Below are 56,513 nucleotides of genomic sequence, written 5' to 3'. Positions count from 1 at the left end.
CCGAAGGTGCTGGCGTAGCCTTCGAAGCTTCCCTTGTCGCCGAGCGCCTTGATATCGAGAAGCGCGGCACCTGTTTTGACCTGCATGTCAGACCTCATCCGAACCGGCACCGTCGATCAGCCCTTGCAGCGCTGAGATCGGCACGTTCTGTTTCTGGATACGCGGCACATCGCCGCCTTCGACAGGCGGCAGGTTTTCCTTGCCGCGCACCTCGTTGATCGTCAGCCAGCCGTCATTCAGGCCAGACTTGTAAAACGCGGCCCGGCCTGCGCTGTCGCCGCGCAGCAGCCCTTCGAGATTGAACTCGATCCGAACGCCTTTGGCCCGGTCTGCCGTGGTCAAAAGCTGCTTTTCCAGCGCCGCCTCTATCCGCTTAAGGCGGCGGCGCAGCGTGAACTTCTGAAACAGAAGCACCTGCTGTTCGACGCCCGTGGGCCAGCTGGTCGTGGCTGAGCTGTGCTGGATCATCACCGGCGGCACACCGAAGAACCGGCAGATTTCCTCGATCGAGAAACCGCGCGATTCCAGCATCTGGGCATCTTCCGGCGTGATGCTGAAGGCGCTCCATGTCACGCCGCCCTCTGCCACGAACGGCTTGCCGGTATTGGCCGCGCCCATAAAGCCCTCGACCATATAGGTGCGCGCAATCTCTCGGTTCTCGTCCGATAGCCAGTCAGCGAACTGCAAAGCACCGGAAGGCCGCAGACCGTTCTTGAACATAGCCGCAGCAGTGACGTTCGCCGCCATGGCCAGAGAAAAGGTCGGGCGCGCGAAGGTCAGCGTAGACAGCCCACCCAATGCATCCCCGCCCGGCCCCCGGATATGCAGCATGTCGTCTTCGGTGACCTCGTGGCTTTTGCCATTCTCTGACCATCGGTAGCGCAGCACACCATCGCTGGCCCGCGACACCTTCACGATGTCCGGCCGCACAGGTGTCAGGCCGATGACCCGCCCGCGCAGTCTTTCTTTACGGGCATAGGCATTGCCCCAAAGTTCGATCGCCATGGTCTGGAGATCCCAGAAATCCAAGGCGGTCTGGTCGTGGTTGGGGCTGTCATGCAGCACCGAATATAGCGGATGGTCACGCAGGATGTCCCGCGCGCCATCCTTACCGCTGGCATACACTTGCAGAGGGAGGGAACTGATCGTGCCCGCCAGCAGATTGACACAGCCCCAGACACCAGACAGCGCCATGCTGCTGCGGGCGCTCACCTCAAATCCAGTTTCCATGGCGCGCGCGGCGCTCTGTTCGGACATCGGTTTCTTGAGGTCGAGGGGCCGTTTTCCGTCCGCCCAACCGAACATTTTGCGCAGCAAGTTCATGTGGGCACCAAGCTTTTGAAGTAGGAATTGAGGCGTTTCTTCTCGGCCTCTTTCGGGGCGCGGCAGAGCGCCATGCCGACGCCCATGGCTTTCGACACCATGCCGTCGATCCGCCCATAGGCATTCGGCTTGTCAAACATCCGGTGCCCGGTGCGGTTCTCGGCATAGACGACGCTCGCGGCCATAGAATCGAGCAGCGGATTATGATCGATCAAGATACGCTCCTCGCTGATGGCGGCTTCGAGTTTGTTGATGCTGTCCGGCATCCACAGGTAGATTTCCTGCTGGCCCTCGGGTGCCTTCGGGTCTTTCTCAAGCACGCGCTTTTGGAACCCCTGCGGGTGGATCTCTGCCGGAATCGTCGCGCCGATATCGGTCATGTGTTCCTGCAAACGCTCCAGTCCATACTGGTCGCAGCCGATCGCCTGCGGCGCGAAACGGGCATTGATGCGCGCAATTGCATCGGCCAGCCACGCATATTTCAGGCGTTCCCCCGGAATGGCCTCCAGAAAGCCCTGCCGTTCCCAAAGATCATAGGGCGTCTGATCGACCGCCGCGCGATCGGCCAGCGTATCCTTGGGGGTCCAGAACCACGTGTGCGAAGCAAAACGCTCGGCGTCCCGCGTCGGATCGATCAGCCAGACCAATGTCAGCGCCGTAAAGTCGCGGGTCTGGCTGAGATCGAGGCCACCATAGCAGGGGTAACCGCGTTCGATCATCTCATCCAGATCGACCTTGCCCACGCATTTAAGCCAGGACTCGCGCTTGATCGCGGCCTTTTGCGCCTGCGTCCATTCGCAGAAGTGCAGCCGGGCGATACCGTTGCGCTTGCCCGGCATCTTCTTGGCCTGTTCAACCTGCGCCGCCAGCCACTCTTCGGTGATGGTCGCACCCAGCAGCGGGTTCGCCTTGACCCAGCATGAAGGGTCGTTTTCCCAGTCGTCGCCGTCATCCAGCGAACACACGAAAGCGAACGTGGTATCGTCTTCCACGATACCGGACGCGACCCGGACGCCATGCTGATGCTCTTCCCAGCAGATCGACTTGCGATCGGACCCGCTGTTCGTCGCCATGCACAGAAGCGGCTGGAGCCGGAACTTGAAGCCGCGTTCCAAGAGATCGATGGTGTCGCGGTTGGGATGCTCATGCACCTCATCGCAGAGCGCGGCATGGGGTCGAGGCCCCGACTTGCCGCCGGATTTCGCCTCGTTCGCGATCGGTTTGAAATAGCGCTTGCCGCCATCCTTGCCGCGATAACTCATCTGCCAGACCGGATTCTGGCCCTGCATCTCGACGCGGCTCGACAGGCGCGGCGACTGCTCGACCATGGCGACGGCGTCAGCAAAGAGGATGCGCGCCTGATCCTTGTTCGCCGCGGCTGAATAGACTTCGGCGCGCGCCTCGCCATCCGCGATCATCAGGTAAAGGCCGATGCCGCCCAGCATGGGGCTTTTGCCGTTGCCCTTGCCTTCCTCATCATAGAAGCGCCGGAACCGGCGCAGCCCTGTGGCCGCGCGTTTCCAGCCGAAGAGCGAACCGACACGGAACGCTTGGCTGGGATGCAGGATGAACGGCTTACCTTCGAACTGACCACCATTGAGCCGCAGGTTGCGGGCAAACCAACCGATGACATTCTTTGCCGCATCCACATCCCAGAGAAGACCGCGCGCCGGGCCGTCTTCGAGATCGCGTAAATGCCGCGCCGCTGCGTCCCGAACATGCGGCCCCGCGATGATCAGACCGGCCACCACATCCTCTGCCCATGCGGTCACAGGATCAGCCCTGTAACGATCGCTGGCGAAATCAGGTGAAATCGTCATCGTTGTCACCGCCAAAGTTGAAGCCCATCTGACCCGAGCCTCCCAGAGCCCGCTCAGCGGCAGGCGTCATGCCGAAATCGCTGGCCAGCGCGCGGATCTGTCGCCACGTCTCATTCAGCTGGGCGACCTCGGGTCGGGATTTCTGCTGCGTGCCATTGCGCGTTTTGGCGGTATAGGTCTCGCCCTCTTCCTCCAGCAGCACGGTGTAACGCTCATATCGCACGACCGATCGGCAAAGCTGGACGAACATGAACACATTCGCCTCGTTGAGACGGTCTTTCGTCGGATGGCAGAGCGGCGGTGCGAGCCGGTCGTAAACCCAGCGCACTTCATCCAGCAGACCTTCGGGACGCAGCTGCGCCGCCTTTGCCAAAGCACGGGCCTGCAAGTTGTGACCGGATTCGCCGTCCTTCATCGGAACGACGACACTTTCGGCAGGCTTGCGACCCCGAGCCATGGCTAAATCCCTTCCTTACTCCCTCAAGAGGTGGCTTTTTCTATTCAATTTCAGGTTCGCACACAGAAAGCGTCCCCCTCCGGTCCGGGACTGCCGACCTCCCAGCTTTTCCCCACCCCCCCTTTGACCCGGTCCCATCGATCCGGGGCGATCAGCGGTTGGCAGGGTGCGCTGGATCGATCGGCCAGCCGTCCGGCCCGCGTTCGTTCGAGTAACCCCGAACCTCTTCGCGCTGTTTGATGATGTCGTGATGATCCGGGCAGAGGGTCTGCCAGTTGGTCGTATCCCAGAAAAGGTCGAGGTCACCGCGATGCGGGACGATGTGGTCAACGACAAGGAACCTGCGCCGCCGGTTCGACTGGCTGTCGCCCGCCAAGGTCAGCGACCCGTCATTCAACAGCCCGCGTTGGCGGCATAGACGGCAGAGCGGTTCAGCCCTGAGATGTGCGAGGCGACCCTTTCTCCAGCGCGCCGTCTTGTAAAGCGGGTGGCGCGACATGGTGACCTCGCAACGAGAAGCGCCCGCAAGGGATTATCCCTGCGGGCGCACTTCTAGATGATGTCAAAAGGTATATGGCCGTGTGATATAAGCGGTCAAGAACTTTTATGCGGGGCACCATTCATTCGGTCCAGCGCGGCAGCCAGTGCCGCGTGCAGTGACTTCACATTCTGCCCAGACACCGCCCAACCATGCCGTTCAAGAACGTCACGGAAAGAGCGACCATGCAGGCAGATCGCATCAACCAAAGCGCGATCGCCAATGATCTGCGCCCCGGCCTGACCGCGCGCCGATGGCCGAACCCGACGCACTGACATGGCAACGCCGCCGCCGATCTGTTTCTGCATCCAAGCAATGGCCTGCCCTTCGGCGACAAAGGCATCAATGAACTCGCCACCGCTGATGCCACCACCGCCGCGCGCTTCCATGCTGGCGCATTTCATGCCGCCCGCGTCATGCCGCTCGACCAGATCGCGATAAAGTCGTGCCACCGTCACCTGCGATCGGGTGAAGGGCGACTTGCACGGTTTGCCGTCCTTGTCTGTCCGGGCAGCCGCGCGCCGGTCGAGGTCATCGAAGATGTCGGCAGCGCGTGACGCCTTGAACCCTTCCCAGCCGGTGAACTGGGTGATGTAATCGTCCCTGCGACCGATCGCATCGGGCTTGGGCGCGTTGACATGCGGTGTCACCGCAACCTGTAGACCACGGGCAGGTGCGACCGGGATGCCCGGCCCGCACCCGACCGCAGGCGTGGCGCGGGCAAGGATGGCATCCAGCCGCGCCCGCTCGCCGATCAGACGTTCCCGCCCAGCCTCGCGATCGAACACAACTCCGCCACCCAGAACATCGTCCTGTTCCATTTCAACCATGTCCTTCATGCGGCTTGCCCCTCTGCTTGCCCGGATTGGATGGCCTCGATATCGGCCATGTCTTGATGCCATTCGGCCAGCCACGCCTTGTCGGCATCGCTGGCCAGCCCGGCCTGAATATTTTCGCTGATGACGATGCGCCGCCGCCGGTTCTGTTCGGCCTCATCCTTCAATTGCGCGATGATGTAGCGACCGGGCGGCGGGCCGATGCGCTTGGCGATCTGGAACAGTTCGACCGCCCAGCCCTCATCGCGGGCGGCGCGCCCCATGGCCGAGCGGATCAGGCTCATCGCATAATCGCAGTCGCGTGGCGGCGGGCATTGCAGGGTATAGGCCCAAGCTCTGATCAACCCCTCATCCGGCCATTGGCCTTTGACCGCGTGGCGCAGGATCAGATCAACCATGCCGCGCAGGTTTGCATCGGTCATATAGGCCAGCCGCCCGCGCAGACGATCGAGCATTTCGTCCTGCGCATTGGCGCTTGCTCCGCGCTTGCGCTTGTAGCCAAGCCCCGCCAAGGGCTGGATCAGCAGCACGTCAACACGCGCTTTGGCTTCGGCATTTGGCAAAGTCATCGCAATCCCCTTTCCCCAGCCACTCGACTTATCCACAGGAACCGCCGTTCGGCCCCTCTAAGGAATTTCATGTCATGTCTTTGTCGGTGTGATGTTCTGTCCTTGTCCTGTAGGGCAATTACAGTTGCGGGCCTGAAAACTTGCCGAAATCCGACTGTCACCAACTGTAATCATTACAGTTCATTTCAGTTGATTTCAGCGCGATTACAGTTCCTTACATCACGGCTTTCCGACCGTCAGACACCCCCGCCATTCATGGAAACCACCTTCGGTGCCCCCATGACCGTTTCCATCGCGACCCGAACGTTTTCCGTGGTGACGTAGAGGTCGTTATCTCGCAGCCATTCCGCGATTTGCTCGACTGCGAAGTCATTTTCGGCAATGCGCGCGTGCTTGGCATCGCGAAGCTTGCTGCGAACGCGCGACTTGGCCGTGGCCCAAGATGCAACCTCGCGTCCGCGTTCGCGGCCCCGCTTGCGCTTGAACTGTTCCTGCGCGATTTCCGCGATCACGGGATGGCCGAGGCGCGGCAATGCACCGGGCGGCGCGTCATCGATATGCGCCGCGCGCCAACCATATAGCGCGCCCGCGCGGGCCTCACGCCAGCCATCGACATCCGCACCGAACCGCGCCAGCTGGGCGAGCTCGATATCGTCATCGGGCAATGTGCCAGCGGGATCCTGTTTCATGCTGGCCGACCACAGCAGCAGAGCCGTGCCGATGTCCTGCCGCCGTTCTTGGTAGATCATCCGCGCGACGAAGCGGGATGACAGCAGCCGTTCAACGTAAAGCGGCATCCAGTCATAGCTTTGCAGCCGATCGCCGTGCCGAAGCGGATAAGCCCAGAACTCGCCCACAATCTCGGGCGTGTCGTCGCGGGCATCTGATGGGTTCAAAGCAAGCCTCCAGTCGCAGGCGCATCGCAATACGCCGCGTAATCTTCTTTCCGCTCCAGCCGCGCGCGGCATGGCGGGATCCAATGAAAGCGGGGATGATCGGCCACGAAACCGCGCCGCCAGACGATCCAGCTATAAGAGGTGGCCGTGCTGCCCTTGGGCGACAGCTTGCCCTTATGCATCACGACGCGTTCCGAGAACTGCAGAATGTCGCTGGGCGGCAGGGCGCTGAACAGATCCCGGAACCGGCCCACACCCTCCAGAAACGCCGACCGAACGATGACAGCCACGCCGTCACGGGATGTGGCCAAGGCGCGCTGGATGAACTGTTCCGCAAGGCGAAATGGCGGGTTCATGAACGTCCAATGCACTGCCGCTGGCAGCGGCCCGAACAGGTAATCGCGCACCGGAAAGCCAGCGCCGTAGTCGTGGATATCTGCGGCATCGACTGTGCCAAAGAACTCGCGTAGCGCGGCAACCATGTGGCCGCGATTGGCGCAAGGCTCACGCACCAACAGGCTGGAAAGCGGCTGACAGTGCCCGCCCTGCGCCAGCAGCCACTCGCATACCGCGCGCGTGGCCCATGGCGGTGTCGGGAAATCGTCCAGGCTGTCATGCGGCTCGACCCGGCGCTGCATCACGGCGGTGCTGCGGTTCTGCGTCAATGCCGCGCCCCCAGATTGTTCGCCGCATGTAGCGCGGCAGAAACACGCTTGATGCGCTCAAGGATCGGCGCCGGATCAAAGTTGCCTTCGGCAATCCCGAAAGCGCAGGCATCGGCCAACAGCACAATCGCATCGTCAATGCGCGGCTCTAGGTCGTTCGCCTCTTCCCAGATGTGCATGATCTTGTCGCCCAGATGCTGGCTATCGGCGCTCATGCTGCCGATCTCCGCTTGCGCGCATCGGCCTGCATCAACTGCCGCAGCAGGAATTCGGAATAGGTCGGCGCAAAGCCATGCTTGAGCGAGCGATACAGATGGGTCGGGCTGACACCCATAAAGCGCGCCGCTGCGGCGATCGAAGGGAACTCGCGGCCATGAATTTTGACCGGCTTTGCCTTGTGATTGCACCGCACGCGCGGGCCGAAAAGCCCCAGCCCGGCCCGGTCGGCGCAGCCGTAACGCTGCAGCTGATGGCTGATCGAGGGACCAGAAATCCCAAGCGCCGAAGCAGCCGCAGATATTGAGGGATAGAGTTTGCCGCGCACGAGAACAGGCACTGTGTTCGGATCGTGGGTGCGGTGTTTTACCCGCCCTTCGCGCTGGCGCTGCCGGAAATCACGCTGTCTCGCGGTTTCCGCCGCACGGCAGGCGTCGCATCGGCAGCCATAGCGGCCATAGCCGTTTGACGTGCCATGCTGGACACCTGATATCGGGGCCGACGCTTTCGCGCCGACCCCTTCCCCGCCGGTCAAGCTCTCGACCGGGTCAGCCGCAGGTTTCAATGATCCCATCTGAAATGCATCGCCCGAGGCGGATGGAATCAATGCGGGTTCCTTACGGTCAGGCCCTGCTACCCCACCGCTCCCCCGCCTCGGGTTTTGTACAAACCCGGTCTGCATCACTTCCCCCACATGATCTGTGAGTAGAGAGGAAGCGTTTGCATCGCATGATCGACGGCATCGCCGCTCGGTCGATGCGTGCCCTCACGCCAGTTGCAGCCGGTCTGCTTTGTCACGTCAAAATGCGCGCCGATCGCCTCTGCGGTCGCGAAGCTGGTAATCATCAGCATCGACCAGCGGCGCAGGAAGGTGTCCACATCTGCGCGTTGCGCATGGACATGAGCGCGGCGCGCTGCGGATGCCGAGCGACCGCGCCCACCAACTGCCCCGGTAAAGGACATTTGGCGGGCCACGGGTACAGTCGGCGAGGTAGGTTTAATCTTAGGATGCGTTTTCATGGGGATGCTCAGTGTTATTGGCCGAAGTGGCCGGTGGAGAGTTGGCGGCGATAAACGCCATGACTCGCGCGGCAACATCCATGGTGCAGCTGCCGCCTGCCTTCATGCGCTGATAGAGCCGACTATTCGCGACGGCGCGGCCCGTCACCGTCGCCGGGGCAATCCCCGAGCGACGGCTAAATTGCTCAATGGCTTCTATGAGGTCCTGCTTCGTCATGACGGCAAAGTGGACTTTTGTCCTGATGCTGTCAATGGACTTTTGTCCTGTGGCAGAAAACCTGCGCTACGGAATAGAAGTTTTCTATGACGCGCAGATTTTACGACGCCCTCAAAGAAGCCCTCGCCGCAAGCGGATGGTCCATCGCGCGTCTGTGCGATGAGGCTGGCGTATCCAGACCTCAAATCACAAAGCTGATGCAGCGTGGTGATAAGGGCCTACCGGCATCCACTAACGTAGATGATGCTGTAAAGATCGCCCACGCCCTTGGCCTTACTCTCGACGAGATGCTCGAGGACCGGACGGCAGAATTGAGGTCTGAAGCCGCATCTCTGTGGCGCAAATTGACTGATGATGAGCGGAACATCCTGCTAGCCGCTGCACGCGGTAGGCGCGAGCCTGAGGATTAGGCGCTTGGATAATATCATTCAACATTTCAATGAAATTCGTGAGACTATCGACTCTAGAAGTATCGGGCATTTATCCTCGCAATTTCAATTCAGCGATCAATCGCCCGATCATCAAGTAGATTTTTTATCTCAAGATTCCGGCCCAGCGGTATTTACCCAACAAGCCGCGTCACTCTCGCAACATCTTAGTCGTAGCAACGGAAAGCCAAAGTATGATTATGGAAAATGCCCATAGCGGCGTGCAACGCAAGGTATTAGGCGGATTCCATCGCCTATGGTGCTTCCTATTCGGGTTTATTTATTATGCCGCAAAAGGCGCTTATGGCTGGGCAATAGTTAGTTTCTTCACAGCGAATGGCCTGCTCATCGGTCTGCCGCTGTGGAACCGCAGTATCGTGGTCGGTCATTACGAAAACAACGGCTGGCGGCGTGTCGATCGTCGCATCGAGCGCTAGGAAATATGGCATGTCAGCGCACCCGTTTGACACAAATGAAGACGGCAGCGTCATCACTAGACCTTTAATCGGTTACGATACCGCGCCTGTTGGCGGCATGTTCGTTCTTACGCGACTCCAATACGCAGAAAGCCCTAACCAATTATCTGCTATTATGGCCGGAACAGTTAAGCCGCCCGCCCTTCAGCTCGCAATTACGCCCGATCAGGCAGATGCGCTGGCGCAAAGATTAATGGAACTTGCTGCGCATATTCGCTCACAAAAGACACCGTCTCAACCATCGAGAAATTGAGCATAATCGGAGGGACCGCGTACCTTCCTAAGACACAGGTTTGAGACGGTTCCATCATTACGTTACTCCCTGAGCCCGCGACAACGCGGGCTTTTCTATATGCATGCACCTGCACAGGCTGGTTACGGGCGGCTCCGCACCATCTGAAAGTTAACGCCGCGAATCACCGACTACAAGAAATTATCGGACAATTGTCCTCTTTACTCTTGACGTGGACAATTGTCCTTGTCATCTTGCCTTCATCCGAAACCCGAGGATGGAGCGCATCTTGCACACCCAGACCCCCATCGTGACGCCGCGCGAGATCGCTGATGCGCGCGCCGTGCTCACCAACCCGCAGCTGGCTGTCCAGCTGCCGGAAACTGCCCTTCGCAGCCTTTGGCACACGCTTAGCCGCGCCCGAAAGCCGCGCCCGGCCTTCCGTCCGAAAGCCCCGCGGGGCGCAGCATGAGCGACCTGAACTTGGTGGCGCTGCGCCGCGTCCAGCCCGAGCCCTTCACCAACCTCAAGATCAGCGATGCCGCGCCGGACAATCGCCGCCTTCGGCTGGAAGACGGCATGCGTTCGGATCGCCCGACACCGCGCTACGACGATGACGGCGATTTCGACGGCCCGCCGATCGTGGGCATTGGCATTTTGCTTATCGCAGTGGTCGTCTCCGGCGCTGCGGCAGGGTGGTTCCTGTTCAGCATCAACTGGCACGCGGCATTCCATGGCGTCGCATCCGTCATCGATTGGATCGCACCCACCGCCGCGCAGGCTCGCGAAGAGGGCATGACCCAGATCGTCGAACGCCTCCAGCCGTAGGGCACGTTTTCGCTCGCCTCGGCATCGCCTGCCCCTGCGAGCCAACCTTGCCCCTGATCTCTGCTCGATCGGGGGCATTTTTCTTTCCCCACCGCGCCCGGCGGCACCGGGTGAAACCACAGGAGCCGCGATGCAAATCCCCTCTCACCAGCCGAAGCTGCGCAGCCTTGATCATCTGCTGTCACTCGCCGATGGCGGCGAATACCTGCCCGATCTGATGGATCGGATCGAGGCCAACAACGTCGCCTTGCGCCAGCACGCACTGGACTACGGGTCTGATGCCAAGGGCAAGATCACCATCACAATCGACTTGAAGATCAACCGTATCGGCCAGCTGGAGATGGTGGTTGACGACAAGATCGTGGAGCCGAAATCCCCCAAGCGCAAAGCCCATGCGTGGATGAACGGCAGCGGTGAAATCACCGCCCACAACCCTGCACAGGCCCGCATGGATTTCCGCGAACCTGCCCAAAGCCCCACCATCCTCAAAGCAGCAGAATAAGGGAAAACCCGCATGGACACGCCGAACCTCGCGGCCACGCTCATCGAAGCAATCCGCCGCACCTCCGAGATCGAAATCGCCAGCTATCCGACCGACGATGAGCCGCTGAAACCTACGGTCGTATTCGCGCAAAAAGATTTGGTGGCGCATGACCTGACCGCCAAGCACCGCGCCGCGATCGAGGCGCTAAAGCCGCTGCAACGCACTGGCCGTGCCGTGCTAACCGATCTGGACAGCGTCATCAGCTGGACGAACCGTTTTAAGGGCGCCGATACCGTATTGTTCGGCCAGATCCTGCCCGAACCGAAGCTGACAGCGATCATCGATTACCACGGTCACGGCGCGCCGGTTACCGACGCTCTGTCCGGTGATCCGACTGCGAACTATGGCCGTCACCGCGCGACCTATAACTTTCCGGTCTCTGAACAGTGGAAGCGCTGGAACGCGATCGATGGCAAGGCGCTGGACAAGGACACCTTTGGCGAATTTCTGGAAGAGAACTTTGCCGATTTCCTTGACCCGACCCCTGCACTGCTGGGTCAGGACACCACGAACGCCGAGCCTTGGGAAATCCGCATGATCGAGGTCGCGGCCAAGCTACAAGGTCGCTTCGGGCAGTATGCCGCGCTGAACAATCTGTCGCGCGAGTTCAAGGCGCATGAGGTCGGCTATATTGAGGTCAAGACCAACCGCGATACCGGCGAACAGAAGGTGCAGTTCCTTACCGAGCATCGCGATGCTGATGGCCAGCCGCTGACCCTGCCCAACCTATTCATGATCGCGATCCCGGTATTCGAGGAAGGCGCACACTACCGCCTCGCGGCCCGGTTCCGCTACCGGAAGGCAGGTTCGGACATCAAGTTCATCGTCAGCCTGCACAACCCCGATGTCGCGCTGCGCGATGCCGCCCGCGAAGCGATGACGGCCGCGCAGGCCGCGACAGAAGTGCCGTTGCTGATGGGGACACCCGAAATAGGCAACAGCAGCAGCTGATCGCTTTGGTGGCCGCTCCGCGCGAGCGTCCATCCCAAGCGATCAGAACGGGATATGACATGACCGAAAAGCGCACCGTCACAATCTACCGCCACGGCACTGGATCACTCTCTGCCGGTGAATCCAAGGTCAGCCTTCCGGGCCTGCCTTGGGAAACCGGGCACCACATTCACGATCCGCGCCGCGAAAGCGCGCCCCGCAGCCGGACTTACATGGTCGGTGTTGGCGAGACGCAGGCGGAGAAAAACATTCATACGATCCGGGCGGCGCACCGCATGCACCGGCAGGGGGTGTCAGCATGAGCGAAACCACCAATCAGACCGCCCACAGCTTCCGCGCAGAGATGGGCCAGTATTCCAGCGTCGTCGGCCAGAGTGTCCACCTGATCGCGCCCGAAGGACACTTTGCGGGTCAAGTCGTCATCATAGGCCAAGACGACCGGCTGCGGCAGAAAGAGACGCAGGAGGCAATCTTGCTGACCGTCTTGGCGGCGCTGAACCGCGATGCCGCTGAAGCACGCGCCGATCAGCCCGCCCGCGCAGGGATGGACAGCCTGCGGGATCGCATCGAAGCAATACCTGTTCGCGGGAAATATTTTCACCTTGACGAAAGCGGGGCGCAGGTCGCTTCGACAGATAAAGTTCTATTGCTGCGGGAAGTCCTTGCCGCGCTGCTGCCGACCGAGGCGGAGGCGGAGCCTGTGGTTTGCGAGCGGTGCCAAGGTAACGGTGAAATCGTCACATGCTGGGACGAATACCTGCATCCACCAGCCGATGCCGCCGCCGACCATGCTACAGAGGAATGCCCTGATTGCGACTGTATAGGTCGCGCCACCCCGCCCGCCGCGACCACGGACAACACGGCGTTGGTGGAGGCGGAAGGTCGCGGAATGAGGGCAGCGGCAGAAATATGCCGCGCTGAACAACGGCGGCGTGAGAAGCAAATGGAAGTTTTGCAGCCAAGGTTGGGCTGCATGCAACGTGAGCGTTTTCGAGTGGGCGCGCAGCCATGCGGACTTCTGGCCGATGCCATTGAAGCCGCCCTTGCCAGCCGTGAAGCCCCGCCTGCCGCGCAGGGGGATCGGGAATGAGCCGATCGATCGACGGAGAATGCGCTCGCTGTGCCCATGTGTGGCCGGTTGCGCTTCTGCCCATGCCGATGCTCAGCGTGGCACGGCTGCTTATGACAGCGGCCTGCCCGTGCTGCGCTTGCCCTACCGTTTTCATCGCCCGCGAAAAGGAACTGTGCCATGGGTGATCAACCCACTCTTTTGATCGCAGGGCTGGGCCGTTGCGGCACCACTATGCTGATGACCATGCTGGACGCTGGCGGCTTTCCCGTGACCGGACCCCGCCCAAATTATGAAGATGCCAGGCGCTTTGGTCCCTTGCGCGCCGATATGGAATGGCTTGCCGAACAAAGCGGCCGAGCCGTAAAGCTCATTGATCCACTGCGCTACAAGATCACCAGCGCCTCATTTCCCGTTCCGCCGGTCATCCTGCTTATGGAGCGGCGCAACAGCGAACAGGCACGGTCACAAGTAAAGCTGCTGACCGCACTTGGCGAATATCGCAACCCACAGCGGCAGGTCGTCAAAGCAATGCAACGGAGTATCGCCCGCGACACCCCGCTGCTGCGCGCCCAGATGGGCAAGCTGACTGACAACGTGTTCCGCGTGCGGTTCGAGGACGTCCTTTCGGTTCCGGCAACAGTTGCAAAGGCATTGGCTGCGATATCTCGCAGAAAATTCGGACTGGATTTCGATATCAGGGCTGCGCGGGACGCGGTGATCAAACGAGACGCGGCATGCGCATCGGACCTCAGGATAGAAAACATCGTATTGCCCGAGATCGCACGCGAACTGGCCGCGAGGGACGCGGCATGACCAATCCAATGGAAAGGCCCGCTTGGGCACGGCAGAATGAAGAGCCTATCGCAGTCGCTGGATATGGCGAAAGGCTACGCCATCCTGACGGGACAGCGTATGAAACCGCGATCTATGCAGATGGCACGGTCCTTCGCGCACCACCGTCGCCAAGCATGGATACCTTGACGGCATTGCAGGTCCGGCAGGCAATAGCTTCGATAGATTTCCCAGCGGATCAGCCCGAATTCATCGCCGATCACGCAAGAAGAAGCGCGAACCACAGGGCGACCTTGAAGGACGGGAAACAACGATGACCTTCACCCTTTACGGCAAGCCGAACGAACAGCTGCGCCTTGTCGCGTTCAGCACAGAGCAACGCGGCGGAAAGCGGACTATTACGATCGAGGTCGAGGCAGCGAGCGCATACCACGTCAGTTTCGCGCTGGAATGCCTTGATCGTGTCCAACAAGGGCAGACAGACCCGACAGAAGGGGAAGCGTGATGGGAGCGCCAGCAGCAAGCCAAGCCGCCATCAAGCGGGCGCTGGACGCCGCGCAGAGCTGCGGCCTGACAGTGACCGGCTTCACCGTCTCCAAGGATGGCACCATCCAAGTTGAGACAGCCGCTGCGCCCGTAGACAGCAGCAGAGACAACGTGCAACCTCTTCGGCCTAAACAGTGGGCCAAGAGGTGACTGAAGTGCGTGTTGATTTTCCGGGGCTGGTGGTCGAGCGGCACCGAAACGGCACCCTGCGCTATAGGGTGCGTGTCGAAGGCGACAAAGGGCGGCGCATACACGTCCCGGTCACCCCAGAAGATCCGGCCTTTGCGCATTACTATTATGCCGCTCGCGCTGGCGAGATATGGCAGCCGCCCAGAGAAAAGCAGATCGAGCGTTCACTCGACTGGCTTTGTAGCCGGTATCTGGATTTTATCGGGAAAATGGTCGAAGCCGAGCTTATGTCTGCCGCAACGCTGAAACAGCGGCGCAGCGTCCTGAAACGCCTGTGCGATCACTTGGATGATGATGGGGATCGTTATGGCACATTGGACATCGACCTTCCGCCTGCGGCATTCATCACCGTTCGGGATGCGTGGGCCGCGCACCCCGGCGCGGCTGACAATCTCATAAAATCCGTTCGCGCTGTCTATAAATGGGCAAAAGAGCGGGATGAAATCAGCCACAACCCCGCCGCCGGTATTGGCGTTATCAACACAGCACCAAAGGGCGGAGCAGTGCCATGGACGGCTAGCGACCTTAAACAATTCAAGGCTAAGCACCCCGCCGGGACGATCGCGCATCTATGGCTGACGTTACAGGCATTCACCGCATGTCGAATCGGTGATGCGATTTGGCTAGGTCGCGATCAGGAGGTTTCGCGCGGCGGGCAGACATGGCTGGAGTGGCAGCCGAGAAAGAAAGGCTCCGCCTTCGTCTCAATCCCAATGCTTGCGCCGCTCTACACCGCCACAAGGGCCACGAAGATTGTCGGGACATCCTACCTGCTGAGCGAGAAAGGCAAGCCTTTTGCGAGCGTCGAGGCCCTGCGCGTTCGCGTCCAGCGATGGTGCGAATCCGCTGGACTGCCGGGCCGATCATCGCATGGCATCCGCAAGGCAGTTGCCGAAATGATGGCAGAGGCCGGGTGCAGTCAGCACCAGATCATGGCGGTGATGGCGCACACACAAGCAAAGACATCCGAAATTTACACCAAGGGAGCCGAGCGGCGAATCTTGGCGGCTGATGGGGTTCGCGCGCTATCAGGTATCGACTGGTAGAAATCTGCGGGACACCCAGCAGCTAACCCATTGATTTCCGTAATGAACTGTGAAGCCCCTGCGGGACATTCCACCACTGTTATCATTCGATAAAATGAGAAAGTGGTGGGCGACCCTGGAATCGAACCAGGCATGGGTCTCCCCGGCGGAGTTACAGTCCGCTGCCGCACCTTGCAGCACGTCGCCCGCCGAACGCTCGGCGTGGGGGGGTGATTACCGATAGGCGCTGGGGTCGTCAAGCGGTGATCGGGGGAAAAATGCAGATTGCCCCCTGCCCCCGCGAAAGGTTGCATTTCAGCGCGTTTTCTGCGCAACCCAAAGCGAAAGCAGGGGTGTCCGATGACCGAGAAACCGCAAAGAACCAAGAAGCCCACATGGGTCATCGACAAGGAACGCGCACGCCGCGCCGCCGCTGCCGAAACGGTGTGGCTGTTCGGTCTGCATGCGGTGCGCGATGCGCTGGCCAATCCGGCGCGCGAAAAGCTGCGCCTTGTGCTGACGCAGAACGCCATGGACCGGCTGGGCGCCCTGCCCGATGGGATCACGCCCGAAATCACCGACGCCCGCACATTCGACCGCGCCGTGCCGTTGCCGCCGGAAAGCGTCCATCAGGGCGCCGCGCTTGAGGTGAAGGCCCTGAAATGGGGCAAGCTTGAGGATGTGGCCCTGTCGGGACGCGGGGCGCCGCTGATCGTTGCGCTGGACCGCGTGACGGACCCCCATAACGTCGGCGCGATCCTGCGTTCCGCCGAGGTGTTCGGCGCGCGCGCTGTCATCGCCCCCTCGCGCCACAGCGCCCCCGAAACCGGAGCGCTGGCCAAGACGGCATCGGGCGCGTTGGAACGCCAGCCCTATCTGCGCGTCGGCAATCTGGCCGATACGCTGATCGAGCTGAAAGACATGGGCTATACCGTCATCGGCCTTGACGGCACCGGCGATGCGGAACTGCCCACGGCGCTGGCAGCCCTGCCCGGTCGTGCGCTTTGCATCGTGCTGGGGGCGGAAGGGCCGGGCCTGCGCGAACGCACCCGCGAGACCTGCGACCAGATCGTGCGCATCCCCTTTGCCGCCGATTTCGGTTCGCTCAACGTCTCGAACGCGGCAGCGATCGCGCTTTACGCCGCATCGCAGGCACAGGCACCGGGATCACAAGCCGGATAGAATTCCGTCCGCCCCGTTGAGAATCCTTGGGCGATTTGCCAGATGCAATAGACATCGCCCCAGCCTTTCCAATGCCGCAAGAATGATTCGACCAACCGCCCTTGTCCTTAGCCTGATCCTGACCGCAACCTCGGCCGCCGGGCAGGAATGGGCATTGAACGGCATGGACCCCGTGTCCTACAGCCATGACGGCGGCGCCGTTCCCGGTCGCACCGACATCGTGACCATGTGGAAGGGCGAGGCGTGGCATTTCGCCAACGAACACAACCGCGCCCTGTTCGAAGCCAATCCCCGCGCCTATGCGCCGGGCATGGGCGGTCTTTGCGTGGTGGCGCTGTCCGAAGGTCGGCCGGAACCGGGCAATCCGCGTTACTTCGCGGTGATCGACAAGCGCACTTATCTGGTCCGGTCAGAGCAAGCCCGCAAGCGGCTTCTCGCCGATCCGCAGGGTGTCCTCGGGCGGGCAAAGGCAACCTGGGCGCGCATGAAACCCTAGATTCTCACGTTTTTGCGAGACGGGTGGAACTTTTAGGACACAATGCGCATTTATTTCGTGAACATGTGCACGGAACGCCATGTTCAGATCACTGTCCCTCGTTCCGCGACTTGCGCCCGGCCAGCAACTCTGGACCGGGCGCTTTTTCCATGCCACTTTAGATTGAGATATGGGGGAGGATCACATGGGATTCGCCATTTTGCGGGATGTCGGCTCGTCGCCGATGGATGAGGACATTGCACGCGTTGCGCAAAGCACGCGCTGCATCGCCGTCGTTGGTCTGTCGCCCAATGAATTGCGCCCGGCATGGGGTGTGGCGCGCTATCTGAAATCGCAGGGTATCCGCGTGATTCCGGTCAATCCCGGCCATGCCGGCACCGAAATTCTGGACGAGGTGGTCTATGGTGACCTCGCCTCGATCCCTGCCGATATTCGCGTGGACATGGTGGACATTTTCCGCCGCGCCGAAGCGGTCCCCGCCATCGTCGAAGAGGCGATGCGTGTGCTACCGCATCTGGAAACCATCTGGATGCAGCTTGGCATCACCCATGCCGAAGCTGCAAGCGCAGCCCGTGCACGCGGCCTGACCGTGATCGAGGATCGCTGCCCCAAGATCGAGTTTCCGCGCTTTCTGTGACGTAAAAAGCCCCGGCAGAACCGGGGCTTTTCCATTGCGATCACCCGACGCTCAGGCCGAGGTGTAAAGCCCTTCATAGATCGGGCCCAACGTGTCCAGTTCGAACAACGAACTGACCGAAGTGCCGTTCCAGATGTTCAGAATCGCTTGGGCAAACATCGGGGCCATCGGCACGATGCGGATATTGCTGGCAGCTTTGACATTTTCCGGCGGTTCGATCGAATCGGTGATCACCAGCGATTTCATCACCGATTTCTGCACCCGCTCAACCGCAGGGCCGGACAGAACACCGTGGGTGATATAGGCGTGAACCTCGACAGCGCCGTGCTGGATCAGCACTTCGGCGGCCTTGCACAGCGTGCCTGCGGTGTCGCAGATGTCATCGACGATGATGCAGGTCTTGCCGGTCACGTCGCCGATCACGGTCATCTCGGCCACTTCGCCCGCCTTTTCGCGGCGTTTGTCCACGATGGCCAGCGGTGCGCCGATGCGCTGCGCCAGGTCGCGCGCCCGCGCCACGCCGCCCACGTCGGGCGAAATGACCATCAGATTGTCCATCTGGTCGCGGAAGTTGTGCTTGATATCCAGCGCAAAGACCGGCGCAGCATAAAGGTTGTCCACCGGGATGTCGAAGAACCCCTGGATCTGTGCGGCGTGCAGATCCAGCGTCAGCACGCGGTCCACGCCCGCCTCGGTCAGCAGGTTGGCGACCAGCTTGGCGCTGATGGGGGTGCGGGCCTTTGCGCGACGGTCCTGACGGGCATAGCCGAAGTAGGGGATCACGGCGGTGATGCGCTGCGCCGACGACCGCTTTAGCGCATCCGTCATGATCAGCAGTTCCATCAGGTTGTCGTTCGCCGGATTCGACGTCGACTGGATGATGAACATATCTTCGCCGCGGACGTTTTCATAAACTTCGACGAAGATTTCCTGATCGTTGAAACGCTCGACGCGGGCTTCGATGGGGGCAACGTTCATGCCACGATGCATCGACATGCGTCGAGCAATGGCATTGGCCAAAGGCCGGTTGGCGTTGCCCGCGATCAGCTTGGGTTCGGTCATGGCCGGCATGGCATGGCTCCGTTGGATTCGTGCGATTGCGCACGCCTTAGCACCACGCTAGCTTGCCCGCAAACCCCGGAGGCCCGCTAATGGCGCATATCGACTATTACTTCGGCACTCAAAGCCCGTGGACCTATCTTGCAGGCGACCGGCTTGAGCAGATTGCAACCCGCCACGGCGCGCAGATCACCTATAAGCCGCTTGACCTGCTGCAACTGGTTGACCGCACCGGAGGCGTCCGGCCCGCGAACCGCCACCCGTCGCGCATGGAATATCGCGGGCAGGAACTGACCCGCTGGGCCAAGCATCTGGGCAAGCCCCTGAACCTGAAACCCACTTTCTGGCCGGTGAACACCGCGCCCTCATCCTACGCGGTCATCGCGGCGGCCAAGGCGGGCGGCGGCGATCTGGCGGGGCTGGTGCAAAGTTTCGTCCGTGCCGTCTGGGCCGAGGATCAGAACATTGCCGATGACGCCGTGATCCGTGCCAAGCTGACAGCGGCGGGTTTCGACCCCGAGCTTGCAAATTCCGGCCTGTTCGTCGGCGCGCAGGTCTATGAACGCAACCTTGAGGAAGCGGTCGAGGCAGGCGTTTTCGGTGCCCCCTTCTATATTGTGCGCGAAAGCGACGAACGGTTCTGGGGTCAAGACCGTCTGGACATGCTGGACCAGCATCTGGCCGATCTGTGAGCCTGCATCTTCGTGAATGGCCGGGCAATGCAGACCGCCCGGCGCTGGCATTGCATTGCGCGATGGGCAATGGCAGCTATTGGCGGCCCATTGCTGCCGATCTGGCCGATCTGGTGCAGGTGACTGCGCCCGACATGCCGGGGCATGGCAAAAGCCCGGACTGGGACGGCGCAGTGGATTACCACACCGCCGTGACCCGCGAGGCCGCGGCACTGATCCAACGCCCGCTGGACCTGATTGGGCATAGCATCGGCGCGACCGTGGCACTGCGCATCGCCGTGGCAGCACCCGAGGCCGTCCGCAGTCTGACCCTGATCGAGCCCGTCCTGTTCGCCGCCGCCAAAGACCCCGATGCGGATGCCGATATGGAGGAGATCCGCACCCTTGCCGAAACCGACCCAGCCGAGGCCACGCGGCAGTTTCTGTCGGTCTGGGGTGGGCTGGATTGGGCGTCCCAGACCGAAGCAGGCCGCAGCAGGCTGATCCGTCAGATCGCGCTGGTCAACGCGGGGAACATGGCCTTGGTCCATGACAGCGCCAATATCCTGCGCGACGGCGGGCTGGAAGGGATCGACGCCCCCGTGCTGCTGGTGATGGGAGGGAACTCTCCGCCGGTCATCCCCGCGATTGCCGATGCGTTGGCTGCGCGGCTGCAGGATGTCGGGCGCGCCACGGTTCCCGGTGCGGGACATATGCTGCCCATCACCCACCCCAAGCAGGTGGCTGAGCTGATCCGGCTGAATATCGAGCGGGCCTAGCCCTAAGCCTCGAAATCGTCGCGATAACGGACCGGGCCGATGGCCAGCCAATTTGCCCGGACCCGCGCGACGCGGGTATCGCCCCATGTGCGGAATTCGATCTGAAACCCTTCGACGGTGACCAGCGTGGCCTTCAGGTCCACACGCTGGTTGCCGTTGACGCCGATATCCCACATGCCCAACGACAGATGCACCACGGGCGGTTCGACAAATGCTTCGGGGAAAGCCACCTGAAAGGTTTCCAGCCGCGGCCCCTGCCCCGACCACATCGGCCCACCGTCTTCGAAGGCAGAAAACAGATCGACCGCACCATTGCTGACGCCGACAGCGTGATGATCGAAATGTCGCAATACCATGCCCCCTTGGAACCTTTACTAGTGGCGTCCCATTAAATGCGAAAGCCCCGGATCGACCGGGGCTTCCTGAATTTGCGAACAATCTTACCCTTAGTGGGGGAAATTCGACTGGTTCGGGTCCAGACCGATACGGGTGCCAAGTGCCTCCATATCCGCCAGAAGCTTGACCGCCGCCGCGACGATTTCCTCGCCAGTGGTCGAGGAACGCTCTTTGGCGACTTCAACGCGACGCTGAGCCTGTGCCAGCATCTCGTTATAGATCTCCTGCGTCATCTCGGCGCGGGGGTGGCCACGCTCGGCCAGCAGGGTCACGGATTCGTTGTTGATCTCGGCAAAGCCGCCGGTCACCGCGAATTCCGTTTCCGACCCGTCGCCTGCCACCACGGTGACGACACCGGGCCGCAGGTTGACGATGGCCGGCGCATGGCCGGGCATCGCCGTGAGGTCGCCCTCGGCGCCGGGCAGGCGCACCTCGCGCACCGGGACGGAAACAAGGTTCCGTTCCGGCGAGACGAGGTCGAACTGCATCGTGTCGGCCATGTCGCCCCCTTACGCCGCGTCAGCGGCGAGACGCTGCGCTTTGGCTTTCACGTCCTCGATGCCGCCGACCATGTAGAAGGCTGCTTCGGGCAGGTGGTCGTATTCGCCGTTCACGACAGCCTTGAACGACTTGATCGTGTCTTCCAGCGGAACCTGAACGCCGTCCGAACCGGTGAAGACTTTCGCAACGTCGAAGGGCTGCGACAGGAAGCGCTGGATCTTCCGGGCGCGAGCCACGGTCAGCTTGTCCTCTTCCGACAGTTCGTCCATGCCAAGGATGGCGATGATGTCCTGCAGCGATTTGTATTTCTGCAAGATACCCTGAACCGAACGCGCGGTGTTGTAATGCTCTTCGCCGACGACGCCCGGATCAAGGATACGGCTGTTCGAGTCGAGCGGGTCAACGGCCGGGTAAATCCCCAGTTCCGAGATGGCGCGCGACAGAACGGTCGTGGCGTCGAGGTGGGCGAAGGTCGTTGCCGGTGCCGGGTCGGTAAGGTCGTCGGCCGGAACATAAACAGCCTGGATCGAGGTGATCGAGCCGTTCTTTGTCGAGGTGATGCGTTCCTGCATCGCGCCCATGTCGGTGGCCAGCGTCGGCTGGTAACCCACGGCGGACGGGATACGGCCCAGCAGAGCCGACACTTCCGAACCAGCTTGGGTAAAGCGGAAGATGTTGTCCACAAAGAACAGAACGTCGGTGCCGGTCGAGTCGCGGAACTGTTCGGCCAGCGTCAGACCGGTCAGGGCGACGCGCATACGCGCACCCGGCGGTTCGTTCATCTGGCCGTAAACCAGCGCCACCTGCGATTTCGCAAGGTCGTCGGGTTTGATAACGCCCGATTCAACCATCTCGTGATACAGGTCGTTGCCTTCACGGGTGCGTTCGCCAACGCCCGCGAACACCGAGTAACCCGAGTGCACCTTGGCGATGTTGTTGATCAGTTCCATGATCAGAACGGTCTTGCCGACGCCTGCGCCGCCGAACAGGCCGATCTTGCCGCCCTTGGAATAGGGTGCCAGCAGGTCGATGACCTTGATGCCGGTGACCAGGATTTCCGAAGCGGTCGCCTGTGCGGCGAATTCCGGTGCGGGCTGGTGGATCGCACGCTTTTCGGTCACGGTCAGCGGTGCACCTTCGTCCACCGGCTCGCCGACGACGTTCAGGATGCGGCCCAGCGTGACGTCGCCCACCGGAACGGTGATCGGCTCGCCCAGGTCGGTGACCGGCAGGCCGCGGACCAGACCTTCGGTCGCGTCCATGGCGATGGTGCGGACGGTGTTTTCACCAAGGTGCTGGGCAACTTCCAACACCAGCCGCTTGCCGTTGTTTTCGGTTTCCAGAGCGTTCAGAATCGCGGGAAGGTGGCCGTCGAACTGCACGTCCACGACGGCGCCGATCACCTGCGTGATTTTTCCTTTGGCCTCTGCCATGTGATTAACCCCTACGTGTCAGAGCGCCTCGGCGCCCGAGATGATTTCGATAAGTTCCTTGGTGATCGCAGCCTGACGTGTCCGGTTGTATTCGGTGGTCAGTTTGTTGATCATATCGCCGGCGTTGCGCGTCGCGTTGTCCATCGCGCTCATCCGGGCACCCTGCTCGGAAGCAGCGTTTTCCAGAAGTGCGGCAAAGATCTGCGTGGCGACCGAGCGCGGCAGCAGGTCTTCAAGGATCGCGTTCTCATCCGGCTCGTAATCGTAAAGCGACGAGGTGGAAGCCTCTGCACCTTCTTCGATTACGGCAGGGATGATCTGCCGGGCAGTCGGAACTTGGCTGATGACGGATTCGAACCGGTTATAGAACAGCGTCGCCACGTCGAAATTCCCGGCGCCGAAACGGTCGAGGATTTCGTCGGCGATGGCGCGCGCGTTGTCGTAACCGATGCGCTTCACTTCGCTCAGATCGACGTGATGCACGAACAGGTCGCCGAAATCGCGCTTGAGCTGTTCGCGGCCCTTCTTGCCCACGGTCAGGATGGTGACTTCCTTGCCCTGAGCGCGAAGCTCGGCAAGGCGCAGACGGGCGAGCTTGACGATGGACGAGTTGAACCCGCCCGCAAGCCCGCGCTCCGAGGTCATCACCACCAGCAGGTGCCGACGGTCTTCGCCGGTCCCTGCAAGCAGGCGCGGGGCCGAAGCCGAGCCGGCCGCCGAAGCGGTCAACCCGGCCATGACGGCGGCCATCCGGTCAGCATAGGGACGCGCAGCCTCCGCCGCTTCCTGCGCACGGCGCAGTTTTGCGGCGGCGACCATCTGCATCGCCTTGGTGATCTTGCGCGTGTTCTTGACGCTGCCGATCCGGTTCTTGAGGTCCTTGAGGCTGGGCATCTAAAGCTCCCCCTCTCAGGCGTAGGTCTTGGCGTAACCGCTCAGCGCAGCTTTGATGGCATCTTCCAGCTCGCCCGCGATCTTGCGGTCGTTGCGGGTCATGTCGTCAAGCAGGTCCGCTTTCTGGTTGCGCAGATACTGGATCAGACCCTGTTCCCATTTGGTCACCTGGGCGACCGGAACGGTGTCCAGATAGCCTTTGGTGCCCGCATAGATCACGATCACGATCTCGGCGTTGGTCAGCGGCGAGTATTGCGGCTGTTTCATCAGCTCGGTCAGGCGCGCGCCACGGTTCAGCAGCTTCTGCGTTGCGGCGTCCAGATCCGAACCGAACTGCGCGAAGGCAGCCATTTCGCGATACTGGGCCAGTTCCAGCTTGACCGGACCGGCGACCGATTTCATCGCCTTGGTCTGTGCAGCCGAACCCACGCGGGACACCGACAGACCGGTGTTCACGGCCGGACGGATACCCTGGAAGAACAGTTCCGTTTCCAGGAAGATCTGGCCGTCGGTGATCGAGATCACGTTGGTCGGGATGTATGCCGACACGTCACCCGCCTGGGTTTCGATGATCGGCAGAGCCGTCAGCGAGCCGTTGCCGTTTTCGTCGTTCAGCTTGGCCGAACGCTCCAGCAGGCGCGAGTGCAGATAGAACACGTCGCCCGGATAGGCTTCGCGGCCCGGCGGACGGCGCAGCAGCAGCGACATCTGGCGGTAGGCGACGGCTTGCTTGGACAGGTCATCATAGATGATCAGGGCGTCCATGCCGTTGTCGCGGAAGTATTCACCCATGGCGGTCGCCGAATAGGGCGCCAGGTATTGCATCGGAGCCGGGTCCGAAGCGGTCGCGGCCACGACGGTCGTATAGGCCATGGCGCCGGTTTCTTCCAGCTTCTTCACCAGCTGGGCGACGGTCGAACGCTTCTGACCCACGGCGACGTAGATGCAGTGCAGCGTCTTCATGCCATCGGCTTCGCGGCCGTTGTAGTTCGCCTGGTTCAGAATGGTGTCCAGCGCGATGGCGGTCTTGCCGGTCTGACGGTCGCCGATGATCAGTTCGCGCTGGCCACGGCCAACGGGGATCATGGCGTCAACCGATTTCAGGCCGGTCGCCATCGGTTCGTGAACCGATTTGCGCGGCATGATGCCGGGGGCTTTGACGTCGGCGATGCGACGCTCGACGTTCTCGATCGGGCCTTTGCCGTCGATCGGGTTGCCAAGGGCGTCGACGACGCGGCCCAGCAGACCTTTGCCAGCGGGGACTTCCACGATGGCGCCGGTGCGCTTGACGGTGTCGCCTTCCTTGATCGAACGGTCGTCGCCAAAGATCACGACGCCGACGTTGTCGGTTTCAAGGTTCAGCACCATGCCGCGGATGCCACCCGGGAATTCGACCATCTCGCCGGCCTGGACCTTGTCCAGACCATAGACGCGAGCGATGCCGTCGCCGACCGACAGCACCTGACCGACTTCGGCCACCTCGGCGTCCTGACCGAAATTCTTGATCTGATCCTTGAGGATGGCCGAGATTTCGGCTGCCTGGATTCCCATTATCCGACCTCTTTCATAGCATTCTGGAGGGAGGCGAGCTTGGAGCGGATCGAGCTGTCGATCATCTGCGAGCCCAGTTTGACGATCATGCCGCCGATGAGAGTTTCATCGACACGCGCGTTCAGTTTGACTTTCTTGCCCGATTTTTCCGACAGGGTGTCGGCCAGACGGGTCTTCTGTTCCTTGGTCAGCTTTTGTGCGCTGACAACATCGGCAGTCATCTCGCCACGGGCGTCGGCGATCAGGCCGCGCAGCTTGGCGATGAATTGGGGCAGCGTGAACAGGCGACGGTTGCGCGCCAGCAGGCGCAGCGTATTCGACAGTTCCACCGACAGGCCCATGCGCGATGCAAGCGCCGTCACGGCGGCTTCCTGCTGATCGCGATTGTAAAGCGGCGAGACGGTCAGGTCGCGCAGATCCGCACTTTCGTCGAAAGCCAGGGCCAGGTCGTCGATTTGCGCGGACAGGGCGTCAAGACCCCCCGAATCCTTCACCAGATCGAATAGGGCCTGTGCATAACGCCCGGCGATATCAGCGGAAATCGAAGAGGAATTGGCCACGGTCATCCTTCCGGTTTGCGCAAGCTCCGCAGGCGGGCCGGTTTTCAAGCCGGTCAGTCGCGGAGCGCGGGTCAAGGGAAAGCTGGCCGAGCCAGACCGAAGCCTCCCAAAAATCTGTCGCGTCTCTATCAGGTGATTTCCGCTCTCGCAACCGCATTGAACACGGAATTGCGAGCCGTGATGCCCTTAGTTTGGCAGGTTTGTCACGATCCCGGCGCAGGTGGCGCTAACTTGCTGCAACGCGGCATCGTTGCGCAAGCAAATGGATTGAAACGCATGCGGGGGATTCGCGTCAGGCGAGCGGCCGCTCGGGCCCGCCCCTGCCCTTTCCGGTGCGCGGCGCACCGCCTCGGGCGGTCTTGCCGCCGCGTGCCGGTTTGGGCCGCGCCATGCCCTCCAGAACGTCCAGCGGACTTGGCACATTGACCCGCGTCAGACGCCCGATCGGGGCCTGCACCTGCTTGCTGAATTCGGTGATGACCACGCCGGCCACAAGAACCTGGCTGATACGCAATCCGGCCCGTTCCCACATCTGCGCGCTTTTCAGCCAGAAACGCCGGTCCGACGGCGGGATATACAAGGCAGCCCCGCTGCGTTCGGTGACAAATCTTGCGCTGCGGGCCTGCGCCTCCAGCTGCCCGGTCGTGTAGCTGCGGCCAAAGCCGAATGGGGTGGCATCGGACCGCGCCCAAAGCCCGGCCCGGTTCGGCGTCATGATCAGCATCCGCCCACCCGGCCCCAGCACCCGCCACGCCTCGGACAGCAGGGCGCCCGGATGCTCAGCCACCTCAAGCGCATGCAGCATGACCAGCCGGTCCACGCTGCCCGTATCCAGCGGCCATGCCGTTTCATCGCATAGCACCGAGCAGTTGGGCAGCGTCGCAGGCCACGCCATGACGCCCTGTGGCCCCGGCATCAGGCTGATCACCCGCCGCGCCCGTCCCAGATAGGGGCGCAGCAAAGGCGCGGCAAAGCCATAGCCTGCCATGGTCATGCCCGCGCTTTGATCCGCTGGCCAAAGCTGCGTCAGCCGGTCGCGCAGAACACGCTGAACCACACGCCCCAAAGCGCGCGTATAATAGAACTTTCGCAGCTCGATCACGTCGTGATGCATTGCACCCCCTGCCCTCAGGGGCCAGACTGGGGCAAAGCAAGGGAAATGCCAATGCCGCTGGAACTGATCCCCGTTCGTTGCCTGACCGACAATTACGCCTGGCTGCTGCATGGGAACGGTCAGACCGCCCTGATCGACGCGCCCGAAGCCGCGCCGATCCTTGCCGAGCTGCAGGCGCGGGGCTGGGGCCTGGACCTGATCGCCCTGACCCATCACCACGCCGACCATATTCAGGCCGCGCCGGAACTGGTCGCGGCGACGGGTGCCAAGGTGCTGGGCAATGCGCAGGACGCCACACGCCTGCCACCGCTGGATATTCAGACCCGCCCCGGCGAAACCGTCCAGATTTGCGGTGAAACCGCCCAGGTCGTAGACGTATCGGGCCATACGGTGGGTCATGTCGCATTTCACCTGCCCGGATCGGCCATGGTATTTACCGCCGACAGCCTGATGGCACTTGGCTGCGGCCGCCTGTTCGAAGGCACGCCGGACATGATGTGGGACAGCCTGTCGCGGCTGAACGCATTGCCCGGCGCGACTCTGGTCTGTTCTGGGCACGATTATTGCCGGGGCAATGGCGCATTCGCCCTTTCGATAGATTCCGGCAATGAGACATTGCGGCAACGGTTGGCGGATACGGCCTCGGGGCGTCGCCCCTGCGCGCCAGCAACGCTTGATGACGAACGCGCAACCAACCCCTTCCTGCGGGTGGCCGAACTGCGCGATGCGCTTGGCATGAAAGGCGCGTCCGATGCCGATGTTTTTGCAAGGCTTCGCAAGATGAAGGATGAGTTCTGACCGCGGCCCTGCCCCCGATCCCACCCCAGATGCGAGGCAGGCTTTGCCATCGCAATCATGGCGGCTGCATATGCGGCTGCTTGAAATTGCAGCACCGCATCATCACATCTGTTTCAACCGCCGGATTTTCGACATGCGCAGCAGCAAATACCGCTTGAAATGCGCGAAATTCCACCAATTCTTAACTGTATCGTGACAGTCTGGTCAGGTGGACCGCTACATCTTGGCGGCCCAAACCGCCAGCCGACTGACAGGAGCTGAACGTGCCGTCCTTTTCGAACACGCTGGAACAAGCGATCCATTCCGCTCTGGCGCTGGCAAACGAACATCGCCATGAGCTTGCCACACTTGAGCATCTCCTGCTCGCGCTGACCGATGAACCCGACGCGGTAAAAGTCATGCGGGCCTGCAATGTCGATCTGGACGAGCTGCGCCGGATGCTGGTCGAATTCATCGAAGAAGACCTTTCGACGCTGATCACCGATGTCGAAGGTTCCGAAGCCGTGCCGACCGCCGCATTCCAGCGGGTGATCCAGCGCGCGGCGATCCATGTGCAATCCTCGGGCCGGACCGAAGTGACGGGGGCCAACGTCCTTGTCGCGATCTTCGCGGAACGCGAATCCAACGCGGCCTTCTTCCTGCAGGAACTGGACATGACCCGTTATGACGCGGTGAATTTCATCGCGCATGGCGTGGCGAAAAACCCGTCCTTCTCGGAAAGTCGTTCGGTCCAGGGGGCCGAGGGTCAGGGCGAACAGCCCCAGCCCGAACAGCCCGCCGCATCCAAGGATGAATCGGCATTGGCGAAATATTGCATCGACCTGAACAAGAAAGCGTCCAAAGGCGACGTGGACCCCCTGATCGGCCGCGCCGATGAGGTTGAGCGCTGCATTCAGGTCCTGTGCCGCCGCCGCAAGAATAACCCGCTGCTGGTGGGCGATCCGGGCGTGGGCAAGACCGCCATTGCCGAAGGTCTGGCGCTGAAGATCACGCGCGGCGAAACGCCCGACGTGCTGGCGGGCTCGACCATCTTCTCGCTCGACATGGGCGCGCTGCTGGCCGGCACCCGCTATCGCGGCGATTTCGAGGAGCGGCTGAAGGCCGTCGTCAAGGAACTTGAGGACCACCCCGACGCGATCCTGTTCATCGACGAAATCCATACGGTGATCGGTGCGGGCGCGACCTCCGGCGGGGCCATGGATGCCTCAAACCTGCTGAAACCGGCATTGTCGGGCGGCAAGCTGCGCTGCATGGGCTCGACCACCTACAAGGAATTCCGCCAGCATTTCGAAAAGGACCGCGCCCTGTCGCGCAGGTTCCAGAAGATCGACGTGAATGAGCCGACCGTGCCCGACACGATCAAGATCCTGATGGGCCTGAAACCCAGCTTCGAAAAGCACCACGACCTGCGCTATACCAACGACGCCATCAAGACGGCGGTGGAATTGTCCGCGCGTTACATCCATGACCGCAAGCTGCCCGACAAGGCGATCGACGTGATCGACGAAGCCGGCGCGGCCCAGCATCTTGTTGCCGAAAGCAAACGCCGCAAGACCATCGGCCCGAAAGAGATCGAGGCGGTCGTGGCCAAGATCGCCCGCATCCCCCCGAAGAACGTCTCGAAAGACGATGCGGCGGTGCTGAAGGACATGGAGGCCACGCTGAAGCGTCTGGTTTTCGGTCAGGATGCCGCGATCGAGGCGCTGTCGTCGTCGATCAAGCTGGCGCGGGCCGGTCTGCGCGAACCGGAAAAGCCCATCGGCAACTACCTGTTCGCAGGCCCCACCGGCGTCGGCAAGACCGAGGTGGCCAAGCAACTCGCCAGCACCCTTGGCGTGGAACTGCTGCGCTTCGACATGTCGGAATACATGGAGAAACATGCGGTCAGCCGCCTGATCGGCGCACCTCCGGGCTATGTGGGTTTTGATCAGGGCGGGCTTCTGACCGATGGTGTGGACCAGCACCCGCATTGCGTGCTGCTGCTGGATGAGATCGAAAAGGCGCACCCGGATGTCTACAATATCCTGCTGCAGGTCATGGATAACGGGAAACTGACCGACCATAACGGGCGTCAGGTGGATTTCCGCAACGTGATCCTGATCATGACCTCGAACGCTGGTGCTGCCGATCAGGCAAAAGCCGCCTTCGGCTTCGGGCGCGACCGCCGCGAGGGCGAGGATACGGCTGCCATCGAACGCACCTTCACGCCCGAATTCCGCAACCGTCTGGATGCGGTGATCAGCTTCGCGCCGCTGTCGCGTGACATCATCGTGCAGGTGGTCGAAAAGTTCGTGCTGCAACTGGAAGCGCAGCTGATCGACCGCGGCGTCCATATCGAACTGACCACGGAAGCCGCCAACTGGCTTGCCGAAAAGGGTTACGACGACAAGATGGGCGCGCGTCCGCTGGGCCGCGTGATACAGGAAACGATCAAGAAGCCGCTGGCCGAGGAATTGCTGTTCGGTCGCCTGACCAAGGGCGGCATCGTCAAGGTTCGGATCGAAGACGACAAACCCGCCTTCGAAATCACCGGCCCCGAGGCCCCTCGCATCAGCAACTCCAAGCCGCCGCTTCTGACTGCGGATTGATGGAAACAGGAAAGGGCGGCCGATCTGGCCGCCCTTTGCTTTTAAGGGCGGAAATGACCAAGTAAGGCTTGGAAGGGCGCGATCAGGATCTTAGCCTAGACCTGCTCACGGAACCCGATCAACAGAACTTGGCTCCGGTTGATCGTCCAGCTTCAATCAGCTCTTGATCCGCTGACTTGCGCTCCTGGTGATCCGTTCCGGCGCCACGCGAATGGAAAGTGCTTACTCAATCTCCCGTTCGGTATAGGGCAGTAAGCGAAGCGGAAGCCGGCCACATTCCCTGAAGGCGCCCTGCTCCAACTTGGTCATCTCCCTAAGCTGGAGCCGATTTCTCTTGCGATGTTGATGGCCTCATGATCCGCCATAAGGATGTTCTGCCGGATATTTCGCCGACGGCCGTGATTCATATCGTCGGCAATCGATCCCATTAAATAGGATCTGGCATTCTTTCGATATGCTTCCACGACAACGGACTCGACGGCTCTCTAGCCCTGCCCGAAAGCGGTTAATCACACTTTTCCGGCCTTCAGATCACGGGGCCAACACCCGCATCAAAAACCTCTATCAGGCCCCTTGCTGCAAAAGCCCAAAGAACCTGGCAGCCTCCCCACGCCCACAGCTTCTTAGTTCCCCAAATACCCATAGGACGCCGCCGCTAGCGGCTTCGCACGCCGACCTCGCGTCCCTTCTCCTCAGCCCTTCCTCGCCTTGCCTTCCTTGATTTTGGCGGCCAGATCCTTGGCGACGCCGAACGCGCCCTTGATGCGGTCGGCATCGGTTGGCCAGTCGCGCAGCACCACGATCTTGTTGTCCGTGACCTTGGCCTGACCGCGTTGTTCGTGGATGAACTCGACCAGCCCGGCGGGGTTGGGGAACTTGTCGCCGTGAAACTGCACCGTCGCGCCCTTCGGCCCGGCATCCAGCTTCGAGATATTGGCCCGTTTCGCCATCGCCTTGATGCGGATGACCAGCAGCAGCGTGTTCACCTCGCGCGGCAATGGCCCGAAACGGTCGATCAATTCGGCGGCAAAACCCTCCAGCTCGACCTTGGTGGTCAGCTCGGACAGGCGGCGATACAGGCCCAGCCGCACGTCCAGATCGGGAATATAGCTTTCTGGGATCGTCACCGGCACGCCAAGGTTCAGCTGCGGCGCCCATTCGTCCTCGGGCGTGCCCTCGATCTCGCCGGATTTCAGCTTGGCGATCGTTTCCTCAAGCATGGCCTGATAAAGCTCGAAGCCCACTTCCTTGATATGGCCCGACTGCTCCTCGCCCAGCAGGTTGCCCGCGCCGCGCAGGTCCAGATCCTGCGAGGCAAGGTTGAAACCCGCCCCAAGGCTGTCGATGGCACCCAGGAATTTCAGCCGCCGCATCGCCTGCGGCGTCAGCGGCACGCGCGGTTTGGTGGTCAGATAGCAATAGGCCCGCGCCTTGGACCGCCCCACCCGGCCGCGAATCTGGTAAAGCTGCGACAGGCCGAACATGTCGGCACGCCAGACCACCATGGTGTTGGCGGTCGGGATATCCAGCCCCGATTCCACAATGGTCGTCGCCAGCAGCACATCCGCGCCGCGGTCGTAAAAGGCGTTCATCCGCTGGTCAAGATCGCCCGCCGCAAGCTGGCCATGCGCGACGATATAGCTGACCTCGGGAACGTGTTCCTTTAGCCAATGTTCGACATCCGGCAGGTCAGTCAGGCGCGGCACGACGAAGAAGCTTTGCCCGCCGCGATATTTCTCGCGCAGCAAAGCCTCGCGGATGGTCACACTGTCGAATTCGCTGACATAGGTGCGGATCGCCAGACGGTCCACCGGCGGCGTGCCGATGATCGACAGATCCCGCACCCCGGTCAGTGACAGTTGCAGCGTGCGCGGGATCGGCGTCGCCGTTAGCGTCAGCACGTGGATATCGCTGCGCAATTCCTTCAGGCGCTCCTTGTGGGCGACGCCGAAATGCTGTTCTTCGTCCACGATCAGCAGGCCAAGGTTCTTGAAACGCACCTGTTTGGACAGCACCGCATGGGTGCCGACGACAATATCGACGCTGCCATCGGCAAGACCCGCCCGCGTCTGCGTGGCCTCCTTGGCCGAGACGAAGCGCGACAGCGGGCGCACATTGATCGCCGTGCCGCGAAAACGCTCGGCAAAGGTGCGGAAATGCTGACGTGCCAGCAGCGTCGTGGGCGCGACCACCGCCACCTGCTTGCCCTGCGACGCGGCGATAAAGGCCGCACGCATCGCCACCTCGGTCTTGCCGAAGCCCACATCGCCCACGACAAGACGGTCCATCGGGCGGCCCGCCGCCAGATCCTCGGTCACGTCGCTGATCGCGGTCGCCTGATCCTCGGTCTCGGTATAGGGGAAGCGGGCTGCGAAGCTTTCGATCTCGTGATGCTCGGGTTCCAGCACCGGGGCGGGACGAAGCAGGCGTTCGGCCGCGACGCGCATCAGCTTGTCGGCGATCAGCTTGATGCGTTCCTTGAGCCGGGCCTTGCGCGCCTGCCATGCGCCGCCGCCCAGCTTGTCCAGCAAGCCTTCTTCGTGGCCGTAACGGCTAAGCAGCTCGATGTTTTCCACCGGCAGATACAGCCGGTCGCCCCCGGCATATTCGATGGCCACGCAGTCATGCGGCACCTTCAGCGCCATGACCGTCTCAAGACCCGTATAGCGCCCGATGCCGTGTTCGACATGCACGACCAGATCGCCAGGAGACAGCGTGGTGGTGTCGCGCAGGAAGTTCTCGGCCTTGCGGCGCTTCTTGGCGCCTCGGATCAGCCGGTCGCCCAGCACGTCCTGCTCCGAGATGACGGCCAGCGGCCCTGTCGCCTGCCCGTCCGAGGTAAAGCCTTCCTCAAGCGGCCAGACGGCCAGACCCAGCGCGCCCGGCACATCGGGCAGGTCGCGGATGTCGCGGATCGGCTTGGCCCCCGCGATGCCTTCATCGGCGATCAGCCCCGCCAGACGTTCGCGTGCACCATCCGAAAAGCTGGCGATGATCACACGCCGCGATGCTTGAAGTTTTCGAACATGATCCGCCAAGGCACCGAACAGGTTGATGCTTTCGGCCTGACGCTCTGGCGCGAAATTTCGTCCGACACGCCCGCCTGCATCCAGAACGCCCGGACCGGGGGGCTGTTGCAGCACCGAAAGACGCAGCAGACGATGCGGCTTCAGCCATGCCGTCCATTCCGCTTCGTCGGGGAACATCAAGGCCGGTGGCACCGGGCGATAGACGGTATCCGTGCCGCCCTTGCGCGCCAATGCCTCGCGCCGCGCATCGAATTGTTCGCTGATCGTGTGCCAGCGCACGTCGCGGACCTGATCAAGATGGTCGTCCGTCACAACCGAAGCATCGGGCAGATAGGTGAACAGGCTTTCCAGCTTGTCGTGAAACCACGGCAGCCAATGCTCCATCCCGGCCATCTTCTGGCCCGCGCTGATACCTTCATACAGCGGGTCATGCGCACCACCGCCATATTCCGCGCGGTAGTTCTGGCGGAAGCGGGTGATCGCGGCCTCGTCCATGATGACTTCGGACATGGGGGCCAGTTCGACATGATCCAGCTTTTCGCTGGACCGCTGGGTTTCCGCGTCGAAACGCCGCGCGCTTTCCAGAACGTCGCCGAACAGGTCCAACCGGATCGGCCCGCTATCGCCCGGCGGATAGATGTCGATGATGCCGCCGCGCACAGCGAAATCGCCGGGCTCGGTCACGGTGGGCGATTGCGAAAAGCCCATCCGCGCCAGAAACGCCCGCAGCGCCCCTTCGTCCATGCGGCTGCCGGCACTGGCGTGAAAGCTGGCCTCGCGCAGCGATGCGCGGGGCGGCACGCGCTGCATGGCGGCAGCCAGCGTGGTCAGCAGCACGAACGGCCCCTTGATCGCGCCATGGGCCAAGGCCGTCAGCACCGCCATCCGCGCCGCCATCACGCCGCCCGCGGGGGACACGCGGTCATAGGGCGTCGTGTCCCATGCCGGAAATTCCAGCACCACGGTCTGGGGTGCGAAAAACGCCAATGCCGCGCGCATCGCGGCCATGCGGCGATCGTCGCGGGCGATATGGATGACGGGTTGGCCACGGCCCAGTTCGCGCGCGACCAGCGCAGCGTCAAGACCTTCGGGAGCGCCGGAAAGGATCAGATGTTCGGACATGCCAGTTCAGGTAAACCCAGCGCGGACGGAGTCAAGCCGCGTTCAAAATCCAAAGGGATGCGTCACGATCCAGATCGCGCCGCGCCATGCCGTCACCGCGACCGCCACAAGCGATCCCACATTGATCGCAACGCGCTGGCGTCGCATCAGTTTCGCCGCCTTGGCCGCCGCGTCATTGACTGTCAGCGCCCCGCTTTCCGCCGCATCGACGATGCCGGCCAGCCGGTGCGACAAGCGCATTTCCGCTGCAAACAGCAGCCCGAACGGCAGCATCAGCAGGACCAGCGCCTGCGCCATCTCTAGCCCGTAGAAAAAGCCCAGGATGAACAGCGCGGTCAGGACGAATGTCGCCATGCCCATCAGCCCCACCGCCTCGGCCCGGCCAAGTTGTCGGCGCGGCAAGGTCAGCGACAGCCAGTCCAGCAGCATCAGCGACGCGGGATCGTCCGGCCCCTTGGGCTTGCGCACCGCGCCCAGCACATCGCTGGGCACGCCCGCGATACGCCGCCCGGCAAGGGTCCATGACAGCGTCAGCAGCAGCCAGAACCAGATCGAGCTGAACGAACGGCTGTCAAGAATGGTCAGGATGCCCTGCGTCAAGTTGTCCCTATCCGTGCAAATGGCGGCAAAGCGGACCCTAACCCCGGCGCGCGCAAAGGAAAACCTTGATCCGGCACGGGCGGCTTGCAGGGGTTGCGCCCTTGCAACGCAAGGTGCAATTTCCGGGCAACACCCGAAGAAAGGCCCATGCCATGCAGAACCCGATCATCGCCCCCTTTCCCGCGACCCGCCTGCGCCGCCTGCGCCGCACCCCCGCCCTGCGTGCCCTGACGACCGAGGTGAACCTGACCCCCGCGAACCTGATCTGGCCGATTTTCGTCACCGAGATCGAGGGCGGCGCAGGCGAGATTTCCTCGATGCCCGGCGTGGAACGCCTGACGCTGGACGGCGCCAAGCGCGCGGCGGAAACGGCGATGCGGCTGAACATCCCGGCGGTCTGCATTTTCCCGCATTCCGACCCCGACCAGAAGACCGAGACCTGCGAACGTGCATGGGATCCCGACAATATCGGCAACCGCGCCATCCGCGCGATCAAGGAAGTCGCCCCCGATCTGGCCGTGATGACCGACATCGCGCTGGACCCCTATAACGCCAACGGCCATGACGGAATCGTCCGCGACGGCGTGATCCTGAACGACGAAACCGTCGAGGCGCTGGCCCGCATGGCCTTGGTGCAGGCGCAAGCCGGGGCGGACATCCTTGGCCCCTCGGACATGATGGACGGGCGCATCGGCGCGCTGCGGGCGCTGCTGGAGGCCGAGGGGCACAAGGACGTGGCGATCCTGTCCTATGCCGCGAAATACGCATCCGGCTTTTACGGCCCGTTCCGCGATGCGGTGGGCGCCTCGGGGCGGCTGGTGGGCGACAAGAAGACCTATCAGATGAACCCTGCCAACCGCGACGAGGCGATGCGCTGCGTCGCCCGCGATCTGGCCGAGGGCGCGGATATGGTCATGGTGAAACCCGGTATGCCCTATCTGGACATCTGCCGCATGGTCAAAGACCAGTTTGCCGCGCCGACCTATGCCTATCAGGTCAGCGGCGAATACGCGATGATGGAGGGCGCGATCCGCAATGGCTGGCTGTCGCGCGATGTGGTCATGGAAAGCCTGCTGTCATTCCGCCGGGCGGGCTGCGACGGCATCCTGACCTATTACGCCCCGCAAGTGGCCGAAAAGCTGGCATGATCCGGTATTTCCGCCTATGATCCCGGCTTAACGAGCGGGCCAACCGCCGCAAAGAGGCACTTGGCGAATATGAACGATATCAAGGTGATAAGCCGTCGCAGCCTGCTGCTGGCGGGCGCTGTGGCGGGTCTTGCCGCCTGCACCAATGCGGTCGGGCAGAACGCATCGTCGCGTCTGGATGCGCGTGTCGATGCCACGCGCAACTATCTGTTGCAGATGTATCCGGGCGTGGCGGGCATGGTGCAATCGGCCAAGGGCGTGCTTTACATGCCCCTGATGACCGAGGCGGGCTTTGGCTTTGGCGGGGCTTACGGTCAGGGTGCGCTGCGCATCAACGATGTGACGGTGGATTACTATTCGGCGGCGCAGGCCAGCGTCGGCTTTCAGATAGGCGCGCAGCAATACGCGCATGTGCTGATCTTCCAGACCGATGCGGCACTTGCCGATTTCCGCCGCGCCCCCGGCTGGGTCGCCGAGGCGGATGCCTATTACGCCCTGCCCTCGCGCGGGTTGGCATTGGGGACAGACACGATTTCCGCCCAACAGCCGGTCGTTGCGATGATATTTGGCCAATCGGGGCTGATGGCTGGTGCGTCAATCGCGGGGACCAAGTATACCCGTGTGATCCCTTCGACCTTCTGATGGAAAGGGCCGCGATTGCGGCCCCTTTTTCTTAGCTTCCGTGGATGATGCGGACGTAGTTCTTGGTCTCGCGGAAAGGCGGCACGCCGCCATATTTCTGCACCGCGCCCGGACCGGCATTATAGGCGGCCAGTGCCAGCCGCCAGCTTCCGAAGGTGTTATACATCATCTTCAGATAGCGCGCGCCGCCTTCCAGGTTCTGCACCGGATCGTTGGGATCGACGCCCAGCTTGGCCGCCGTGCCGGGCATAAGCTGCGCCAGTCCCCGCGCGCCCTTGTGCGACCGGGCCGAGGGGTTCCAGCCCGATTCCTGCTGCACAAGGCGCAGGAACAGGTCTTCGGGGATGCCATGTTTGCGCGCCATCGCGCGGGCATGGGGCAGATACTGGCTGCGGCGGCTGCCCTGATAGGCCGGAATATTGCCGGGCAGATCCAGTATCACCACGCTTTTGGAACTGGCGCTGCCGGGTTTCAGGCGCACCGATTTTTCATACTGGCCCGACAGGCGCGAATCCATCAGGCGGGTCTGACGCTCGAACTGGGCGATCCGCGACTTGCCGCCTTTCTGGATGCGCAGGCCATCGGCAAAGGCAGGGGCCGCAAGGCCAAGGCCCAGCGTCAGGACAAGGGCAGCGCGACCGAAACGGCGCAGCCCCGCGCGTTCATGTGAAAGCATCTCTCGTCCCTCATGCCGCATATTTTTTGCGTTGCACTATAGCGCAAAGCCACGGGAACGCTGCAAGTCGTTTGGAGGAACACGGCAATGCCCGAAAAATCGGCGGGTTTCCGCCCAGACCAAGCCCCTTGCCGCGCCATGCCCCAAGGCGTTAGATCAAACCCGACAATACATGCACGACTAAAAAGGACCAACGCATGGCAGGCAGCGTGAACAAGGTGATCCTGATCGGCAATCTGGGTCAAGACCCCGAAATCCGCAGCTTCCAGAACGGCGGAAAGGTCGCGAACCTGCGCATCGCCACCTCGGAGACGTGGAAGGACCGCAATTCGGGCGAACGCCGCGAGCGCACGGAGTGGCACACCATCGCCATCTATTCCGAACCGCTGGTGCGCGTGGCCGAGCAGTTCCTGAAAAAGGGCAGCAAGGTCTATGTCGAAGGCCAGCTGGAAACCCGCAAATGGCAGGACCAGCAAGGCAACGACCGCTATTCGACCGAAGTGGCGCTGCGCCCCTTTCGCAGCGAATTGACCATGCTTGACGGGCGTGGCGGTTCGGGTGGCGGCGGCGGTCGCGATGATGACGGCGGTTATGGTGGCGGCGGCTACGGCGGTGGCGAATATGGCGGTGGCGGCTCGTCCTCGGGCGGTGGCGGCTATGGCGGCGGGCGTGGCGGCGCTTCTGGGGGCGGTCAGTCCTCGGGTGGCGGACGCCCGGATTTCGATGACGAGATCCCGTTCTGATCGAATGAAATCGGCCCGCCGGCGTTTTGCCGCGCGGGCCTTTCGTCAGACCATTGCCGCCAAGCCAGACATCCTTGCCCATCGCGCAGGGACTGTCGCCAAGCTGCGCTGAAATTCCTTCGAGAGATACAACTTGTCCAGCAAGCGTTCCAAGACCCCGAAAAAGACTGCATCCACCCGCCAATGCCTGCTTGTGCTGGGGATGCACCGTTCGGGAACAAGTGTGCTGGCCCAGCTTTTGGGGATTGCAGGCGCGGCGCTGCCCAAGCGTCTGATCGGCGCGACCAAGGATAACGAATACGGCCATTTCGAACCGGTGGTGCTGAACGACCGCAACGAACAGCTTTTGCGGGATCTGGGCAGTTCGTGGGATGACTGGTCCCGGATAGATCTGGCCAAGGCACCCAGCGATCTGTTGGCGCATTACATCTCGGACCTGCGTGGCTTTATCGCGGCCGAGCTGGGAGACGCCCCGCTGAGCGTGGTCAAGGAACCGCGCACTTGCCGCATGCTGCCGCCCTTGCTGCGCGCGCTTGAGGCCGAAGGGATCGCACCCTTGGCCGTCATCCCGTTTCGCAACCCGCTGGAGGTCGCAAGCTCACTGGCCACGCGCGATGGCATGACGCTGCGCGAAGGCGTGCTGCTGTGGCTGCGCCATTTCCTCGATGCCGAACAGGCCAGCCGAGGGCTGAAACGCAGCTTCGTGTCCTATGACAGCCTGTTCGGGGATTGGCGCGCGCAGTTTCGTCGCATGGCGGACGATCTGGGCATCGAATGGCCGCATGATCTGGACGAAATCGCGCCGCTGGTCGCGCAGGCCATTGTGGGCGATGCGCGTCACAACCGCTGGACCGAAAAGGATCTGGCCGAAACCGCCTATACGCGCGGTCTGGCGCTGCGTGTCACCGCCGCCTGCGACCGCCTGATCCGCGACCCGCAAGACCCCGAGGCGCTGGCCCAGCTTGACGCCGTGCGCGCGCAGTTCGAGGAATTGGTCGAACTGACGCTGCCCTTTCATCAGGATGCCCGCAAGGCGCTGGCCTGCGCGACGGCCGATGCGGAAACCCGCAAGACCGAAGCCGAGACACTGGCCCGCAAGAATGCCGAGTTGGAGCATAACCTGAAAGGCATCTGGCAGCTTCATGATGTCGTGTCCGAGCTGAACAAGAAAAACGAACTTTATATCAGCGACATGCGCACGCAGCTGGGCGAAAGGCAGCGGCAACTGGACGCCGCGCGCCAGACGCTGGAACAGGTGCGCCACGATCTGCAAACGCAGCGCGCCGCACTGAACGACAGCCAAAGCCAACGCCAAATTGCGGAAGCGGCACTGGCAAGGACCGAAATGCAGGCGCGGCAGATGGGACAGCAGATGTCCGATCTGGAAACGCAGGCGCATTCCCTGACCGCAGCCCTGACCGCCCAGGAAACGGAACTGACCGAAAGCCGCCGCGCCTATGAGGAAAAGCGCGTCGAAGCCGGTCATTACGCCCAAGGCGTCAAGGATCGCCTGGCCGAGATCGAAAACCTGACCAGAATGCTGCGCGCCACCTATGACAGCCGCTCGTGGCGCATGACCGCGCCGGTGCGCAAACTGGGCCGGGGCGTTCGCAAGCTGCAGCGCGGTCTGCGCCTGCTGGCAGGTGGTGTGGCGCTGGCGGCATGGCGGCGGATGCCCATTTCGACCAGCAAGCGGATCGCGTGGAAGAACCGCATTTTCGGCTCTGATTTCGGGCGCAAGCTATTCGGCACGACGGCGCTTTACCAGCAATGGCAAAGCCTTCAGATCACCCGCTTCGAAAAGCCCGCCGCACCCAAGTCGCGCAGCCGGTTCGATGCGGCGGATGCCTCGCCCGCGGCAAAGGCTTCGGGCGAATGGGTCACAGTCGATACCGCCGACCATTTCGTGCCGCGCCGCGTGCAGACCAATCTGACCGATCCCAAGGCGCGGCTGATCACATTCTATCTGCCGCAATTCCACACCTTCCCGGAAAACGATGCGTGGTGGGGCGCGGGCTTTACCGAATGGACGAATGTGCGGCCCGCCAAGCCCATGTTCCCCGGCCATCACCAGCCGCATGAGCCGCTGGACATCGGCTATTACGACCTGACCGACATTCAAGCTCAGCAAAAACAGATCGAGCTGGCCAAGCTTTACGGCATCGGCGGCTTTTGCTTCTACTGGTATTGGTTCGACGGCAAGCGGCTGATGGAAAAGCCGATGCAGCAATGGCTGGCCAATCCCGAGACGCTGGATTTTCCTTTCTGCGCCTGCTGGGCGAATGAAAACTGGACCCGGCGCTGGGACGGCAAGGACAGCGAGGTGCTGATCGGCCAGAACCATTCACCCGAGGACGATCTTGCCTTTATCGCAGATCTCGCGCCTTATCTGCGCGATGCGCGCTATATCCGCATCGACGGCAAGCCCTTGGTCATGGTCTATCGCCCGCGCCTGCTGCCCGATCCGCAGGCCACCGCCGAACGCTGGCGCGTCTGGTGCCGCGAAAACGGCATTGGCGAGATTTATCTGGCCTATACCCAATCCTTTGAATCCGAAGACCCGCGCGACTACGGCTTCGATGCGGCGATCGAATTTCCGCCCAACAACGCCTCGCCCACGGTGCTGACCGACCAGATCAAGGATCTGGACCCGGAATTCACCGGCATCGTCTATGACTGGAATTCCTATGTGGATCGCTCGCGCGATTATCCGCAGCCCGATTACCGGCTGATCCGCTCGGTCTGCCCGGCATGGGACAATACCGCGCGCCGGAAAAAGGGCGGGGCGATCTTTCTCAACAGCACGCCCGAGGAATATTCGCGCTGGCTGGGCAACGCCGTCACCCGCACCATGCTGGACGCGCCGACGCCGGACGAACGCATCATCTTCTGCAACGCATGGAACGAATGGGCCGAAGGCGCGCATCTGGAGCCGGATACCCGCTTTGGCTATGCTTGGCTGGAAACCACGCGCGATGCGCTGGACCCCCATGCCCGCCCGCGCCACGTCACGCTGGTCGGCCATGACGCCCATCCGCATGGTGCGCAATTCCTGCTTCTGAACCTTGCCCGCGCCTATCGGCAGGCCGGACTGACGGTCAAGATCGTGCTGCTGGAAGGCGGCCCCTTGGTCAAGGATTACGCCGAAGTCGCCGAACTTATCGAACTGCCCGACCCCGTGACCCGCCGGGACGAGGCGCTGCGCCTGCTGCGCGGCCTGCGCAACGAACATGGCGAGGCGGCGATCTGCAACACCACAGTTTCCGGCAGCGCCGTGCCCCTGCTGCGCGAGGCGGGCTATGGCGTGCTATCGCTGGTCCATGAGATGCGCTCGGTCTATGCGCAGATGGATCTGGCGCGGCAGATCGGCGATCTGGCTGCGGCGGATGTGCCGGTGGTCTTCCCCGCCCGCATCGTGCGCGAACATTTTGAAGAGGCGCTGGGGCACAAGGTCGAAAACGCCGTGCTGCGTCCGCAGGGTATGTATCTGCGTCCCGCCCCGCACGATCCCAGCCTGCGCGATGGCCTGCGTCAGGAATACGGCATCGGCGCAGATGTGCCCTTGCTGATGGGTTCGGGCTATATCGACCATCGCAAGGGGGTGGACCTGTTCGTCCGTGCGCTGGCGGCGCTGCGCGCCAAGGGCGTGCCTGCCGAAGCGATTTGGATCGGCCATGCCGAACGCGATTTCCTGCCCGAAGTGCAGAAGCTGGCCGATAGCCTTGGCCTGCGCGATGCGGTGCATTTCCCCGGTCGTCAGACCGATCCCGCGCCTTTCTATGCGGCGGCGGACGTGTTCCTGCTGACCTCTCGCGAAGACCCCTACCCCTCGGTCGTGCTTGAGGCGATGGCATCGGACCTGCCCGTGATCATGTTCGCAGGCGTCACGGGTTCCGAGGATATGGCCGAACGCGGCCTTGCGCTGGCGGTCGAGGCCGAGGATCCCGAAGCCATGGCCGAAGCCGTCGCCCGCCTGCTGGACCGCCCCGCTGGCCGGGCCGAGATGACCGCCCGCGCCGCCAAGGCGATCGCCGAGGAAACCGGCTTTACCGACTATGCCTTTGACCTGCTGAAGCTGGCGGGCAAGCCGGTGCCGCGCATTTCGGTCATCGTTCCCAGCTATAATTACGAAGCCTATATCCGCGACCGGATCGAAAGCGTCGCGGCACAGGATATGCCGATCCTTGAAATCATCGTGCTGGACGATTGCTCGACCGATCGCAGCCCCGAGATCATCGCGGAACTGGCGGCAAACAGCCCCGCCCCAATCCGCTTTGTCCCGAACACGGTGAATTCCGGCAATGTCTTCCGCCAATGGCAAAAGGGGCTGGACTTGGCGCGGGGCGATTATATCTGGATCGCCGAGGCCGACGATCTTGCCGCGCCGGATTTCCTGTCCACCGCCATGCGCGGTTTCGAAGACCCGGATGTGGTCCTTTCTTACACCGAATCCGCGCAGATCGACGGCGAGGGCAATCCGTTGGCCGCCGATTATCGCTATTACACCAACCCCATCGCGCCGGGGAAATGGGACAGCAATTACATCGCCTCGGGCAAGGTGGAAATTGAGCAGGCGCTTTTCCTGAAGAACACCATCCTGAACGCTTCGGCGGTGGTGATGCGTGCCGATGCGCTGCGCCAGGTCTTTGCCGAACATAAGGCCGAAATCGAGGGGCTGCGTTTCGCGGGCGACTGGGCGGTTTACCTGAACCTGCTGGCGCAGGGCTCGGTGGCCTATTCCTCCCTGTCGAAAAACTATCACCGCAGGCATCAATCCAGCGTCACCATCTCGAATTTCAACGCCCAGCAGCTGGACGAAATCCGCGCCATGCAGCGCAAGGCGGCAGGAATGATCGGCGAGCGCCCCGACAGGCAGGCCAGAACCGACGCCTATATCGCCGAGCTTGAACAGCAATTCGGTCTGGATCAGGCCAAAACCGACAGCGGAAAGCGCAAAGCCATATGACCAGCGCAACCATGAACAACCCAAACCGTCCGGACATCTTTATCGTCGGCACGATGAAGGGCGGCACGACGATCTTGCACGAGTTTCTGGGCCATCACCCGGAAATCCATCCGGGACGAGACAAGGAAATCCACTACTTCTCGCTTTACGAAGCCAAGGGGCTGGCCTGGTATCATCAACAGTTCGAAGGGCTTCCTCCGAACCAGCACTACATGGATGCCAGTCCCACATATTTCGATATGGCTGCGGCGCCCACGATTCCTTCGAAGATCGATGCCTATAACCCGCAGGCGCGGATCGTCATGCTGGCGCGCCATCCCATCGATCGCGCCCTGTCGCATTTCAACCATGTGAAAAAGGTGAACAAGGCACCGGGCGTCACCGAAATGACGGCGGACGAATTCTTTTCACGCCCTATCGAACATGCGATTTCGGGGACTTCGGCGGCTGACATCTATCATTTCCAGACGCTGGAATTCAGCTGCTATTATCGCAAGGCCATTCATTACAAACGCATTTTTGGAGACCGCTTCATGGTGGTCGATAATGCGAATTTATCAGCAGAGCCGCAGGAAACCATGAACCGGATTTTCCGCCATGTGCAGGTCGATCCCATCACCAGCGATGCATTCGGCCAACGCAAATACAGCCACATGAAAAAAGACTCAGCGGTGCTTTCCCCTAAAACGCGCGAAAGACTTAGCGAGATGTTCAAACCGAACTATCGTGCTTTTTGCAATGTGGTCGGACTGGAATTCAAATGGTGACCATGAAGGCCGCCCCATGACATACACTTATGCATTCATTATCTCTCATATGCATGGCGGTGCAGGTCCGTTGCAGGAGTATCTGAACCGTCAGTCTGGCACCTGCATTCGCGGGGCCAATGCCGGTGCCCTGTTTTCACTGTCGCGCATGGCCGCAAACCTGCAAGCCAGCCAGCGTTTTGCCGATACCGCCGCCGCATCGGGATCGCCTTGGCACGGCGCAGACCGGATGCAGATCGAGGAATTCATAGCCCAGACCGTTTCCGGTTTCGTGCACCACGTCCTGACACCGCCAACAGGCACGCGGCTTACTGGTTTTTCGGAAACGCGCCACCTGATGCCAGAGCCGCAGCTTTTCGAATATCTCGATTTTCTGCGCACCTATTTCCCCGGCGCATTGCTGATCTTTCAGACCCGCGATCCCGATGATTTGCCGGCTGATGGCAATCCCGACATTTCGGCGATCCGACGGGCTCAGGCCAGTTTCCGCAGCTATGCCGAACAGCATCCGCAAAGCTGCATTTCGTTGCAGCACGAAGAATGGGCAGGCAATCCGGACCGGCTTCAGCCCTTGCTGGCCAAGCTGGGTTTGACAGCAGATACCCCGCCCGAACAAGCACCCGCATGGAACGGCCCTCCGCCCGGCACCGTTGAAAACGGCGTAATGGTCGGCAAGGATGGCTGGCTGTTTCTATGGAGCGGCTCGAACGACGTGCATCGCTATTACACCGATTCAGGCTATTTCACCGATCGTGATGCGCAAGACTGGGCAGACTTGCTGAACACGCGGCGGACGCGGATCGCGGCGCTTGGGGCGACCTATAGGCATCTGACCGTACCCGACAAAATCTCAGTCTATCGCGATCACCTGCCGCGATCGCTGCCCCATCCTGATCGCCATCCCGTCCGCCAGATTGCTGCTCTGGTCGATGCGCATTTCAATCTGGACATCCTTAACGATCTGCGTCGTGGCACCGCCGCACAGCCGATCTTTTACAAGACCGACACGCATTGGAACCATGAGGGCTGCCTGATCGCTTATCAGCGGCTTTGCGCATCGCTGGACGTCACGCCGCAGGTGTTTCCCACGCATAGCCGCCCCGCCCGAGAGATGGTGCTGGACCTTGGCAACAAATTCCAGCCCCCCATCCAAGAAAACGCCCGCTTTCTGCCGGTCCTGCGCCATGCCCGCCGCGTGGGCGACAACGAGATGGTGCGCTATAACGAGGCCGAGGGGTTCGCCAAGGGCACGCCTCGCTTTGTCGGTTGCCATATCCGCACGCTGAACGAATCCCCCACCGCGCGGCCCGAGACCGTGGTGCTGTTCGGCGATTCCTTCAGCGAATTCCGCCCGCATCTGCTGACCGCGATGCTGGCCGAAACCTATCGCGAAGTGCATTTCGTCTGGTCCACCAGTCTTGATTATGACTTCATCGCCCGTATCCGCCCGCAGATCGTCATCACCGAAATCGCCGAGCGTTTCGTGAAAAAGCTGCCCATCGACGATTTCCACGTCCCCATGGATGAGCCCTGACGGCGAATTGACGAATCGTTCCTGCAAGAATAAGAACAAATCAGGAACAATCGACATGACCGCAAACCCTTTCCCGCAGGGGGTGGCGCCTTTTGGGCGAACGCCTGCCCCATCGCTGACAGCGCCCATTCTGTCCGAAGCTTTCGGACTGCGCCCTCTGGACGGTGCGGTGATTGGATTCGTCCGGGCCGCCCTGCCCTTGGGTCAGGTGCTTTGGGCACAGGACCGGCTAAGCCGCATCGAACATGGCGCGCCCTTTCTGCCCGGCATGGGACGGGCGCTGATCCGGCTGGACCTGACGCGCCCCGCAGATGTGCTCAGCGCGCTGGAGGATGGGCTGCAAAGCCATGCCCTTGCCGCGGTGGTGGGGGAAATCCACGGTGCGCCGAATGCCCTGAACTTTACCGCCAGCCGCAGGCTTGCCCTGCGTGCGGAACGCGGCGGTCTGCCCTGCTGGCTGATCCGTCATGCTGCCCCCGCCGCCGATGCCAGTGCGGCGCGGATGCGCTGGCGGATCGGTGCGCTGCCCTCGGCCATCGACCCGGACGATCCGCAGGCCCCCGGCGATCCGCGCTGGCGGGCCGAGCTGTTTCGCGCCCGTGGCACCCCCCCGTCGATATGGGAGGGGCGACATGACCGGGCGGCGGATCGTCTCGATCTGGTTGCCTGGACTGGCGATCGAGAATTGGCAGCGCAAGCAGACCGTGGCGTGGCCTGACGACGTGCCGTTGGCCTTGGCCGCACCCGGCCCGCACGGCCCGGTGATCCACGGGCTGAACCGGGCCGCCGCGCTGGCGGGCGCACGGTCGGGCGCGCGGGTGACCGATATGCGCGCCGTCTGTCCGACCTTGCGGATCGAGGATGCCGATCTGCCGGGGGATGCCGCTTGTCTGGCGCGTCTGGCCTTTTGGTGCCGCCGCTGGGGACCGTGGAGCGCGCCTGACAGGGCCGACGGCCTGCTGATCGACACGACCGGGGCCGATCACCTGTTCGGCGGCGAAGACGCGATGCTGGCCGATATGCAGGGCCGTCTGGCACGGGCGGGACTGACAGCGGCGCTGGCCATTGCGCCGACGCGGGGGGCCGCGTGGGCCTTGGCGCGGTTCGGGGCGGGGCGCGTGATCTGCCATGATCTGCAAAGCGATCTGGCGCCTCTGCCGGTCGCCGGGCTGCGGCTGGACGGCCCCACGCTGCTGCTGATGCGGCGGTTGGGGCTAAAGACCATCGGCGATCTTGCCGCTATCCCGCGCCTGTCGCTGATGCGCCGCTTTGCCCGCGCGGATCTGCCGGAAAACCCGCTGCTGCGTCTTGACCAGATGCTGGGCCATCTGGCCGAGCCGCTGGACGCCCCCGACCCCGCCCCCCGTTTCATGGCCCAGACGCGGCTGGCCGAGCCGGTGATGGACCCGACCGATTGGCTGCCCCAACTGATCGCCGATCTTTGCACCCAGCTTGCCGCCAAGGCGCAGGGCTGCCGCCGCCTGCGCCTGTCGATCTTTCGCGTAGATGGCGAACGGCGCGACACGCATCTGCGCATCGCCAGCCCATCGCGCGAAGCCGCGCATCTGCTGCGGCTGTTTCAGGGCAAGCTGGACGGGCTGGATCCCGGCTTCGGCTTTGACCTGCTGCAACTGACGGCCGAGGCGGTCGAGGCCTTGCCCGACGCCCAGCCCGACCTTGATGCCAGGTCCGAGGGGTTGGAGCTGGCCCGCCTGATCGACCGCCTGACCGCGCGCTTCGGGGCAGCGGCGATCCATCGCCCCGAAGCCGTGGAAAGCCACATCCCCGAACGCAGCGAAACGCCCGCCCCGCCGCTGGGCCAGACGCCCGTTCCCGATGCGCGCCCCGACCGCCCCCTGCGCCTGCTGACCCCGCCCGAAGAAATCCGCGTCCTTTACGCCATTCCCGAAGGGCCGCCCGCGCAATTCAGTTGGCGCCGCCAGACCCTGCGCGTCGCCCGCTATGCCGGGCCTGAGCGTATCGCGCCGGAATGGTGGCGCGACCGCCCCGGCACGCGGCTGCGCGATTATTTCCGCGTCGAAGACCCCTCGGGCCTGCGCCTGTGGATTTACCGCGAAGGGCTGGTCCATGACGGACGCGGCGGCACGCCCCGCTGGTTCCTGCACGGGATTTTCGCCTGATGCCCGACAGCCATCCCAAAGTCGCGCTGAAACTGCCTGATGTCGCGGCCCCCAATCCCCCTGCGCCCTATGTCGAGCTGGGCGTGACCACCGCCTACAGCTTTCTGCACGGAGCCTCGAAACCCGATGAACTGGCGCTGGCCGCGCATCTGCTGGGCCATGACGCTTTGGGGATTGCCGACATCAACAGCCTTGCCGGCGTCGTCAAATTGCACGCAGCGGGCAGGCAATTGCACCTGCGCCCGGTGATCGGGGCGCGGATTGTGCTGGCGGATGGGACGGCGTTTCTGGCCTATCCGACCGACCGGGCGGCTTACGGACGGCTGTCGGCGCTGATCACCAAAGGGCGACGGCACGATCTGGGCGGCGCGTGGCAGAAAAAGGGCGCCTGCGATCTGTCGCTGGACGATCTGGCCGCCCATGCCCAAGGGTTGCGCCTGATCTGGCTGCCGGGCGATCCGGCGGATTTGCCAATGCTGGCCGCCCGCCTGCCGCAGCTGTCCCATGTCGCCGCAAGCTGGCTGTATCGCAGCGACGACCGGGCCCGGATCAACCGTCTTGACCGCGCCTCCCGCGCCTTGGGCCTGTCCATCGTCGCAACGAACGACGTGCATTACCACATCCCGGACCGCCGCCCACTGCAGGACGTGATGACCTGCATCCGTGAAGGCACGACCATCGCCCGCGCAGGCCACCTGCTGGCCCAGAACGCCGAGCGCCACCTGAAATCCCCCGCCGAGATGGTCGAGCTGTTCGCCGAATGGCCCCACGCCCTGCGCGCCACGCGCGAGATTGCCGACAGCTGCCGGTTTTCGCTGGAGGATCTGAAATACGAATATCCGAACGAAACCGTGCCCGAGGGGATGACGCCGGAACGGCATCTGCGGACATTGACCTGGCGCTACGCGCATCAGCGCTATGCCTCGCAGATTCCGCCCGCCATTCATGCCCAGTTGCGCAAGGAATTGCGGATCATCGCCAATAAGGGCTTCCCGACCTATTTCCTGACCATCCACGACATCGTGGCCTATGCGCGCGGCCAAGGCATCCTGTGCCAGGGTCGCGGCTCGGCGGCGAATTCGGCCGTCTGCTTCATGCTTGGGATCACTCCGGTCGATCCCGATGGCGGCAACCTGCTGTTCGAACGCTTCATCAGCGAAAACCGCACCGAGCCGCCAGACATCGACGTCGATTTCGAACATGAGCGGCGCGAGGAGGTCATCCAGCATATCTACGCCAAATATGGCCGCCACCGCGCCGGGCTTTGCGCCACCGTCATCCATTACCGCCCCCGCAGCGCCATCCGCGAGGTCGGCAAGGTCATGGGCCTGTCCGAGGATGTGACCTCGGCGCTTGCCAATACCGTATGGGGCAGCTGGGGCCATGACATGTCCGCGGCCCATCCTGACCAGGCCGGTATCGACCTGCACGATCCGGTCATGGCGCTGGCCGTCAAACTGGCCGAAGAAATGATCGGTATGCCTCGCCACCTCTCGCAGCATGTCGGCGGCTTCATCCTGACCCAAGGTCCGCTGTCCGAAACCGTGCCCATCGGCAATGCCGCCATGCCGGACCGCAGCTTCATTGAATGGGACAAGGACGACATCGACGCATTGGCTATTCTGAAAGTCGATGTGCTGGCCTTGGGAATGCTGACCTGCATCCGCAAATGCTTCGACCTGATCCGGGCGCATCACGGCGACAGCCTGACGCTGGAGGATTTCAACAATGACGACGCCGAGACTTACGAGATGCTGTGCCGGGGCGACAGCATCGGCACGTTTCAGGTCGAAAGCCGGGCGCAGATGAACATGCTGCCCCGCCTTAAACCCAAGGAAAAATACGATCTGGTGATTCAGGTCGCTATCGTCCGCCCCGGCCCGATCCAGGGGAATATGGTGCATCCCTATCTGCGGCGGCGGTCGAAGGCCGAGACGGTCGATTATCCCCGGCCCGGACCCGAATTCGGTCCGCCGGACGAATTGGAAAACGTCCTTCGCCGCACATATGGCGTTCCGATTTTTCAGGAACAGGCGATGAAGATCGCCATGGAGGCAGCAAAGTTCGATGCCAAGGAACTGGACGAGCTCCGCAAGGCGATGGCCACCTTCCGCTCTCGTGGCACCATCGGCCAACTTCAGGACAAGATGGTCGGGCGCATGATCGCCCGTGGCTATGATCCGGTTTTCGCCGAACGCTGCTTCAACCAGATCAAGGGCTTTGGCGATTACGGCTTTCCCGAAAGCCATGCGGCGGCGTTTGCGCATCTGGCCTATGTCTCGGCCTATTTGAAATGCCACTATCCGGCGGCCTTCGCGGCGGCGCTGCTGAACAGCCAGCCCATGGGCTTTTACGCCCCCGCCCAGATCGTGCGGGATGCGCGGGAACATGACGTGACCGTCCTGCCGGTCGATGTGAATTTCAGCGCATGGGACAATACGCTGCAACCCTTGGGCAAAGGCTTCGCCCTGCGGCTGGGCCTGCGCCAGATCGAGGGGCTGCCCAAGCCGTCGGCCCTGCGGATCGAAGCTGCCGCCAGCGATCCGTTCTCTGATCTGGCCGACCTGAAAACCCGCGCCCGGCTGGATGCCCGCGCCGTCCGGCTGATCGCGGCGGCGGATGCGCTGCGCTCGATGGATATGGACCGCCGTGCCGGGCTGTGGCAGGCGCGCGCCCTGCGTGATGCCCCCGATCTGCCGCTGTTTCGCACCGAAGACGAGGGCGAGGAGCCCACCATCACCCTGCCCCGGATGCCGCTATGCGAGCATGTGACCGCCGATTACCAGACCCTGCGCCTGTCGCTGAAACGCCATCCCATGGCCTTCCTGCGGCCCAGCATGGCGCGGCAGGGCTATGTTTCGGCCAAGGGGCTGGACGATTTGCCGGGCAAGACGCGGCTGCGCATGGCGGGGCTGGTGCTGATCCGTCAGCGCCCCGGCAGCGCCAAGGGCGTCTGCTTCATCACGCTGGAGGATGAAACCGGCGTCGCCAATCTTGTGCTGTGGGAAAAGACCTTCAACGCCTTCCGCCGCGTTGCCATGACCGCCCGCCTGATGGTGGTCCATGGCGAGGTGCAGCGCGCCGAAGGCGTCACCCATGTCGTCGCGCATCGCATCGAGGATCGTTCGGACGCATTGCTGCGCCTGTCTGGCGATGCCCCCGAAGGGCGGCTGTCAGCCCCGCGCGCGGCCCATCCACGCGATGCCCGAATCGTGCCGCGTTCGCGTGATTTCCACTAGCCGACAGATATGCGAAAACCGCGCCTTTTGCGGGGCGCGGCTTCGGTAGATGTCCCGAAAAGGCAGATCTTACTTGATCTTGCCTTCTTTGTACTCGACATGCTTGCGCACAACCGGGTCGTACTTGTTGACCGTCATCTTTTCGGTCATCGTGCGGGCGTTCTTCTTGGTAACGTAGAAGTGCCCGGTCCCGGCGCTCGAGTTCAGGCGGATCTTGATCGTGGTCGGCTTCGCCATTGTCTTGCTCCTGCTGCGGGGAAAGACGCCTTCTTGCGAACCCCGTGGAATCTCTTGGAAGCCGCCTTTTAACTGTCACAAGGCCGAAGTCAACCGGGAATCACCCGGTTTTCCCCAATCTGTGCCAGCGATACGGCCATAAACACGCGGATGGCCTGTAAGCCGGATTTTGTTCCGGGGTCGCCCCCTTCGATGACCATTCCTCTGGTCCCGCCATTGCTGACGGGATCTAGCTGCCAACCCGGACCTGCTGGGGCGAAAGCAGCCCTGCCTTGCGGCGCGCGGTCCCTATTCGGCGTTGCTCCCGGTGGGGCTTGCCATGCCGGTCCTGTTGCCAGTCCCGCGGTGGGCTCTTACCCCACCGTTTCACCCTTACCTGCGCGGATGCGCGGGCGGTCTGTTCTCTGTTGCGCTTTCCCTGGGGTTGCCCCCGCCGGGCGTTACCCGGCACCGTGCCTTCATGGAGTCCGGACTTTCCTCGACAGGTTACCCCGCCGCGGTCATCCGGCCATCCGCGTGTGGGGCCAGATAGGCCGGGCGTGGCGCAGGGTCAAGCGTCCGCCCAGTTTTCCGCGATCCGGGGCAGCGCGCCTTCGATCCAGCCCAGCAGCGCGTGGACCCGCTCGGCCGCCTCGACGCCCAGAGGGGTCAGGGCGTATTCGACATGCGGCGGCACGGTGTGGAAATCGTGACGCTTCACCATGCCGTCCCCCTCCAACCCTTGCAGGGTCTGGGCCAGCATCCGTTCGCTGACGCCACCGATGCGTTTACGCAGCGCGCTAAAGCGGTGCGGGCCGTCCGCCAGCACCACCAGCACCAGCATCCCCCAGCGCCCGGTCAGCCGCCGCAGCACATCGCGCGACGGGCATTCCGCAGCCATCACATTGCCCCGCAGGCATTCGGCAGGATTTTTCACACTAACATTCCTGTGCGTTCTTACTAATCGTAAGTTAGGCGCGTATCTTCCTCCTCACAAGAGTTATCGGAGAGATACCATGACCATCGCAATCACCGGAGCCACCGGCCAGCTTGGCCAGCTTGTCATCGCAGCCCTGCGCAAACGGCTGCCCGAGGGAGAAATCATCGCGCTGGCCCGCAACCCGGCCAAGGTCGATCTGGGCGTGACCACCCGCGCCTTCGACTATGACGTGCCCGAGACGCTGGCGACCGCGCTGGCAGGCGTGGACAAGCTGCTGTTGATCTCATCCTCCGAGGTCGGCAAGCGTGCCGCGCAGCACCGCGCCGTGATCGAGGCTGCGCGGGACGCGGGCGTCAAGGAAATCGTCTATACCAGCCTGCTGCACGCCGACCGCTCGCCCCTGTCGCTGGCCGATGAACATCTGGCGACCGAGGCGATGCTGGAGGGCGCAGGCATCCCCCACACCATCCTGCGCAATGGTTGGTATACCGAGAATTATCTGGGCGCCCTGTCCGCCGCGCTGGAACATGGCGCGCTGATCGGTTCGGTCGGCGATGGGCGCGTGTCCGGCGCACCGCGCAAGGACTATGCCGAGGCGGCTGCCATTGTGCTGACCAGCGACGGCCATGCGGGCAAGACCTATGAGCTGGCCGCGGATGAGGCATGGACGCTGGCCGATCTGGCCGCCGAGATAGCGGCGCAATCGGGCAAGCCCGTCGCCTATAACGACCTGCCCGAGGCGGAATATGCCGGGGCGCTGGCCGGTTTCGGCCTGCCCGAAGGGCTTGCCGCCGCCATCGCAAGCTGGGACGTGGGCGCCTCGCAAGGCGCGCTTTACGATGACAGCCACACCCTGTCGCGCCTGATCGGTCGCCCGACGACCTCGTTGGCAGAGACCGTCAAGGCCGCGCTTTAGAACGGCACATCGTCCAGGCCACCAGCGTCCGAGGCGGGCTGCACATAGCCCGCCTTGATCGTCTTGAAGCCCGTGGGGAACTCGACGGTCAGCGTATCTTCGGCGATGCCCTGGATCGTGCCATTGCCGAATTTCTGGTGAAACACCCGGTCGCCCACCGAATAGCGGGCCGCCGGTTCCGCGTCGATCGTCACCGGGACGCGATGCACCGGGGCGGATCGTTGCGCGGTGCGTTCCTGCATCCGCTTCCAGCCGGGCGAGTTGTAGACATCCGCCTTGGCCGCGCGGTCATGCATCTGCGTCTGCGCAAAGGGCTGTGCCGCCGCACCGAAACCGCCGCCGTAAAGGCCGGGGGGCGTCAGCACCTCGACATGTTCCTCGGGCAATTCGTCGATAAAGCGCGACGGCAGGCTGGATTGCCATTGCCCATACATGCGGCGGTTTCCGGCAAAGGTGATGGTCACCAATTCCTCGCCGCGCGTGATGCCGACATAGCCAAGGCGCCGCTCTTCCTCCAGGCCCTTCAGGCCGGATTCGTCCATGCTGCGCTGGCTGGGGAACAAACCGTCCTCCCACCCTGGCAGGAAGACGATGGGGTATTCCAGACCCTTGGCGGCGTGCAGGGTCATGATGCTGACCTGTTCTTCCTGCTCGCCCTTGTCGGTATCCATGACCAGCGCGACGTGTTCCAGAAAACCTTGCAGGTTTTCAAATTCTTCCAGCGCCTTTATCAATTCTTTCAAGTTGTCCAGCCGCCCCGGAGCGTCGGGATTCTTGTCATTCTGCCACATGGTCGTATAGCCGGATTCGTCCAGAATCCGCTCGGCCAGTTCGACATGGTTCACGCGATCATCGATGGCGTCGGCATGCCAGCGGCCCATGCTTTGCGTGAACTGGCGCAGCGCCGCGCCGCCCTTGCCGCCGATACCTGCGGTCGCCACGACCGAGGCCGCACCTTCCAGCAGTGACAGCCCCCGGTCTCGCGCTTCGCGCTGGATGGTCTGCACCGCCTTGTCACCAAGACCGCGCTTGGGCACGTTCACCACCCGCTCAAACGCCAGATCGTCGGCGGGGCTGACGGCCAGCCGGAAATAGGCCATCGCGTCGCGGATTTCCTGCCGTTCATAGAAGCGCGGCCCGCCGATCACACGATATGGCAGGCCGATGGTCATAAACCGGTCCTCGAACGCGCGCATCTGGTGCGAGGCGCGGACAAGGATCGCGATGTCGTTCAGGCTGCGCTTGCCAATGCTGCGGCGGTGACCGCCCTGGAAGCTTTCGATTTCTTCGCCGATCCAGCGCGCCTCGGCCTCGCTGTCCCAATGGCCGATCAGGCGCACGGGTTCGCCGCCCACGGCGTCGGTCCACAGCGTCTTGCCCAACCGCCCCTTGTTGGCCGCGATCAGACCCGAGGCTGCCGCAAGAATATGCGGGGTCGAGCGGTAGTTCTGTTCCAGCCGGATCACCTGCGCGCCGGGGAAATCGGTTTCGAACCGCAGGATGTTGCCCACTTCGGCCCCGCGCCAGCCATAGATCGACTGGTCGTCATCGCCCACGCAGCAGATGTTGCGATGCGCCCGTGCCAACAAGCGCAGCCACATATACTGCGCGACGTTGGTGTCCTGATATTCGTCGACAAGGATATAGCGGAAGCGGTCCTGCCATTGTTTCAGCACATCGGGATGCGCCTGAAAGATGGTGACGCAATGCATCAGCAGGTCACCGAAATCGACGGCGTTCAGTTCCAGCAGGCGGCGCTGATAGGCCGCGTAAAGCTTGCCGCCATGGCCGTCATAGGCGCGTTCCTCGCCCTTGGGCAGGGTCGCAGGCGTGACGCAGCGGTTCTTCCAGCCGTCGATCAGGCCCGCCAATTGCCGCGCGGGCCAGCGCTTTTCGTCGATGTTTTCCGCCGCGATCAGCTGCTTCAGCAGACGGATCTGGTCGTCGGTGTCCAGAATGGTGAAGCTGGGCTTCAGATGCAGCGTGGCATCGCCCACCAATTCGGCATGGCGGCGCAGGATCTTGACGCTGATGCTGTGGAAGGTGCCCAGCCACGGCATCCCCTCGACCATCTCGCCCAGCAGGCGGCCGATGCGGTCCTTCATCTCGCGCGCGGCTTTGTTGGTAAAGGTCACGGCAAGGATCTGGCCGGGCCGCGCCTTGCCCAAGGTCAGCAGATGCGCGATGCGCGTGGTCAGCGCCCGCGTCTTACCCGTCCCCGCGCCCGCCAGCAGCAGGACCGGGCCGTCCAGCGCCAGCACGGCGGCGCGCTGCGCATCGTTCAGCCCATCCAGATAGGGCGTGGGCCGCGCCGACATGGCCCGCTGCGAAAGGGGCACGGGCGCGGTAGCAGCCTCGAAGGCGTCCTGATCGTCGAAATCGCTCATGGCGTCAGCATAGCCCCTGCGGCGCGAGGGGGAAAGCCCATGTTCACGCCTTGTTCCGGATCAAGCCCGCAGGCCCGCAAAGATTGCAGGATCAAGGCTGGCATGGGCAAACGTCTCGCCCTGCGTCATCACCGAAACCGCATCATGTGAATGCAGCGATTCCTGATGGCTGGCCACCACGCGGAAATCGCCGATGCGCGGCTCGGCCAGCAATTGCTCGGCAAAGGCACGCACGGCATCCTCGACAAAGATGGGGTTGGCGGCGTTCAATTCGGCGAAGGCCTGTTCATCCTCGCGCTTGACCATCACCTGCGTTTCGGTCGCGACAGCGCGGCGGCACAGTTCGACCATATCTTCAAACCACAGCGTATCGCCTTGCATGACCACGGAAATCCGCGCGATCGAGCGCTGCGAATGTGGCGTCGCCAACTGTCCGCGCATCTGGCGGGCATGTTCGGACAATTCCAGCGAACAGGGGCAGGTCGAGCTATATACATAGTCGAAATGCATGATCCGCAGCCGCTGCCCGGCACGTTCCACCAGTTCCAGCGCGATGTCGTAATATTGCCAGCCCGTCAGACCCGAGCGTAGCGATTCCACCCGCATCGGATAGCTGATCCGCATCTGAATGCGCGCGTCGAAGCTATCCAGATCGGTCTTGTAATCCTCAAGCGCGGCTTCCAGCACTCCCATCGAAAACTGCTTTTCCGCATGAGCGTAGAATGAGCGCATGATCCGGCTCATGTTGATGCCCTTGCGGTCGGCATCAAGGCTGACAGTTCCGGTGACGCTGGTTTCCAGCGTGATGTCGCCACCATCGGGCATCCGGTAACGCAAAGGCAGCCGGAAATTCGAGATGCCGACATGCTGGATCGGCGCGCGCGCACCGACGATCAGGCTGGCCGGACCGTTCTGCAGATCCGGCAAGCTGGCCTTGTAGCTGTCATCGACGCGGAAATCCGCAGGGTATTCGCGCGACAGCGCCGGATAGGCGCGTTCGGTCGCGACGGGGCGGGCTTCGGTCATGGTCATCTCCCCCAAAGCAGGTCGGGGCACAATCTGGGGATTGTTGCCCCGAAAAGAAAGGGGGACGCGCTTACCCGGCCATCGCCTGACGAATATCTGCAATCAGATCGTCGGCATGTTCC

58 protein-coding genes, 1 tRNA gene and 1 other RNA gene (2 of these 60 running past the window's edge) are annotated in these 56,513 nt (G+C 62.5%); 29 read left to right on the top strand and 31 right to left on the bottom strand.

Annotated elements, in window-relative coordinates; translation table 11 throughout:
• From FN835_RS08475 to FN835_RS08415, 13 genes are all read right to left on the bottom strand, one after another.
• A protein-coding gene (locus FN835_RS08475; protein WP_142662774.1) for an HK97 family phage prohead protease crosses the window boundary here: on the bottom strand, positions 1–86 show its 5' portion. 586 nt of this gene lie to the left of the window's left edge; the window shows 86 of its 672 coding nt (coding positions 1–86); its start codon is at positions 84–86; its stop codon lies off the left edge, out of view.
• 1 nt (position 87) lies between these two features.
• Positions 88–1,212: a phage portal protein gene (locus FN835_RS08470; protein ID WP_221930402.1), complete on the bottom strand. Its 1,125-nt coding sequence runs from the start codon at positions 1,210–1,212 to the stop codon at positions 88–90.
• Positions 1,213–1,319: 107 nt separating this feature from the next.
• Positions 1,320–3,152, bottom strand: a complete 1,833-nt coding sequence (locus FN835_RS08465) for a terminase large subunit (protein WP_246098690.1) — start codon at positions 3,150–3,152, stop codon at positions 1,320–1,322.
• The gene (locus tag FN835_RS08460) at positions 3,127–3,600 is read right to left on the bottom strand and encodes a P27 family phage terminase small subunit (RefSeq protein WP_142662772.1); all 474 of its coding nucleotides are present in this window, start codon (positions 3,598–3,600) and stop codon (positions 3,127–3,129) included. Before FN835_RS08460 ends, FN835_RS08465 begins: the two co-directional genes overlap by 26 nt.
• A 151-nt stretch (positions 3,601–3,751) precedes the next feature.
• Complete coding sequence (locus FN835_RS08455) at positions 3,752–4,099, bottom strand: HNH endonuclease signature motif containing protein (RefSeq protein ID WP_142662771.1); 348 nt, start codon at positions 4,097–4,099, stop codon at positions 3,752–3,754.
• A gap of 95 nt (positions 4,100–4,194) precedes the next feature.
• Positions 4,195–4,977: a hypothetical protein gene (locus FN835_RS08450; protein WP_142662770.1), complete on the bottom strand. Its 783-nt coding sequence runs from the start codon at positions 4,975–4,977 to the stop codon at positions 4,195–4,197.
• A complete protein-coding gene (locus tag FN835_RS08445; protein ID WP_142662769.1) occupies positions 4,974–5,543 on the bottom strand; it encodes a hypothetical protein in 570 nt (189 codons plus the stop codon). The genes FN835_RS08450 and FN835_RS08445 overlap by 4 nt, the downstream gene beginning before the upstream one ends.
• Positions 5,544–5,779: 236 nt before the next feature.
• Positions 5,780–6,439 (bottom strand): DUF1376 domain-containing protein, encoded by a 660-nt coding sequence (locus FN835_RS08440; protein ID WP_142662768.1) that lies wholly within the window; start codon positions 6,437–6,439, stop codon positions 5,780–5,782.
• On the bottom strand, positions 6,436–7,104 hold the full coding sequence (locus FN835_RS08435; protein ID WP_185958615.1) for a methyltransferase: 669 nt from the start codon (positions 7,102–7,104) through the stop codon (positions 6,436–6,438). The genes FN835_RS08440 and FN835_RS08435 overlap by 4 nt, the downstream gene beginning before the upstream one ends.
• The gene (locus tag FN835_RS08430) at positions 7,101–7,319 is read right to left on the bottom strand and encodes a hypothetical protein (RefSeq protein WP_142662767.1); all 219 of its coding nucleotides are present in this window, start codon (positions 7,317–7,319) and stop codon (positions 7,101–7,103) included. Before FN835_RS08430 ends, FN835_RS08435 begins: the two co-directional genes overlap by 4 nt.
• The gene (locus tag FN835_RS08425) at positions 7,316–8,002 is read right to left on the bottom strand and encodes a helix-turn-helix domain-containing protein (RefSeq protein ID WP_142662766.1); all 687 of its coding nucleotides are present in this window, start codon (positions 8,000–8,002) and stop codon (positions 7,316–7,318) included. Before FN835_RS08425 ends, FN835_RS08430 begins: the two co-directional genes overlap by 4 nt.
• Entirely contained in the window at positions 8,002–8,340 is a 339-nt protein-coding gene (locus FN835_RS08420; protein WP_142662765.1) for a hypothetical protein, read from the bottom strand. Before FN835_RS08420 ends, FN835_RS08425 begins: the two co-directional genes overlap by 1 nt.
• Entirely contained in the window at positions 8,324–8,557 is a 234-nt protein-coding gene (locus FN835_RS08415) for a hypothetical protein (RefSeq protein ID WP_142662764.1), read from the bottom strand. Before FN835_RS08415 ends, FN835_RS08420 begins: the two co-directional genes overlap by 17 nt.
• An 86-nt stretch (positions 8,558–8,643) precedes the next feature.
• On the opposite strand from FN835_RS08415, the gene FN835_RS21880 reads away from it, so the two are divergent.
• The 12 genes from FN835_RS21880 (at position 8,644) to FN835_RS08355 (ending at position 15,661) form a co-directional block, all read left to right on the top strand.
• Positions 8,644–8,967, top strand: a complete 324-nt coding sequence (locus tag FN835_RS21880) for a helix-turn-helix transcriptional regulator (protein ID WP_142662763.1) — start codon at positions 8,644–8,646, stop codon at positions 8,965–8,967.
• A gap of 212 nt (positions 8,968–9,179) precedes the next feature.
• A complete protein-coding gene (locus FN835_RS08405; protein ID WP_142662762.1) occupies positions 9,180–9,422 on the top strand; it encodes a hypothetical protein in 243 nt (80 codons plus the stop codon).
• 10 nt (positions 9,423–9,432) lie between these two features.
• Positions 9,433–9,714, top strand: a complete 282-nt coding sequence (locus tag FN835_RS08400; protein WP_142662761.1) for a hypothetical protein — start codon at positions 9,433–9,435, stop codon at positions 9,712–9,714.
• A gap of 268 nt (positions 9,715–9,982) precedes the next feature.
• Positions 9,983–10,165 carry a hypothetical protein gene (locus FN835_RS08395; protein ID WP_142662760.1) on the top strand — a complete coding sequence of 61 codons (183 nt, stop codon included), beginning with the start codon at positions 9,983–9,985 and terminating at the stop codon, positions 10,163–10,165.
• Positions 10,162–10,521 carry a hypothetical protein gene (locus tag FN835_RS08390; protein WP_142662759.1) on the top strand — a complete coding sequence of 120 codons (360 nt, stop codon included), beginning with the start codon at positions 10,162–10,164 and terminating at the stop codon, positions 10,519–10,521. The genes FN835_RS08395 and FN835_RS08390 overlap by 4 nt, the downstream gene beginning before the upstream one ends.
• A gap of 130 nt (positions 10,522–10,651) precedes the next feature.
• A complete protein-coding gene (locus FN835_RS08385) occupies positions 10,652–11,023 on the top strand; it encodes a hypothetical protein (RefSeq protein ID WP_142662758.1) in 372 nt (123 codons plus the stop codon).
• Between the two features lie 12 nt (positions 11,024–11,035).
• Positions 11,036–12,016, top strand: coding sequence for a DUF2303 family protein (locus FN835_RS08380; RefSeq protein ID WP_142662757.1), 981 nt, complete (start codon positions 11,036–11,038; stop codon positions 12,014–12,016).
• 59 nt (positions 12,017–12,075) lie between these two features.
• Positions 12,076–12,318, top strand: coding sequence for a hypothetical protein (locus FN835_RS08375; protein ID WP_142662756.1), 243 nt, complete (start codon positions 12,076–12,078; stop codon positions 12,316–12,318).
• A complete protein-coding gene (locus FN835_RS08370; protein WP_142662755.1) occupies positions 12,315–13,106 on the top strand; it encodes a hypothetical protein in 792 nt (263 codons plus the stop codon). Before FN835_RS08375 ends, FN835_RS08370 begins: the two co-directional genes overlap by 4 nt.
• A 159-nt stretch (positions 13,107–13,265) precedes the next feature.
• Positions 13,266–13,901, top strand: a complete 636-nt coding sequence (locus FN835_RS08365) for a sulfotransferase family protein (RefSeq protein ID WP_142662754.1) — start codon at positions 13,266–13,268, stop codon at positions 13,899–13,901.
• Positions 13,902–14,193: 292 nt separating this feature from the next.
• On the top strand, positions 14,194–14,385 hold the full coding sequence (locus FN835_RS08360; protein WP_142662753.1) for a hypothetical protein: 192 nt from the start codon (positions 14,194–14,196) through the stop codon (positions 14,383–14,385).
• 187 nt (positions 14,386–14,572) lie between these two features.
• A complete protein-coding gene (locus FN835_RS08355; protein WP_246098681.1) occupies positions 14,573–15,661 on the top strand; it encodes a tyrosine-type recombinase/integrase in 1,089 nt (362 codons plus the stop codon).
• A 103-nt stretch (positions 15,662–15,764) separates the two neighbouring features.
• Here FN835_RS08355 and FN835_RS08350 read toward each other — a convergent pair.
• Positions 15,765–15,848: transfer RNA gene (locus tag FN835_RS08350), tRNA-Tyr, on the bottom strand.
• 152 nt (positions 15,849–16,000) lie between these two features.
• Here FN835_RS08350 and rlmB point away from each other — a divergent pair.
• The 3 genes from rlmB (at position 16,001) to FN835_RS08335 (ending at position 17,955) form a co-directional block, all read left to right on the top strand.
• Positions 16,001–16,822, top strand: coding sequence for a 23S rRNA (guanosine(2251)-2'-O)-methyltransferase RlmB (gene rlmB, locus FN835_RS08345; RefSeq protein WP_142662752.1), 822 nt, complete (start codon positions 16,001–16,003; stop codon positions 16,820–16,822).
• An 82-nt stretch (positions 16,823–16,904) separates the two neighbouring features.
• Positions 16,905–17,318: a YHS domain-containing (seleno)protein gene (locus tag FN835_RS08340; RefSeq protein ID WP_142662751.1), complete on the top strand. Its 414-nt coding sequence runs from the start codon at positions 16,905–16,907 to the stop codon at positions 17,316–17,318.
• Positions 17,319–17,502: 184 nt separating this feature from the next.
• Complete coding sequence (locus FN835_RS08335; protein ID WP_142662750.1) at positions 17,503–17,955, top strand: CoA-binding protein; 453 nt, start codon at positions 17,503–17,505, stop codon at positions 17,953–17,955.
• A gap of 51 nt (positions 17,956–18,006) precedes the next feature.
• Here the strand turns inward: FN835_RS08335 and FN835_RS08330 are convergent, their stop codons facing one another.
• Positions 18,007–19,026 carry a ribose-phosphate pyrophosphokinase gene (locus tag FN835_RS08330; RefSeq protein ID WP_142662749.1) on the bottom strand — a complete coding sequence of 340 codons (1,020 nt, stop codon included), beginning with the start codon at positions 19,024–19,026 and terminating at the stop codon, positions 18,007–18,009.
• Between the two features lie 80 nt (positions 19,027–19,106).
• Here FN835_RS08330 and FN835_RS08325 point away from each other — a divergent pair, with 80 nt between their 5' ends.
• Together FN835_RS08325 and FN835_RS08320 are read left to right on the top strand one after the other, a co-directional pair.
• Positions 19,107–19,706 carry a 2-hydroxychromene-2-carboxylate isomerase gene (locus FN835_RS08325; protein ID WP_142662748.1) on the top strand — a complete coding sequence of 200 codons (600 nt, stop codon included), beginning with the start codon at positions 19,107–19,109 and terminating at the stop codon, positions 19,704–19,706.
• Positions 19,703–20,464 carry an alpha/beta fold hydrolase gene (locus tag FN835_RS08320; protein WP_246098680.1) on the top strand — a complete coding sequence of 254 codons (762 nt, stop codon included), beginning with the start codon at positions 19,703–19,705 and terminating at the stop codon, positions 20,462–20,464. The genes FN835_RS08325 and FN835_RS08320 overlap by 4 nt, the downstream gene beginning before the upstream one ends.
• 2 nt (positions 20,465–20,466) lie before the next feature.
• On the opposite strand, the gene FN835_RS08315 is transcribed toward FN835_RS08320, so the two are convergent.
• The 7 genes from FN835_RS08315 to FN835_RS08285 form a co-directional block, all read right to left on the bottom strand.
• Positions 20,467–20,820: an H-type lectin domain-containing protein gene (locus FN835_RS08315; RefSeq protein WP_342778594.1), complete on the bottom strand. Its 354-nt coding sequence runs from the start codon at positions 20,818–20,820 to the stop codon at positions 20,467–20,469.
• Between the two features lie 90 nt (positions 20,821–20,910).
• Positions 20,911–21,360, bottom strand: a complete 450-nt coding sequence (locus FN835_RS08310) for a F0F1 ATP synthase subunit epsilon (protein ID WP_142662746.1) — start codon at positions 21,358–21,360, stop codon at positions 20,911–20,913.
• A 9-nt stretch (positions 21,361–21,369) separates the two neighbouring features.
• Complete coding sequence (gene atpD / locus FN835_RS08305) at positions 21,370–22,794, bottom strand: F0F1 ATP synthase subunit beta (protein ID WP_142662745.1); 1,425 nt, start codon at positions 22,792–22,794, stop codon at positions 21,370–21,372.
• 18 nt (positions 22,795–22,812) lie between these two features.
• Positions 22,813–23,688 (bottom strand): F0F1 ATP synthase subunit gamma, encoded by an 876-nt coding sequence (locus FN835_RS08300; protein ID WP_142662744.1) that lies wholly within the window; start codon positions 23,686–23,688, stop codon positions 22,813–22,815.
• Between the two features lie 15 nt (positions 23,689–23,703).
• Complete coding sequence (atpA, locus tag FN835_RS08295) at positions 23,704–25,239, bottom strand: F0F1 ATP synthase subunit alpha (protein WP_142662743.1); 1,536 nt, start codon at positions 25,237–25,239, stop codon at positions 23,704–23,706.
• Positions 25,239–25,805, bottom strand: a complete 567-nt coding sequence (locus FN835_RS08290) for a F0F1 ATP synthase subunit delta (protein ID WP_142662742.1) — start codon at positions 25,803–25,805, stop codon at positions 25,239–25,241. The genes atpA and FN835_RS08290 overlap by 1 nt, the downstream gene beginning before the upstream one ends.
• Before the next feature lie 286 nt (positions 25,806–26,091).
• Positions 26,092–26,913 (bottom strand): class I SAM-dependent methyltransferase, encoded by an 822-nt coding sequence (locus FN835_RS08285; RefSeq protein WP_142662741.1) that lies wholly within the window; start codon positions 26,911–26,913, stop codon positions 26,092–26,094.
• A gap of 51 nt (positions 26,914–26,964) precedes the next feature.
• Between FN835_RS08285 and gloB the strand changes: the two genes are divergently transcribed.
• Both gloB and clpA read left to right on the top strand, forming a co-directional pair.
• Positions 26,965–27,711: a hydroxyacylglutathione hydrolase gene (gloB, locus tag FN835_RS08280; protein ID WP_142662740.1), complete on the top strand. Its 747-nt coding sequence runs from the start codon at positions 26,965–26,967 to the stop codon at positions 27,709–27,711.
• A gap of 263 nt (positions 27,712–27,974) precedes the next feature.
• Positions 27,975–30,299 (top strand): ATP-dependent Clp protease ATP-binding subunit ClpA, encoded by a 2,325-nt coding sequence (gene clpA / locus FN835_RS08275; protein WP_142662739.1) that lies wholly within the window; start codon positions 27,975–27,977, stop codon positions 30,297–30,299.
• A 692-nt stretch (positions 30,300–30,991) separates the two neighbouring features.
• Here clpA and mfd read toward each other — a convergent pair.
• The gene (gene mfd / locus FN835_RS08270) at positions 30,992–34,450 is read right to left on the bottom strand and encodes a transcription-repair coupling factor (RefSeq protein ID WP_142662738.1); all 3,459 of its coding nucleotides are present in this window, start codon (positions 34,448–34,450) and stop codon (positions 30,992–30,994) included.
• A gap of 42 nt (positions 34,451–34,492) precedes the next feature.
• Positions 34,493–35,050 (bottom strand): hypothetical protein, encoded by a 558-nt coding sequence (locus FN835_RS08265; protein WP_142662737.1) that lies wholly within the window; start codon positions 35,048–35,050, stop codon positions 34,493–34,495.
• 152 nt (positions 35,051–35,202) lie between these two features.
• On the opposite strand from FN835_RS08265, the gene hemB reads away from it, so the two are divergent.
• Positions 35,203–36,198 (top strand): porphobilinogen synthase, encoded by a 996-nt coding sequence (gene hemB, locus FN835_RS08260; protein ID WP_142662854.1) that lies wholly within the window; start codon positions 35,203–35,205, stop codon positions 36,196–36,198.
• A gap of 78 nt (positions 36,199–36,276) precedes the next feature.
• Positions 36,277–36,840, top strand: coding sequence for a lipid-binding SYLF domain-containing protein (locus FN835_RS08255; protein WP_425467464.1), 564 nt, complete (start codon positions 36,277–36,279; stop codon positions 36,838–36,840).
• 31 nt (positions 36,841–36,871) lie between these two features.
• Here FN835_RS08255 and FN835_RS08250 read toward each other — a convergent pair whose 3' ends face one another.
• Positions 36,872–37,516 carry a lytic transglycosylase domain-containing protein gene (locus FN835_RS08250; RefSeq protein WP_142662735.1) on the bottom strand — a complete coding sequence of 215 codons (645 nt, stop codon included), beginning with the start codon at positions 37,514–37,516 and terminating at the stop codon, positions 36,872–36,874.
• Between the two features lie 197 nt (positions 37,517–37,713).
• Here FN835_RS08250 and ssb point away from each other — a divergent pair, with 197 nt between their 5' ends.
• The 7 genes from ssb (at position 37,714) to FN835_RS08215 (ending at position 50,906) form a co-directional block, all read left to right on the top strand.
• Entirely contained in the window at positions 37,714–38,259 is a 546-nt protein-coding gene (gene ssb, locus FN835_RS08245) for a single-stranded DNA-binding protein (protein WP_142662734.1), read from the top strand.
• Positions 38,260–38,392: 133 nt separating this feature from the next.
• Positions 38,393–43,225 (top strand): glycoside hydrolase family 99-like domain-containing protein, encoded by a 4,833-nt coding sequence (locus FN835_RS08240; protein ID WP_142662733.1) that lies wholly within the window; start codon positions 38,393–38,395, stop codon positions 43,223–43,225.
• Positions 43,222–43,992: a sulfotransferase family protein gene (locus FN835_RS08235; RefSeq protein ID WP_142662732.1), complete on the top strand. Its 771-nt coding sequence runs from the start codon at positions 43,222–43,224 to the stop codon at positions 43,990–43,992. Before FN835_RS08240 ends, FN835_RS08235 begins: the two co-directional genes overlap by 4 nt.
• Positions 43,993–44,008: 16 nt before the next feature.
• A complete protein-coding gene (locus FN835_RS08230; RefSeq protein WP_185958613.1) occupies positions 44,009–45,526 on the top strand; it encodes an alginate O-acetyltransferase AlgX-related protein in 1,518 nt (505 codons plus the stop codon).
• A 55-nt stretch (positions 45,527–45,581) separates the two neighbouring features.
• Positions 45,582–46,244 carry a hypothetical protein gene (locus FN835_RS08225; RefSeq protein WP_142662730.1) on the top strand — a complete coding sequence of 221 codons (663 nt, stop codon included), beginning with the start codon at positions 45,582–45,584 and terminating at the stop codon, positions 46,242–46,244.
• Positions 46,159–47,667, top strand: coding sequence for a Y-family DNA polymerase (locus FN835_RS08220; protein ID WP_142662729.1), 1,509 nt, complete (start codon positions 46,159–46,161; stop codon positions 47,665–47,667). The genes FN835_RS08225 and FN835_RS08220 overlap by 86 nt, the downstream gene beginning before the upstream one ends.
• Entirely contained in the window at positions 47,667–50,906 is a 3,240-nt protein-coding gene (locus FN835_RS08215; RefSeq protein WP_142662728.1) for an error-prone DNA polymerase, read from the top strand. Before FN835_RS08220 ends, FN835_RS08215 begins: the two co-directional genes overlap by 1 nt.
• Before the next feature lie 69 nt (positions 50,907–50,975).
• Here FN835_RS08215 and rpmG read toward each other — a convergent pair whose 3' ends face one another.
• From rpmG to FN835_RS08200, 3 genes are all read right to left on the bottom strand, one after another.
• Complete coding sequence (gene rpmG, locus FN835_RS08210; RefSeq protein WP_101752137.1) at positions 50,976–51,143, bottom strand: 50S ribosomal protein L33; 168 nt, start codon at positions 51,141–51,143, stop codon at positions 50,976–50,978.
• A gap of 142 nt (positions 51,144–51,285) precedes the next feature.
• Positions 51,286–51,659, bottom strand: an RNA gene (rnpB, locus tag FN835_RS08205) — RNase P RNA component class A.
• Positions 51,660–51,693: 34 nt separating this feature from the next.
• Positions 51,694–52,023: a winged helix-turn-helix transcriptional regulator gene (locus FN835_RS08200; RefSeq protein WP_142662853.1), complete on the bottom strand. Its 330-nt coding sequence runs from the start codon at positions 52,021–52,023 to the stop codon at positions 51,694–51,696.
• 115 nt (positions 52,024–52,138) lie between these two features.
• Between FN835_RS08200 and FN835_RS08195 the strand changes: the two genes are divergently transcribed.
• Positions 52,139–52,978: an SDR family oxidoreductase gene (locus FN835_RS08195; protein WP_142662727.1), complete on the top strand. Its 840-nt coding sequence runs from the start codon at positions 52,139–52,141 to the stop codon at positions 52,976–52,978.
• Here FN835_RS08195 and FN835_RS08190 read toward each other — a convergent pair.
• The 3 genes in view from FN835_RS08190 to metZ are tightly spaced (at most 60 nt apart) and all read right to left on the bottom strand, a layout consistent with a single transcriptional unit that may run on beyond the window.
• Positions 52,975–55,365, bottom strand: coding sequence for an ATP-dependent helicase (locus FN835_RS08190; protein ID WP_142662726.1), 2,391 nt, complete (start codon positions 55,363–55,365; stop codon positions 52,975–52,977). The two genes, FN835_RS08195 and FN835_RS08190, sit on opposite strands and share 4 nt — an antisense overlap.
• Positions 55,366–55,425: 60 nt before the next feature.
• Entirely contained in the window at positions 55,426–56,493 is a 1,068-nt protein-coding gene (gene folE2, locus FN835_RS08185) for a GTP cyclohydrolase FolE2 (protein ID WP_425467463.1), read from the bottom strand.
• Positions 56,462–56,513, bottom strand: the 3' end of a protein-coding gene (gene metZ, locus FN835_RS08180; RefSeq protein WP_142662724.1) for an O-succinylhomoserine sulfhydrylase. 1,124 nt of this gene lie beyond the right edge of the window; 52 of the gene's 1,176 nt are visible here — the last part of the coding sequence; its start codon lies off the right edge, out of view; the stop codon is at positions 56,462–56,464. The genes folE2 and metZ overlap by 32 nt, the downstream gene beginning before the upstream one ends.

Source organism: Paracoccus laeviglucosivorans, from assembly GCF_900182695.1.
GTDB classification, from domain to species: domain Bacteria; phylum Pseudomonadota; class Alphaproteobacteria; order Rhodobacterales; family Rhodobacteraceae; genus Paracoccus; species Paracoccus laeviglucosivorans.
This window is presented reverse-complemented; position numbering and strand designations above follow the sequence as displayed.

Coding starts and splice junctions, on each gene's coding strand:
- FN835_RS08300 (WP_142662744.1), bottom strand. CDS start 23,688: ATGCCCAGCCTCAAGGACCTCAAGAACCGGATCGGCAGCGTCAAGAAC.
- FN835_RS08220 (WP_142662729.1), top strand. CDS start 46,159: ATGACCGGGCGGCGGATCGTCTCGATCTGGTTGCCTGGACTGGCGATC.
- rlmB (WP_142662752.1), top strand. CDS start 16,001: ATGACCGAGAAACCGCAAAGAACCAAGAAGCCCACATGGGTCATCGAC.
- FN835_RS08380 (WP_142662757.1), top strand. CDS start 11,036: ATGGACACGCCGAACCTCGCGGCCACGCTCATCGAAGCAATCCGCCGC.
- FN835_RS08360 (WP_142662753.1), top strand. CDS start 14,194: ATGACCTTCACCCTTTACGGCAAGCCGAACGAACAGCTGCGCCTTGTC.
- FN835_RS08230 (WP_185958613.1), top strand. CDS start 44,009: ATGACATACACTTATGCATTCATTATCTCTCATATGCATGGCGGTGCA.
- FN835_RS21880 (WP_142662763.1), top strand. CDS start 8,644: ATGACGCGCAGATTTTACGACGCCCTCAAAGAAGCCCTCGCCGCAAGC.
- FN835_RS08405 (WP_142662762.1), top strand. CDS start 9,180: ATGATTATGGAAAATGCCCATAGCGGCGTGCAACGCAAGGTATTAGGC.
- FN835_RS08390 (WP_142662759.1), top strand. CDS start 10,162: ATGAGCGACCTGAACTTGGTGGCGCTGCGCCGCGTCCAGCCCGAGCCC.
- gloB (WP_142662740.1), top strand. CDS start 26,965: ATGCCGCTGGAACTGATCCCCGTTCGTTGCCTGACCGACAATTACGCC.
- hemB (WP_142662854.1), top strand. CDS start 35,203: ATGCAGAACCCGATCATCGCCCCCTTTCCCGCGACCCGCCTGCGCCGC.
- FN835_RS08400 (WP_142662761.1), top strand. CDS start 9,433: ATGTCAGCGCACCCGTTTGACACAAATGAAGACGGCAGCGTCATCACT.
- FN835_RS08190 (WP_142662726.1), bottom strand. CDS start 55,365: ATGAGCGATTTCGACGATCAGGACGCCTTCGAGGCTGCTACCGCGCCC.
- FN835_RS08250 (WP_142662735.1), bottom strand. CDS start 37,516: ATGCTTTCACATGAACGCGCGGGGCTGCGCCGTTTCGGTCGCGCTGCC.
- FN835_RS08455 (WP_142662771.1), bottom strand. CDS start 4,099: ATGTCGCGCCACCCGCTTTACAAGACGGCGCGCTGGAGAAAGGGTCGC.
- FN835_RS08425 (WP_142662766.1), bottom strand. CDS start 8,002: ATGCAGACCGGGTTTGTACAAAACCCGAGGCGGGGGAGCGGTGGGGTA.
- rpmG (WP_101752137.1), bottom strand. CDS start 51,143: ATGGCGAAGCCGACCACGATCAAGATCCGCCTGAACTCGAGCGCCGGG.
- FN835_RS08200 (WP_142662853.1), bottom strand. CDS start 52,023: ATGGCTGCGGAATGCCCGTCGCGCGATGTGCTGCGGCGGCTGACCGGG.
- FN835_RS08235 (WP_142662732.1), top strand. CDS start 43,222: ATGACCAGCGCAACCATGAACAACCCAAACCGTCCGGACATCTTTATC.
- FN835_RS08310 (WP_142662746.1), bottom strand. CDS start 21,360: ATGGCCGACACGATGCAGTTCGACCTCGTCTCGCCGGAACGGAACCTT.
- FN835_RS08215 (WP_142662728.1), top strand. CDS start 47,667: ATGCCCGACAGCCATCCCAAAGTCGCGCTGAAACTGCCTGATGTCGCG.
- FN835_RS08370 (WP_142662755.1), top strand. CDS start 12,315: ATGAGCGAAACCACCAATCAGACCGCCCACAGCTTCCGCGCAGAGATG.
- FN835_RS08375 (WP_142662756.1), top strand. CDS start 12,076: ATGACCGAAAAGCGCACCGTCACAATCTACCGCCACGGCACTGGATCA.
- FN835_RS08325 (WP_142662748.1), top strand. CDS start 19,107: ATGGCGCATATCGACTATTACTTCGGCACTCAAAGCCCGTGGACCTAT.
- FN835_RS08450 (WP_142662770.1), bottom strand. CDS start 4,977: ATGAAGGACATGGTTGAAATGGAACAGGACGATGTTCTGGGTGGCGGA.
- FN835_RS08415 (WP_142662764.1), bottom strand. CDS start 8,557: ATGACGAAGCAGGACCTCATAGAAGCCATTGAGCAATTTAGCCGTCGC.
- FN835_RS08460 (WP_142662772.1), bottom strand. CDS start 3,600: ATGGCTCGGGGTCGCAAGCCTGCCGAAAGTGTCGTCGTTCCGATGAAG.
- FN835_RS08340 (WP_142662751.1), top strand. CDS start 16,905: ATGATTCGACCAACCGCCCTTGTCCTTAGCCTGATCCTGACCGCAACC.
- ssb (WP_142662734.1), top strand. CDS start 37,714: ATGGCAGGCAGCGTGAACAAGGTGATCCTGATCGGCAATCTGGGTCAA.
- FN835_RS08430 (WP_142662767.1), bottom strand. CDS start 7,319: ATGAGCGCCGATAGCCAGCATCTGGGCGACAAGATCATGCACATCTGG.
- atpD (WP_142662745.1), bottom strand. CDS start 22,794: ATGGCAGAGGCCAAAGGAAAAATCACGCAGGTGATCGGCGCCGTCGTG.
- FN835_RS08290 (WP_142662742.1), bottom strand. CDS start 25,805: ATGACCGTGGCCAATTCCTCTTCGATTTCCGCTGATATCGCCGGGCGT.
- atpA (WP_142662743.1), bottom strand. CDS start 25,239: ATGGGAATCCAGGCAGCCGAAATCTCGGCCATCCTCAAGGATCAGATC.
- FN835_RS08195 (WP_142662727.1), top strand. CDS start 52,139: ATGACCATCGCAATCACCGGAGCCACCGGCCAGCTTGGCCAGCTTGTC.
- FN835_RS08365 (WP_142662754.1), top strand. CDS start 13,266: ATGGGTGATCAACCCACTCTTTTGATCGCAGGGCTGGGCCGTTGCGGC.
- FN835_RS08225 (WP_142662730.1), top strand. CDS start 45,582: ATGACCGCAAACCCTTTCCCGCAGGGGGTGGCGCCTTTTGGGCGAACG.
- FN835_RS08315 (WP_342778594.1), bottom strand. CDS start 20,820: ATGGTATTGCGACATTTCGATCATCACGCTGTCGGCGTCAGCAATGGT.
- mfd (WP_142662738.1), bottom strand. CDS start 34,450: ATGTCCGAACATCTGATCCTTTCCGGCGCTCCCGAAGGTCTTGACGCT.
- FN835_RS08330 (WP_142662749.1), bottom strand. CDS start 19,026: ATGCCGGCCATGACCGAACCCAAGCTGATCGCGGGCAACGCCAACCGG.
- FN835_RS08335 (WP_142662750.1), top strand. CDS start 17,503: ATGGGATTCGCCATTTTGCGGGATGTCGGCTCGTCGCCGATGGATGAG.
- FN835_RS08445 (WP_142662769.1), bottom strand. CDS start 5,543: ATGACTTTGCCAAATGCCGAAGCCAAAGCGCGTGTTGACGTGCTGCTG.
- FN835_RS08420 (WP_142662765.1), bottom strand. CDS start 8,340: ATGAAAACGCATCCTAAGATTAAACCTACCTCGCCGACTGTACCCGTG.
- FN835_RS08385 (WP_142662758.1), top strand. CDS start 10,652: ATGCAAATCCCCTCTCACCAGCCGAAGCTGCGCAGCCTTGATCATCTG.
- FN835_RS08285 (WP_142662741.1), bottom strand. CDS start 26,913: ATGCATCACGACGTGATCGAGCTGCGAAAGTTCTATTATACGCGCGCT.